The following is a 42,474-nucleotide window of genomic DNA, read 5'->3' as shown; positions in this document are numbered from 1 at the left end:
ACCATCTATGCACATATAATTCCTCCCTGGCCACGTAATTAACCAGACAATGGCTTGCCACGTTTGGTTCGTACCCATCTCTGGATAGCCATCCTTGTGGATTGAGCCGTCGGTCAACATCAGCCGTACTGCATTGCCCTTAGCGTGTTTTCGCCGAATAGCTTGGGCGTGATAACGTTAAAGCCCTTGAGGCCAGTTATGTGTAGCATTACTGTTATACTACCCGACTTAGCCACCCTTACTACATCAATCGCCAGGCTCTCCGCGTATAGGTGCGCCACGAAGCTCCTGTCCTCATTAAATGGGTCACCGCTAATGACTACATCGGCTTCGCCCTTTCTCAACTCCTCAATCAGCTCCTCAAGCTCTCGCTTGTAGGTCTTTAACCACTTCTCGCGTGCTTTCTCGGCTAGTTTCAGCATTTTCTTTCCAGCTTTGAGCATTGTTTTCCTCAAGTTGGTTATGTTTTTGTCGTTGCTTTCGTTAATCCTCTCCTCAATCTTACTCAACCACTCACTCAGGGCATTGATTGTCTCATTGAATGGCGTGTTTGATTCGCTCAATAGCACGTTTCTATGCTTCTCGACTCGGTTTAGGAACTCATTGATTAGTTTCATTGTTTCTTCAACAACCCTTGGGTCGCTAACCTCCTCACCGCACCTCAGTCGTTTAGAGCCTCTTACCCTCACACCCCAGCAAATCCTCAAGCCATTAAGAGCCATGGAAACATCCATAGGACTAAAATAACAACCAAACTAATAAATCACTGCCGAGAAAGTGCTGAATAGGCTTAAGCATTTAATTGAAAGAGGGGGGGTCAATGAATTGGTTGTTAATGCACTTGACAAGCCACGCTTAAGCCAACGTAACAAGGTAATGAAATAGCCAAGCCCAAACCCACTCATTAACCCAGCCGATGATGGGCTTTACCCAAATGCTAGGCTCGTTGATAATGATCTTGGCGAGGTCTCAGAGACCTACGGGAGAGATTTCGCGAATCAACTCGGTATTGACTTAAGGGATGGCGAATTCGATAGGTACCTGAGCCGAGTCATTGATGGGTTGAAAAGTGGATTGGTGGTCTTGACAGGTCCTAAGGGTGTTGGTAAGTCCACACTGGCTTTGTATGGTATTTGGGAGTTGCTTAGAGGTGGTGGGTATTATGGTGTCGTTAGGCTTGAGGAGATTATTGATGATATTGCCGAGCTGGCTATTGAGAATTTCCTAGAGACTTACAAGAGGGACTTCATTAACAGCTTCGGCAAGCTGGTCCTCCTCTACGACCCATCTCCAACGACCGCATACGCAAGCCCAAACGTGAAAATCGAGGTTAGGAACGTCGAAAACACCGTGAAGCAGTTGATGAACGTAGCCACACTATGAGGGGCTGAACAGCCTAAGGGGCGCCAACGCAGGTAGAGGTAAGGCGCATCAACAGGAACCACACCAACAACAAAAGCAACAAGGACCAAAGCCCCCCCAACCCACAGAACAAAAATCTCCCAAACCCAGAACACAGAAAACAATATATACGTTGCCTGGCTGGCTGATGATGGTTTACTAACCATTAATGCCGTGGGTAATAAACTAATTGTCTCAAGATTGAGGAAGTGATATTTTAACTGAACTAGCGTTCCCCTTCTAAATGCCATTGACTTTGGGCGTTGTTTTATATTCACGTGGCTTAACCAAGCCCTGATGGGTATGTCCCGTAAAAAGGTGGTCATTGTCGGTGGTGGGATTGCTGGGTTAACAATCGCAAACACGCTGATTGAGAGGGCTAAGGACTTGGTTGAGGTTACCGTGATAACTAGGGATAGGCACTACGTGGGTGGACCCACGAGACCATTACTGCTAACTAATGAGGAGGAGTATGGAAGGATTATCAGGGGGGGTTATGAGGAGGTTGGGTTGAAGGGCGTTAATGTGATTACTGGTGACGTGGTTAGTATTGATCCGGGTAATAGGGTTGTTAATTATGCCGAGACCCTACTTGGTAATAAAGTAAGAAGCCTAGGCTATGACTACTTGGTACTGGCGCCTGGCGTGGTTTTTGATGGTTCATCAATAAACGGCTATGAGAAGTACTGGTACATGAATGCGAACGTTTACGACCCAGGCAGGGTTCATGTGCTTAAGAATAGGGTGTGGAGCATGAATGAGGGCACTGTGATTGTGTATGCACCAAAGGCACCTTATAGATGCGCCCCTGCACCGACAGAGACAGCATTGCTTATTCACACAATCCTTAAGTATAGGGGGGGTGTCAGGGATAAGGTCAGGATAATACACATTGATGCGAATGATAAGACACAGCCACCCGTAATCGCTGACGTTGTAAAGACTATTTATGATAAGGCTGGCATCGAATTAGTCACTAACCAGGAAATAATTGAGATGAGCGATAGGGAAGTCATTACGAAGAGTGGCGAGAGGTATAAGTACGACTTACTGGCAATGCTTGAACCTAACAGGGTCCCGTCATTCGTAAGGGATGCGGGCCTAGGCACTGATTGGGTTGAGATTAGATCACCAACAGACCTTAGAAGTCCTAAGTTCGATGATGTACTTGCCGCCGGCGATGCGGCGAAATTACCATATCCAAAGAATCAGGAGATTGCGTTTGAAAGCGCATTATTCGCCACCAATAAGATCCTAGAGGACCTGGGCAGCAATGAGCGGGTGTCCGTGCAGTACGCATTCGTTGGCTGGGCCTATGTCGGCAACATTGAGGGTAAGTTGGAGACTATAAGTGTTCAATTTGGCTTTGACTATACACAACAACCGCCGAAGCCGAGTAAGGACTGAGCCTAAGAGGGACTACACGATACAGAAGGATCGTTGGATGCAGACGTACCTAAGGAGGTTGTTTGGCTACTGAGCAGCATTTACGTATTAACGCCTCAAACTTATCATCCTCAAGTATCATTAGGTACGCATCCTCACCATCATTGTAGTAACTCCTTAATACGCCATTCACGTCAAAGCCAAGCTTCCTATAAAGTGTTATGGCTGGAGTGTTTGACACTCTAACCTCAAGTATCACGTGGTCAATGCCCCTCTCGGCCATCGAACATATCGATCTACACATGAGCGCACCACCAATGCCCATCCTCCTATAGTCCCTGAGGACCCCCCCCACGGATATTACGTGACCCCTACTACGGCCCTCTATGCATGATATTATGTAGCCCACGGGCTTACCATCCATGAACGCTATGTAGGAATAATTAGTGCAGTTTCTACATAACCAATTAATGAAGCCTAGGGTGTACTGCTCACTTGGCCTGAATATCTCCCTCTCGAGACCCACTATTATATCCATATCACTGTCTGGGTTGCATCTCCGTAATTCAAAACCGCCGTTCATTTACCTAGACCCAAAAAGTAATTTAATAATATGCTTTATCACTTATTAAATGGTCGCTAGGATACTCGCCACGGCAGACATTCACTCGCCAAAGTACTTCCCAAGGTTTAGGGAGGCTGTTAAGGACCTTGGCAAGTTCGACGCCATACTCATAGCTGGCGACTTAATGGAGGAGGGAAAAATTGAAGGATTGAAAATACTAATTAACGAACTAAAGAAACTAAGTGACACAATAATTGCTGTACCAGGTAATGAGGATTATGATGAGGTCATGCCGAGGGCCCGGGAACTCAATGTCGTTAAGTGGCTTGATGATGAAGTAATTAAATTAACAATAAATGATGTAACGCTCAGAATAATTGGTTCTAAGGGATCCCTGGAGAGACCAACAACATGGCAATTAAGGCACATACCCCACATAACGGATACGTATAGGCGCAGGGTTGAGTGGCTTAAGAGGACCATCAACTCATCGAGGGAATTAACAATCCTACTAATACACTACGCACCAACGTTTAAGACCCTCCAGGGTGAGGATCCGAGGATTTGGCCGAGTCTCGGGGGGGTTAGGGATTTGGAGAGCGTGATTTTTAGTAATAATGTTATCGCAATACACGGTCACGCCCATAACTCAGTGGTTAGGTGCATCAAGTCCGGCAACTCCTACATAATCAATGCTGCCTTCACAAACATTTGGAAACCAATAATACTTGAGGTTGGTAGTGACGGATTAAAGTCAATAAGCATTAATTGCCAGGAAATTAAGCATGAGGGTGGTGGATCATCAATACTTGATTTCATGAAGTAATTACTTAATAATTCCCTAACCATGACCTTAATAAATGAGGAAGCAGGTTAATGCTAGCAGCCTGGTGGTTTACCTCGGCATTGCGGTGTATATTACGATAATGTCATATTACATATTACTTAAGTACTTAACATTCCACACCCACGCCGCGGACCTTGGGATCTTCGCCCAGGCGTTGGCATCGACACTGTATTACCATAGGCTGTTTTATGAGAGTGTGGATGTGGCGATAATACCCAAGCCAGGCCTATAGGCTATAGCTTCCTGGACGTCCACTTCTCACCAACGCTATTCCTATTCCTGCCTATATATGCTGTGTACCCAAGCCCAGCCACGCTGCTTGTGCTCAGACAGTACTCATAGCTCTCGGGGGCATTACCGATTTATTGGCTAGGTAAGTACCTGGGCAGGGATTGGTTAGGGGTATTCTTCGCAATTATTTACCTCATGAACCCACTGGTCCAGGGCGTTAACTCCTTTGACTTTCACATGGAGGCTATATTCATGCCCCCCCTAGCCCTGTATTCAACGTACTTCTTAATAACGAGGAGGTGGAGGATTTACTACCCAATATTACTACTTACGCTTGGCACCATTGAGTTCGCACCGATACCCATGGCACTACTTGGCCTATACTACGTGATTACAAACATTAGGAGAAAGCGTGAATTAGCGCATGGTGTATTAACAATGGTAATATCAATAGCTGTTCTTCTAATCGCCCTATGATTAAGTCTTTACTTAATCCACTTGGCCCAACAACCACATCGCCGTTGTCAGGCTTACCTGAGCAGTACGCATCATCATTTAGCTTCGGCATATTAATATCGGTCATAAAGGACCCATTACTAATACCGAGGCTATACTCCGTATATGGCACGGAGAAATTCCTATACTTCCTCGAGCTCTATGCACCAACGGCGTTCACAGCCTTCCTAGACCCACTAGTCCTCCCATCGCTTGCATGGCCCCTTGCATCTTTTCTAACGAGTGACGTCATTTATTACAGCCCATTCTTTCAGTATAGTTCATTCTCAATACCATTCATAATAATGGCATCGATAATCGCCGTGTCGAAAGCACCTATTGAGCAGCAGAGGAGGTTAATGGCGTTAATACTGATCTCAACGTTAATAGTGCTCCTCGGCGTCAGCCCACTAATTCACTTTCAGTATCAACTGACTAGGGTTGATTACGAAATTTGGGACGCATTGAAGTTAATACCGAGCAACGCCACCGTGCTTGTTCAGAACAACCTATACCCGCCATTCTCAAACAACATAAACGCCTACACACAGTGTACCCATGGTTAAGGCCCGAGTACATAGTGGCCCAGCCAAATAGTCCCTGGTTCACCTGGTGGGGTACGCCATATAATGATTATGTAAATGCGGCGTTAATGGAGGGTTATGGGGGGGTCTATATGGTGATCGGGAATTCATTATTGGTCTTAAGGGCAAATTACACGGGTAAGCCAATAATATGCGAACCACTAACCCTAAATGTAACACCAAGCATGGTATCCATAATCAATGGACAAATAATAAACGGAGAAATAACCCACACACCAAGTGAAGCGCCTGGGGGGCTTGGTTCACGGTAAGTGAGGCATTGCCACCAGGTACGTATTACGTAACGATACGATATTCGTGGGTAGGCCCTAAATACTTAAGATCATTAAATGTAACCCTTGCATACCTACGAATCAACAGTTACACGGTAGACCTAACCACAGGCAATAACGAGACATCAATCACAATTTATAATAAGTACTATGGGAACATAACAATAACGGCATACGCAAACTACGTCGTGAACACAACCATATACATAAGGCAATTACTGATAAATGGGCCGATCTGCGGTTAGGATAGTCTGAAGGGCTTTATGTCTATTATCTCAACCTCATCACCAGGCCTAATGCCGTAGGCCTCCCTGACATCCCTGGGTATTGTGAACTGCCTAGAGTCGGTGTGCTTGGTCCTCAGCAGCTTAACGCCCTTAATAGTGATTGGTATGCCGTTGTAGGAGATGGTGATGACCGCGTACTTAAGCCCAGAAATACCCAGGACCCTCACGAGACTCGCGGGTATGAGGACTTGATTATTCAGGTAAACCCTAACCCTATACGGTAACTTAGTAACCCTATAACCTGGCGCACCACGCCTCTGCCTCAACTCCTGCCCATCCATTATAAAACCAGGTCCCAGGGAAGTATAAAAAATTAATGTTTAATAGAAAGAGAAAACCACCAAATCAACCTGACCAATGCACATCAAAACCATCATTACTCTCCACATAATTAACATAGGCCGAATTACTATAACCACCATTACCATAACCACTCATATCAACCTGATAAATCGTCACATTCAATAAGCGAATGAGTTGATTAAGTGAGAATTCCCTATTCATAGTGCTTACCGAGCAATTCATAAATTGAATATATGGATACCACTGAGGCAGTAAGTAATATTCACCATAATAACTATTTAGTGGTGCGTTGACTAGAAACTGAAAACCTTTAAACACGTAATTTGGCTCAACACCCAGGAGCGCCGTAATATAGTAATGGCCGGGAATAATAAATACACCATACCAATAACCCCGCACATGATCAATATGAATAGATATACCCGCATTAGAAAGATCCTTGTATGGCAATGACATGATAGGCTCAATAATATGACCAACAGAACCGCCTGACCAAAATATTGTGATTTCATTATCATACCATAACCAACCAACTTGCACGTAAGGCACACCCAAGCCGCTAAAACTATTGGCACAAACATTAGCCATAGAACCATTTGTTAATCCAACCCAAGCAGCAACTGCTTGGCTGTTTAATGGAGCCGTAGGTATTGGCATGACATCACTGGGTATATTCACTACGGCAGTGGCACCATCAATTATTGGAATATCAAAGGAACCTACGACACCAGCCCAGTTAACGGCATAACAAGAATTGGCTGCTGTAAGTCTCATACCTAGTATTGAAGAATTCCTAGGAACTACCTGTATTATCACTGAGCCATTTACTCCATTTATATCATTAATTGTGAAATTCACGAGAACGAGCCCAATCCCATTACTTTCATTTAAATCTACGATAAATATTATGGAGGATTTAGAATATATACGATCCCCCCCAACACGCACAACACTAATACTCAATGCTGGATACCAGGCAGTAATCACGTAATTGCCCAGGTAATTTTGAAGCACAGCATTCATATCATTTAACAATGGTATTAAGAGGGACGAATTCTTAAGACCAGGGTACCTACTTAATGCCATAGATTCACCACTTAGTATCACCGAATCATTGAGGAAGTCATAACTGGCATTAGCAATTAATGGAACATAGCCAAAATAACTATTGTTAATATCGACACTAACCATGTACACACACCCATACGGCATTTGAGAAGCATTAACACTAATCAACGTCGTAAAATTACCAACTAATTTAGAACCATAATAAATCAACACGGGTACATCGATGAAATATTGAGAAAAGTGTTCAGGGCATGAATAATTAGAAACAGAAATGCCCCCCCAAACCCCCCCACCCACACCAACTTTAGAACTCGCAGCAAAAACGTGAAATATTCAATACATATAAAACCACAAGGACGAACAAAATCAAAACAAGCAATGTCACCATCCAAACATTACGTAACCTAAACACACGCACAAAAACAAGCCAAACACAAAATTAAAAACATTAATCAATCAAGTAAACCACCGCAAATAAACCAGGAAAACGCATACCAAACCTAAAATCGATGTTGGAGCCCCCCCCGGCCGGGATTCGAACCCGGGACCTCCTCATTACCAGTGAGGCGCTCTACCAGGCTGAGCTACCGGGGCGAGTGTGTGTTTCCCCCCCTGAGGAATTTTAAGCTTTTTGTGATGGTTTTGGTTGTTGATAGTTCATTAGTTCTGCGCTAAAGGCTAAAGCCCAGATTAGGTTTGGGTATACTATCATTCTTTCCATCCCGCCTGGGCCTAGGCCTAGGTACATGTGCATTATGTATAGTATTAGGGCTATGAGGCTTATCGTGCCTAGTATTGGCCATAGTGCTCTCCCTGGGCTTCTTGATATCTTTATTGTTGGGTATGACGATATCGATGCGAATAGGAAGGCTATTAATGCGAAGATTAGGTGGAATGGGTGAATCGTCTCTGGGAATATGCCGACACCCATTGCGCCAATGCCCGTTAGGGCTATCGTTACCGCAAAGACCTTACTAAGTCCCCATATGAGGACAGCAGCAATTATTAGTAGGAGGCCCATGATTATTATTGAGGAGTTGAATATAATCGCCGTAGGCCCAACGCCAAGGTCACTAATGTAGTTCCTGGAAACGGAGTACCCTGGATAAAGAGCCTCGGCGATTAGCATTAGTAGTAGAAACTCGGCCACGCCAATGAATATTAGGAGCCCTGCCACGCTCAATTTGTTAATACTCATCATCATTAACTAATTATTATCGCCTATTAATTACTGTGGCTATTTAGGTTATGTATATTATTTGGTTAAACGTTTATTAAGGGGGCTTTGGTAATGGCGTTGGTCATTAACGTGATTAAGGCGCCCCCCCACGTACCAACTAGTGAGGAGTTGTGGAATGCGTGGTCGGTGTTTACTTTAGCCTTCAGGCCAGGAATCCAAGCATTGAACCCGGCATTGATAGGCTGAGGAGACTTGAGTTGAGAAGGGTTAGGGAGGTTAGGAAGTACCTGAGCGATGCCTTTCGCGATGTGGCCCTCGGGATGCCCTTTCTTGATTCCCTGCACCCATTCTATAGGGAATTGATTGAGTTAATGATTGATAGGGCCACGTACAAGCACTCTCTGGCGAAGGTTGGTCATGCTACGAAGGCTCTCTCATCGATTTATAAGGATGCCGTGATTGCCATAAGGTCCGCCACAACGAGTAATGACATAATTAGGGCTAGGAGGAACTTCCTGGCGAGAATTAAGGACTTACTCATGGACCTAAAGCCGGAGCTTGACTTCCTAAAGGGTGCAGCGGCTAAGCTCGATAAGTTACCGAACATAGACCCGAGCCTATTCACGATTGTGGTCTCCGGAATGCCCAATGTTGGGAAGAGTAGCTTCGTTAGGTGCGTAAGCAGCGGTAAGCCTAAGATCGCTGAGTACCCATTCACAACTAAGGAGCTTCATGTTGGTCATTTCACGGTTCTCAATGACGTGAAGGTCCAGGTAATAGATACGCCGGGTCTCCTTGATAGGCCATTAAGTGAGCGCAATAAGATTGAGCTTCAGGCAATACTGGCGCTGAAGTACTTGGCGAGGGTCATAATCTTCATACTGGACCCAACGAGTCACAGTGGTTACTCATTAACGGAACAGTTAAACCTGTTGAGAGAGATCCGAGGCAGTTTTAGTGGTACACCATTGCTATTACTTGTGAATAAGATTGACATTGCCACGGAGGATGAGGTGAATACGGCATTAAGTGGTGTGGCGGTTATTGATAAGTCAATACCCACGTTTAGGGTATCAACCATTAACTGTAATGGTTGTAGGGAAGTCATTAACTACGTAATTGATAACCACATAATACCGATGCTTAGAGAATCAATGAATAGTCGATGAGGATTAAGCATTATAAGCACTTAGTTCAGCGTAGTAGCGATGCAGATCGCCATAGCAGCCCATTCAAGCCCCCCCGTGGATCCTAAGACCGAGGCCATGGCCAGGGAATTCCTCAAGGAGCTTCATTCTCAATGCCCAACAGCCACACTACTGCTTGGTGGTTATTGGGGGGGTTCATGAAGACGATAATTGATGAGGCATTGAAACTAGGCTTTAGGATTGCCGTTGTGCTACCCCCCCTGGAGAGGTATGACGTTGAGTTGCCAAGTGGTGTTGTTAGGATTGATAGTGGGTGTGAGTTTAGGTGTAGGTCTGTCATAATGGTTAGGTCGAGTGACGTCCTCGTGGCGTTAGGCGGTGGTGCTGGAACGATAATAGAGGTGCTCCTAGCCTATGCAATGGGTAAGCCTGCATACGTGCTCGTTGGGACCAACCTAAGTAGTGATGCACTGCCCAAGGCCTTCCCTGAGTATGTTGATGATAGGAGAGTAATCAGAATTAGGTATTTTGACGATCCAGTTAAATTGGCTAGGGAGGTTTGCCGTGAGAGAATTACGCCCGTGAAGGCTACGTTTGGTTAGTCACGGGTAAGGATTTAAAAACCCATTAGTTAATCATGATTCGATGTCGTCATTACTAGATAAAATTAAGCCAATGAGTATCGGACAGGAGAGATTCCTAAATGCACTTAAGGATTCGAGGAATGAGATAGTGGGCGTCTTCGGACCAACGGGTACTGGCAAGAGCCTAATATCATGCGTTTACGGCATATCCTCAGTACTTGCAGGGACCTATAAGCGATTCATAATTGCTAGGCCCGTGGTTGACGTGAGCACGGGTAAGTCATTAACGCCTGAGGAGCTTGGTGACCTGTACTATAAAATCGCCTCCGCGTATCTTGAGGATATTCTTGAGGGGGGGTTAATGGATAGGGAGGAGATAACCAAGCTTCTCCAGGAGGGTAAGGTAATGGTCACCGACGTGTCCTACCTAAGGGGGGGTAGGACTTTTGATGACTCATTAATATTCCTAGATGATGCCCAGAGCACCCAGCCTGAGAATGCTGCAGAGATTCTCATGAGGATTGGTAGGAATTCACGATTGATAATTGCGGGGGGACCCAGTGCTCCAGAGACCACTTGGTGTTGAGAAGGATGGCGCAACACTGCTCAGGGAGGTTCTACTTAATGAGGAAAATGCGGTGGTTGTGGACCTGGGCCTTAAGGACATCGTTAGACCTGGCGCCAAGAGGGGTGTTAAGGTTTCCTTCGAGTTGAGGATGAGGAAGAGGGAATTGAGTAATACGGAGAGGCAGATACTCGACTTGATAAGGGTTCACGCACCCGACGCTGATGTGGTTACGGTGATTGAGTTTAAGCAGGAGAAGGAGAACCTAGGCATTAAGAGCGAGAATGTGCCTGACGCATTAATAATAGCTAAGGAGGGTCATCTCGGCAGGGTGGTTGGTAAGGGTGGTGAGAGGATTAAGGCTATTGAGGGTGAGAGTAACCTGAGGGTTAGGACCGTGGAGATGAACCTAAACTTCAAGGAGTGGATTAGGGCACTTCACCCAGTGGGTTGGATTGGTAAGCACATCGTTGATGTAGACTTCGCCGGCCCCCGAGCTAATGGTCACAGTTAAGAAGAACGCCTTCGGCGCTTCGTTGGGCAGAAGGGCGTTTACGTTAGGCTTATTGATAGGGTGTTTAAGCGCCTCATAAATGTTGGCATTAGGGCTATGGAAAGTGAGGAGTGAGGGGGGGCTTAGGTTTTAAGCTTAGGGTACCTCAATATTCGCATGCCTACTCTTTATCTCATCCTCCGTCTTCTTAAGCCTATGCATTAATTCTGCAATAATCGCATCGAGGAGTACCATGGCGGTATCCTCAAAGAGCGTACCCAATGGCGCCAGAGGCTCATGAAGACCGAGTATCTGCCTGGCAAAGTAATCATCCATCTTAGCCACCTTAGTCCTACCAGGTACCTGAACAATTAAGTCAGCATAATTAGCCAGTGGTGAGTCCCTATAACTCGTTATCGCGACAACCCTAGCCCTCATCTTCTTAGCCGCCTCAGCCGCAGCCACGACCATAGTTGTAGTACCACTACCGGAAATGGCAACCACGAGGTCACCATCACCAACGCTAGGCGTTATTGTTTCACCAAGCACGTATGACCTAAATCCAAGGTGCATCAACCTCATTGCGAACGCCCTACCCACGAGCCCTGACCTACCTGCACCAACAACGAGGACCTTCTTATCATCATTATAAACATTTATTAAGGCATCCACGAATAATTCGACCTCCTTCATATTAATAATATTGAGAGCATTTAAAATAAAATTTCCAATCTCTACATACGCACTCTTAAAATAATCTAGTCCTTCCATTCAACAGAGAATTACACTTGAAGTATTTAATACTTATCCTCCAATGATCTAAACCGTATACCTCGCTATTTCAAGGTAATACCGCTAATTTTAGGGGGGGATATGTTTATATAGGGGGGGTTGGGTACGCATTACTCAAAAAACGTTCAATATTGGGGGGGAAGATGACGACCCAAACCCTAATAGAACTGGGGGGGGCAGGGAAAGGAATGCATTAGTGTATGGGGGGGTACACGTATATGGAAATCTATATGGCTGCAATAGAGAATTACTTAAGGATGAAATATACCTACTGAAAATAGTCAAAGAGGCAGCCGACATAGCCGGTGCGCTTGTTGTGTCAACCTTCTACTACAAGTTTGGAGTTAATGGTGGAATATCCGTAGTAGCCATAGTTGCCGAGAGCCACATATCAATCCACACCTGGCCTGAGCATGAGTATGCCACGGTAGACGTATACACCTGCGGTAACCATACAAACCCAATGTCAGCCTTCGAATACATAGCCAAGAGCTTAAATGCAAAGAAGGTAGAGGTCTTCGTATCTGACCGGTCATACTACGCCAATAATAACGTTAATAATAATGAGAATGGCGGTGGGAACGTGAGTTGAATGCTACTTATTCAACCCTCCCCCCCTCAAAATCATCGATTAATTTTTCCATTATTAATTCCCTAGGAATATAAAGATAAGCTAGTTTAATTGGCTTAGGTCGACCCTGACGCAGTACTAAAGCCCTGAATTGCCCGCTTAATAACCATGCAGCATCGTCATTATCAATGCCGCCTATACTCGATACTACGTGAGACACATATTGAGAGTTTCCAGACAATATAATGGTGTTACCGATATTTCCCAGGATACCCTCATTAAGAACATCAAGTGGTGGTTGCATTAAAGCAAACAATGCCACGCCAAACTTCCTCAACTCCCTAAACATCCTCTCCACTGAGTCATCAACGCCAAGCACCCTGTACTCACTTGGTAGCCTAAGTACGTTATGAGCCTCATCAATTATTACAAGGTACCTCAACGGACATGGTGGATTAGGGCATTCAGAAATCGCCTTCTTACCAATGGAAAGAAGTATGAGTAATGCTAAGTACCTAATTAATTCATTGCTTAGTATTGACCTCATTACAAAGATTGCATCGCCATTAAGCAGGTCATACACATTAAGCAAAGCATTACTACTTAAGCCATTGTAGTAATTAATAATTGGTGCAAGTGCATTGTATAAGTTGTAATACGCCTCCCTCAGTATTAAATCGCTTGATAACTCCCTAAGTCTTCTCATTAATTCATCAATGCTTGAAATACCATCAACACCGATACCTGCCATACGCAGTAATGCACCCTCAGTACCTATTGAGAGTAGGGGATTGGAGAGTCGTATTGACTCAATTAGTATAGAAGATTCATTCACTATTATTTTATTCCTGCTCAAATCGATTGTTTTGGCATTAATTAACCTACTAAGGACTTCCGTATGTCCATGAGGATCTATTATCACCAACTTAACCTTATTACCTAACCTCCGCTTAACCTGATAGGCAATGCTCATGGCTAGTGTGGTCTTACCTGCACCCGTCGGACCAATGATTAATACGTGAGGGCTTAAGCCACTGAATGACCAATAAATATCCCTATTATTAACGTCCCTACCTATTACGGCGAGACCACGTCTCTCATTAATTAACTGAAATGAGAATGGCGTTAGTACTGCCAGGTTTAGTTCCATGGACCATACACGACCATGATTAGTAGCAAGTATCTTTGATATTGGTACTGATGGTATCCACCTCCACCTAAATGATGAGTCAAACCTGGCAGTACTCGCCAGGTAAAGTGAGTAGACATCTTCACCCTGCTGGATCCTCCTTAGCGTGACCTCAAAGTCCTTGTAGCTGAGGAAGTACTTGATGTGCCTAAACATTAGGAATTTCCCATAAGCTCTGCTGGCGGTGCTCTTAATCCAATCCCTCAACTCATCATTACTCGAGACCACCAACAAGATGCTTGCATGGGCACGAGAGATCCTACTTCTAAGGCTTAATGTCTCGGCTCTAATCATCGTATTATCCATGGTCATCATAGCCCTTAGGTCACGGACAACCTCATTACTAAACCCAACATTAATTACAGACCTCCTCCTTGAGAAATCACTAATAGAATATACAATGTATAGTACTGGGAATGCAAGGAATACGTAGGCTGAAGATACTATGAGAAGGGGGGGAATTGGCAATAGAACAAGTGGAAGCCTAATCAGCGATCTACGCTTAACGCTCATCCTCAGGCATTAGCCAACTCGAAGCCGTTGATTCTGGTAACCTTAATATTCAATCTCTCAAGCTCGGTAACCAACTCCTGCGAGACGCTCTTATCAACGCCAATAATATAATCATTACTCGATATTAAAGCAATAACCTTATACTTAGAGAATAGGTGAATTAATACGCGAGCCCTAGTCAAGGCCTCCTCAAATGCAGAATCAAACGTATAAGCCACACTCAAAACCCTGAGGCCAATTAATTTTCTGCCATTCACCGTAATCCCCGTTAAGTCGATTCCTGCGGATTCAACGGGATCGCCACCATTAATGAATAACCTGACTTGCTCCCTAAGCTCAATTAAGTCCTTAATAAGTATGAGCGGTATTAACGTGTTAATAATGACTAAGTAAACCCTATGGTCGATGACATAGGTAATTACCGCGATAATAACCGCAATCACTAACTTACTCCTCACCAATAATCACCTGGGAAAGCAACTTGAAGTATTCAGGATCCTTCCTAGCCGCTAATTCAATAATGGACCTAATATCATAACCCAACTTCCTACCCAACTCAATGACTTGGGGGGGGATCAATACGGGGGGGTTTAGTGCGCGACCGAATCTCCTAATCATTACGTTGACGTAATCCTCATCATTAATGTTCCTGAGTAATTTCCTATAAATTATGTCCGAGGCTATTAAGTAATTGCTCCCTGAATTATCCATTATGTACGCCTTAACGGTAATGCCGTTATTATGATAGTAAAACTCAAGGGGGGGTTTCAATTTAATGATGGCGTCTCCATCGATACCCAGTAAATCCGCTGCCTCAACGGCGGACTTACCACTTAGCTTAAAAATCACATAGTGCCCCCCCACTATGTCAAGTACATTTCTCTTAATGTCGAGGGGGTCCTGGGTTACGAGGATTAGTGTAATATCGTCATGTCTACCCTCTGATCAACCTCTCAATAATCGACTCACTAACCACATACTTATTGAGGATTCTATGGGCCTCATCAATTACAATAAGCGAATCCCTAAGAATGCCATTGAGTACCTCAAGGAATGTCAACGTGAATATTATCGCTGCGAGCTGAGACACGAAGTAGAGCGGTGCCATGTTTATGACCAATAACCTAGACCGAGCAGCACTGGAACTCAATACATTCCTCATTAACGCCGCTATCATCAACTTCCTCAACCTACGCCTCACCGCAGAAATAGCGTTTAAGTAATCATTCCTCCTCAGCTCCTGCTCAAGATCACTCAACACCACATATAGATCCCTCAGGGTATTCCTATCGCCTAATCGATCAAGAGCCTTCTCAAGTACCTCAAGTTGAATGAATGAGAAACCACCATTATCACTCTCGCCATACATAAACGCGGCAGCCTGAATGGCTGTTGAGAGCAATTCGCTGGCTCTATGTCTAGGCAATGTTAATGGGTTTACGGCAATGTCCACCCCCCCGGGTATAGCCACGTAGCCGCGACCTACCAGGTGTAACGAGTACTCGCCCGTTGGGTCAAAGATCACGATCCTGTTAAACGTACTCCTTTGAAGTGCATCGTTTATTAGTAACCTCACGAGCGTGGTCTTTCCTGACCCCCCCGTCGAGCCGAGCACAATTAAGTGTCTCGTTAAGTCTATGTCTATTGGGTAGTAATTGCTCATGAACATGCGGCCCGGCCTTGGCGATGGTTTGAGGGTTAAGTCTATGCTCTCCCTAAGTTGCTTTAAGAACGCCTTATTACTGCATGATAATATGTCAATTTCACCATGAGTATTTCCTCTTAAGAATACTGAGTACCTTACCTGGTCATTGCTTAATTTGCATATCGTTATTATGGCTGATGATGAGTCCTGCACCTCCGGTATCGCCTTGCTTTTAATTTCTGAGAAGCTCGTTGATGCATTATCTATAATTCCTCGTGTTACACCTGATGGTAATGGCTCCACGTAGTCAACCCACTTATTAAGCAGGTGCCTTATCCTATCCCTATGTATGGCTGTGAATAGCGGGATGTGGGCTGGCGTGTGCAGTATTATGAGCCCCCCCACCTCATCCCTTATAACCGTGATCCTCAGTCCATCAAGGGCTTGAGCCAGGTCCCAAGCATTTACTTCCTTCTTTATGCGGAGTCCAATGATTAGTTTATTGCCTATCTTCAGGAGGCTCGAGTTCAAGTTCGACATTGATTGTCACCTCCTCCATATTTTGTTTTAGTGGCTTTACGTTGGTGATCACTGTGTTATTTCTTTCATTATTGCTAATACTTAATAGTAATAACCAGTTTAGGACCTTAATGCCCATGATATTTACCTCATTTACCACTATTTTTACTAAACTATTCGTGCCAGCGGTGATGCACTTAATCTAGTGCTTTGATGAGGGTATTGCTAGTCGTAAAAATAGTCGTGTCTTTCAACGTGGCGTAGCTATAATGTTGGTTGAAATTTAGGGAAGCTATTAAATTCGAGGGTTTTTCCTAGGGAAGTGAGGGTTGGGTGAGGGGGGGACCTTGTACTTAGTTGATGAGCAGTATGAGATTCAGAGTACCGTGGATAGGAAGGGTACTTCGTCGTATTACACTAGTCGTGATGGCTTAGCCGTAATTAGGAGTTTCCTTCAGGAGTTAGGTGAGGAGTATAGAAGGGACGTGGTGGTTATGGACCCATTCGCGGGTTCGGGGTTACATTATCGGCCATAAATGACCTTGTTAGACCTAGGAGGGTGATAGCGATAGAGATTAATGAGGGGCCCTGTAAGTTGGCTCGTAGAATTCTGTCATCATTATATAGTGACGTCGAGGTAATATGCGGCGATGCCTTCAAAGTTGCGTGGAGTTATAGGGCTGACCTCATTATTACGAACCCGCCCTTCGTTAGGTGGCACTTGGTTCGTGATAGGGATGAGTTGTTAAGGTTGGTGGAATCGATGGGTTATGGGGGGGGTTTATAGTAAGGAGGGATCCTGGTCTTCATGTTCTTTCGTTTTTCCTGATAGACTACGTACTCAGGGATGGTGGTTATGCCATTCTAGTGATGCCGGCATCCACGTTTTATACGGAGCAGGGTTGGGGGGGTGTGAAGAGACTGCTTAGGTTGAGGTATGACGTGATTGGGCTTGTTGAGAATAGGGCTCGTCCGTCGTTTAGTGATGGCAGTGGCTTTAAGGAGTTGATAATCTTCGTCAGGAAGAGGAGTAGTTCGACAGGTTTTGTTGGTGGTTTAGATACGGAGACGGGGGGGATTTACTACTATGAGGGGGGGGATTTAAGGAGGGTTGGGACAATAAACCTACAGAGATTACCTGCCTTCGCGGATAGGAATTGGCTTAGCTATTTGATTATGATAAGGCGAGTAAACTCATTTCGGTGGTTGAGGAGGCTCTGGATAATGGATTACTACGTTACCTGAGTAGGGATGAGATTGTTAGGGGGGGTGTTGAAATGTATGGTCCTGACTTCTTCTTCATACCTAATGCTCACTGGTTCATTGTGAGGGAGGATGGGACATCGATTACCATAGGTAATAGGAGTAATGGCATGAGGCTCGTAATACCCAGGAAGTACCTGGTCAAGTGCTTAAGGAGGCCCGAGTACTACGGCGATAGGATATACGTAAGTGACCCGAGGTACTACGTCCTCTCAATAAGTGAGGAGCCAGAGGGTGACCTTAGAAAGTACATTGAGTGGGGGGGCGTGAGTATGGGCATCCCAGCCTGAAGTTTGGGGGGGATAAGTGGTATCAGCACGTGTGGAGGCAGTTACGGGTTAAGAGACCGTATGGTTACATATTTATTCACGATAAAGTGGACTTAAGGAGTCATGAAGTCATCGCTAATTATAGTGACAAGCCGTTATGCGCCTCGAAGAATTTCTACATAGTTAGGACGAATAATCCATTAATCGCCGCTTGGTACAACTCATCAATATTTAGGGAGTTATTGGCTGTATTTGGGAGGAAGATTTCGCAGACATGGACGAGGTTACTCGAAAATGATTACTTGGCAATCCCCCCCGTCCCATCAAGGGTTATGAACGTGGATTTACAAAACATGAGTAGTGTTGACCGTGTAATAAATGAGTACCTGGGATTATCTATTCTTTAGGTTCACTGCATGTGCGCATTGCATCCCTTAGGTGCCCTGGAAATCCTGGTATGGGTGTTAATTCCCTTCACTATGCGCGTTTTTATAGTGATTATTATTAATCATCGCAGTAATGAACGTAACCTCGCCATGCATCTTTGGCAGTATCCCGGGCCCTTTCTGTCTGTGTCCTCTATCGTATTGCTGAAGTACATGACGCACTTAGGGTCTGTGCAGTGGTCTAGCCCAAAGGAGTGCCCTAATTCGTGGAGTACCTCCTTGAGTATCCTTAGGTGATAAAGCGACTGCTCCCCCCCACGTAGTCTCTTCGTGAATACCAAGGCCAGCGCCCCCCCACCTATCTTTGCAACTCCGAATACGAAGTTTAACCCCCCCTCCACATAACCATCATCGTTTATCACGAGCACTATCTTGTCGAATCCCTCGTAACCCCTCACCCTAGGCTCCAGGTAATCAAGGAGTGCATCAGCCTTATTTGACCCCTCCTGACATCCCTGAACTGGGACTTCAATCCCTCGAAGTCTGTCATCCTCATCTCAACCCTGGCTAAATTACCTAGGTAATGCTCAATCTGCCTCGGGAAGTCGCTTGGTAGCTCTACCTCAGTTAATACTAGGATCCTCTTCATGACTTGAATTAACTTCCCTAACCAGGGCTTTAATGCATAACCTGGGTCAGCATGGGCGCAAGCTCGTCATGTATCCGTCACGCTCGTGCATCATCACAGGTATTTACTCGCGAAACCCTCTATTAAACGTTTATTTCGAAGCTTAACCCAGCAATCCTCATCGCCCTCAACCCCCCCTCGCGTACAACATCACCAACCACAATTACGGAGGGGGTTCTCCGCACTTACCTGCCCAGTGGCTAACTTACCCACTGTTGTTATTGTAACCCTGCTATTCTCCATGTATGCCCTCGTTATTATTGCCACGTATGTTCCTGGATCAAGACCGCCCTCAATCAATTCCCTAGCTATCTCACCTATCCTTGACGCACCCATTAGTATTATGATGGTGTTAACGGCCTTTGCCAATTCCCTGAAGTTCACGAATGCCTTGCCCTTCCTCGGATCCTCCATGCCGGTCACTATGGCTACCGAGCTAGAGACACCGCGCAAAACTGGCGGTATTAAGTAAGCCTCTGGCGCAGCTATGGCTGAGGTCACCCCCTGGGATGACTTCACAGGGTATCCCAGCATTGAGCACTGCAATGCACTCCTCAAAGCCCCTGCCAAATAGGAATGCATCACCGCCATGTAGCCTAACCACAGTCTTACCACTGCCCGCCTCGTTAATCATAACTCTTATTATCTCGTCCTCCTCCATCGTGTGCCTGCCCGGCTCCTTACCAGCATAGATTAATTGAGCTCCCTGACGCACATAATTCAAGGCCGATCTAGGTATTAACCTGTCATAAATCACTACATCAGCGCTCCTCAGAGCCTCAATACACCTAAGCGTTAGTAATCCCTCATCACCAGGTCCTCCTCCTGCGATGATGACCTTACCAATCATTCCCATTAATCTATGGGAAATGCATTTTTATGCGTATTATTACGATTGCCCGTGGTTGAGACCACCTGCCTATCCATGAAGTTCATGTTCTCTGGAGCTCACAGGGTTAGGTTTAGTGATGTTTATGGTGGCGTTCATGGGCATAATTATGACATCACAATAAGGCTCTGTGTTAGGGGTAGGAGGATGCTCGTGACCGACATTGATGGGGTTAGGCGTGAGGTCCAGGGGATCGTTAATACTTTCGATGGTAAGTACATAAAGTCGAGCATGGAGAATACCCAGGGATTAATGCCAAGTGAGTTTGTTGAGATACCCTGCATACCTGAGGGAGCCACCGGTGAGTGTGTTGCTTGGTACTTCATGGATAGGGTGATGGAAATACTGAGGAAATTGGGAATTAGTGACGTTGTTGAGGTTCAAGTGCTTGTCTGTGACTCACCACTTAATTGTTTCGAGGCTAAATCTTCTTAATCGTGTGGGATAGCTCTCGCTGGTTAGTTCCTGAATCTTTATCGTATCCACATTCTCCTCAATAACACTATTCTCACCACCAATTAATAATACCTTAACTGATCTGAATACGGACTTCGCCTTATTGAATGCTGTCGGGTCAACATTATCATCCTCACCGTCGGTTATAACGACCAATTTATAATCCCTCAGTGATGGTTTATCCAGGGCATCCTGCACTGCGGCCCTCACGGCATTTGTTATGTCTGTGCCACCCAACGGTATTAATGAGAGGAGCATCTTTATTATGTCATTCTTATTCGTTAGCATTGGGTATACCTGCTGATCGAAGAACCTGACGGCTAGGTTTCCACCCTTCATGGCAAGTATCACAGCCAATGCCGTGGCCCACGTGATCTTACTAATGGCCCCCCCACCTCAAATATGTTTATATTAACCGTGTAGAACATCGAGCCACTCTTATCAATTAGCATGTAGATCTTGGGCTTCTTAACGGCTCTCCTCTCCCTAACTAGTACGTTGCCCATGGCTAATTTATACGCGAATACTGGCTTGGCGAATTTCATGAGCATCCTCTCGCTTGGTATCATGTCCCTGAGTTCCGATGCCTTCGTCATGCGTTTAACCCCCCCGCCAATGGTGCCAACACGCTCGGCATCCCTATCCTCCACCACATCCACCGTGTACCTGGTGTCCACGATCAACCTAATCAGTGAGTTTAACATTGAAATTAGCCTTAGCCTATATGGGTCAATGTCCGTACTCAGTAGTATGTCCGCTATCTCATGGCCTACGGAGTCCCCCCCAAAGAGCATCTTAACCTTGTTAACAGTCTCGCTCACCTTCTTCATACTACCAACGTAGAAGTTTATTAATGACCTAACCTCCCGCTCTAGGTTCATCCTGCTCTCCCTGGATGAGGAGCTCCTCTGATCCATCGCTGACTCAACCATTTGCCTAAAGGCCTCATTCCTATCCATCTTACTCAATATGCTATTATACACCTTGAGCAGTTTAATTGCCATTACCCTGGACAACCTACCATTCAACCTGGTTATCCTGGACACGTCATTGTAGGCCTCACTCCTTATGTATGTAGAGACCACGAACCTCCACAGCGAGGTTTCCATGTCCTCATTCTCGGTGGGCATCCTGAGTATTGGCTGCCTATAGTGTACGTAGAATGAGTCCGCAAGAACCTCCTGCTTCATCTTATCTATATAGCTTATTGACCGCCTACGAGCCTCAATGAGCACCTCCCTTATCCTATACCTAGTTAGTGGTTCCTCGTAATCAACATTAGCTAAGATACCAGGCACTAAGTGATGCTCGCTTAGGTCATTAATAAAGCTTATTTATTAACTTATTAACCATAACAAACTATATATTGTATAAATTTAGCATTAATTGCTCGAGTAATCCACGAACAACGCCAAAGGCAGTCTCATAACCCATATCGAGCAGTAGGTAAGCCGCATTGTTAAGCATTATTAGGGAGTAGATTGAGGAGAACCAATTGAGTAACTTAATGCCCCCCCTAGCCAATAACTGAAGGCTCAGTAATTTATTGCCTCGATAAATAACCTTAGCTATTATGTCAGTCTCACCTGAGTGATAAGCCACCCTGGATGATGATAAATCCCTAAAAACGGCACTTAATTCATGCTGTGTAAGCCCCCCCACGGATAGGAATGACCAATTGCGAGAGAAGCCTATTTCTAGGCGTGGCATCAACGGTAATGAATCAATAACGCCCAAATCCCTCATTGCCAGTAACTTCCCCCCCATCATAATTAATTGATAATCCCTATTAATCACATACTCAATGCCACTCAATGAATCCCTAAGCATGAACCCCCCCCTACCAATTAACCAACCACCCTTATCAACCACGTCTATCAACGGCTTAACCACGACATAATCGGTGGATACACACCCCCCCCAGCTCCTGCACCTTTGTTTATTGGCAAGTACTTAAGAATGTCTTCATCAATGGCTGTTGGAGAATTTATAATGATACGCCCACCAATATCTGCCATGAGCATTAGAAACTCGGTATTCTTACCCGCGTCACCGCCATTAATTACGTAATCACCTGGTGACAGCGCTATCTTATAAACACTTACGCAATTACCTGACTCCCCCCCCGGCAATACCTCAGAACCAACTACAACCTTATCATACCTACCTATAATGCCCTGCCCACCAACCTCATTCATTATTGCTACTTTACCTTCCTTTATAGCTATTGAACTCAATTTAACACTCAATATGTTAATACCGAGTACATCCTCGAGGTATCTCCTTGTAAATAATTTAATTGATTCTCTATTCACGATATTCAGGGAAGAATGTGGTAGTAAGTCCATGATTACTACATCACCCTGGCTCTCCGTGAATACCGTGATGTCATGACCATCCTTAGCCAGGTACTGCGCATAAATTGCAGTCCCTGGGTTTAAGCCTACGACTGCTATCCTCATTAGATGATAAATATTGAATAAAGCATTAATTTAATTACTCCTAAGCCCATCTTTCCTCGAATGCGCAGGTTAAGCATTAAGTCCTCAATCGCATTAATTGGCCAGGAACTACAGCCAATTAAGGACGCGGTTATTGACATCCTTGACGGTGAGGTGGTGGGCATTGGCAAGGTACCGGGTAGTAATAATGTTATCGATTTGAGAAATACATTATTAATGCCTCAATTAACAAACGCTCATATTCACGTGCTTGATTACTTCCTAATGGGCTTATTCAATAAGTACTACATTGATGATGTGGTTGGTGCTCCATACGGCCTAAAGTATTATTACTTACGTAGGGCAAGACCTGAGTCATTAAGGAATGGGTTAGCCGCCGTGTTTCATAGGATTAGGAATTACGGTGTTGGTTGTTTATTGGTAATTATTGAGTATGGCAGGATATTCGCGGATATCGTTGTTGAGGAGGCTAAAAGAGCTGGACTGTGCGTTGTACCACTTGCTGAGCCTAGTACGTTCAGGTCTATGTTAAGCCTAGCGAGGAGGATGATGTCGATGAGGAGTTTGAGGATGAGGTGAAGTATTTCGTTGATAGGGGGGGATTCGGCGTATCATTGATATCACCGCTTAACTACACGATGGCCGAGTTAAAGCTCGTTTCCAGGTTGAGTGGCTCACGTGGATTACCCATAAGCACTCATGTATCGGAGACAGAGGATACGTACCTCGATAATGACTTGAATAGGGCATTAACCACGTTGGTGACTGGAAACACGGTGTTTGTACACCTGACGCAATTAAATGATGATGATATAGCGAAAATACCCTTATTGCCCATAGTCACGTGTCCAAGGTCAAACATTGAGTTTGTTGGTAAGTTGGCGAGGGTGGGTGCCATGGTGAGGAGGGGGGGGTTAAAGCCACTTATTGGTACTGATAATGTCGCGTTGATAGAGCCTGATCCTTGGGAGGAGATCAAGGTGATGAGGCTGTTAATGGGTGGGGGGGAATTGAACTCACAGACAATACTTAAGATGGCCACTTCCTGGGCTTGGTCATGGGGGGGCTTTGGCTATGTGATAAGGGAGGGAGAGCCATGAGGGGGGGTGTTGCTCTACGTATTGATTATGGAGATTTAAGTATGGATTATGTCTATGATTATATAACAATGCGCATATCCAGTAGGGATATTACGCACTTAATTAATGGGTCGAGTATAATCAGCGTTTCATAGCTCCACGCATTATCTTGATGGGCTTCTTAATCTGTGTTTTTGTTTTTGGTGAAAGTAATGATATGGTTACATCATTGAATCCATTAATTACCATGGACTCTGACGAATCTGCCCGAATCTTAACGTTATACTCCATGTACGTCTCTGGCGTTTCAATACCAAGTAATAAGTTTGCGTCTCTAATCCAACCATTATTAACGACAATCTCTAATTGACCATTTCTCAGGTTAAACCTAACCCTCAATGAGTTAAGCGCATTCTCAACCCTATTTATTACGGAGTATGCCCATTCACCCACGTGATTTATATTTACGAATTCAGCCCAATAATAATCGCTATCCAGCGTCATTGCGAGGGACATCCTTAATTCCTCATCCTCTCCAAAAACCTCCTCATACAACCCCCCACTTACTAACTGCGACTTGAGCCATTGACCAAAGCCTTGACTGCACATCTGCCCTCTCACTAATCCACTTAGCCGGCGAGCCCAGCCATGAGGTGGTTGGTATTTCCTTAATTTCATCATGAAACTCCCTAATTATTGACGGCCTAATGGGCATCACATAACCATCAGACCTGGCCTGCGATAAATACATCATTATTTTCTCGAGGAGCAGGGCGGCGTATGGGTTTGGTGTTGGTAATATCATCCAATTTTCCCCCCCATCTAAAGCCATTGTAACTACACCATCTCTGGCGTGGTTAATCCTCATCATTAACTCTATAATTAATCTCCTGGCGTTGACATCGGCCTCCTGGGTATTGCTGGCCTTGTTGAGTTGAAAGCTCAGTAAGTCGCTAAGTGCCGTATCCCTAAAAAGTATCGTTAAGCAGTCGTGCTTATAAACCCTGTAGATGGAACTCCTATCCTTAATGGCCTCACCAAGGTGATAAACACCATCAAGGACTATGAACCTAATGCCCTCATCACAGAGAATATTCCTTAACTTCTCAGAAAAGTACAACTCAGGGAGCCACATACCCACCGCATCCACACCCAAAACCCTCCTCGTAACTTCCCTCCCCCCCCTACTCAACTCCCACCGTAATAAGTCATAAACCTCGAACTTTTCAATTAAATAACCAGCGATTGGGTGGGCTAGGAAACTCGTTAATACTTCTATGACACCCTCACTGGCTAATCTTGAATATGTGTCAATCGCCTCCTTAATTAGCCCCGTACGTGGATCCCAGGGACCTACGTATTCAACGTGATCCCCACTCTCGATGAGCACGCCATTACGCAGTAAGTCATCCCACTGCCACAATAGGCTTGGGCTTAGGTTATACGTTATGGAAACCCTGTACTTATTCGCTAATCTGGCGTGCAGTAGGTAGGGGGCCTACGTCATATATTGGGTAAAATTCAGGAGACCAAGTATGTTGGAATGCCCACGGCCCGTGATAAATGCCGCTTGGGTACTTATGAATTGGCTGGTGATTATGAAAAACCAGAACGAACCTTAATGGTGTCTCCGGCCTATTAATAACCATTATTGGCGTCTTAACCTCAGAACCGCAGCACCTGGCGGTTATTTCGTAAGTACCCACATCATTTATCCTAACATAATCCATAATTTCCGATTCCGGAGGTATCGCCTGCAGGGTCCACCTACTTATTTCCTGAGAATCCTTAATTACTGATAACTCGATATCCTCCCTACTCATTAATCCCCCCCTAGCCACTATGCTTATCGCCACGTCCTCGCCCGGCTCGTAAAGTACCTTATTCGTTGTTAGCTCTATAGACACTGCCTTCAATACGGATAGTTATTATATAAGTGCTTTTTGTCATTTCAATCTCTAATAACGTATTAAGGATAGAGAAGTTTATTAAGAAGGAAATTGATTAATAATACTCTGTGGAAGTTGGTTACGAGTCAAAGATAAGGACCATAATGCAGACCCTGCACTCATTGGCTGCCATTGATAAGGAACGGGCCATTAAACTTGAGGATCTGGCGAGGATCGTTGGTTTAAAGGTTGAGGAGGTTAGGAGCATTGTTGACAAGCTTAAGGTGCTTGGTTACGTTAATACGATTAACGACTCCGTACATCTAACGTCAACTGCAATAATTAAATTAAGTAGTATTTACTGCTAGATTCTGTGGTTAAGGTCTTGCACGTATCGACGGAGTACCCACCGTATAGGATCATTGGGTCATTGGCATTTCAAGTTAGGGACCTAGTCACACGATTATCCAATAGGTACGAAATATACCTAGTGCACCCGGCCAACTTTGATGGTAGTTACATGGATGGTAATGTGCGTATATTCACCGTAAGTGATAGGTGGTTCAGTGACGTTGTTGCATACATGCACTTCCTACTCGTGGAAATACTCTCCAGAATACCCTACGTAATACCCAGGGATATAAACTTTGTGCATGCGCATGATTGGATCGCGGCTGTCATTGCCAAGGTAATTTCACAGAGACTTAAGGTACCATACATAGTCAGTGCCTACTCCACCGAACCCATTAGATCAGGTGATAGCATAAGCCTACTGAGTTTAACAATAAGGGATTGGGAGAGGTATGCCTTCTCCTCGGCATTATACGTTATTGCACATAATAAGCCGACGTACGAATCCCTCAGGAATCACTATGGAATTAATGCCGTGGAGGTTAGATCCATGGATGATGTTGAAGCTATATACAGTGAGATCAGCCACCAACGCGTTCATCAATAACTCAGTCCGTCGTCAGCTCATCACACTTAAATAAGGGGGGGTCTGCCGCAATATAAATCCTCCGTTATCAATGGGACTAATACTTATAATGCTGATAATTACCAAATCAATAACTGATTATGAGTGAGGGCCAGTGCAGTATTGAGGATATTAAGAAGCCGCTGACATACTAATTAATGCCAGACACGCCATAGCCTTCACCGGCGCCGGGATATCCACGGAATCAGGAATACCCGACTTTAGAGGTCCTCAGGGATTATGGAAGCAGTACAGCCCTGAAATAGCGACTATAGACTACTTCCTACAGCATCCGAAGGATTTCTGGCTATTTTATAGGATGAGAATGAGTACGTTATTCGTGGCTAAGCCAAACAGGGCGCACTATGCCGTGGCCGAACTCGAGAGATTAGGCATAATAAAGGCAGTAATCACGCAGAATGTTGATGGACTTCACCAAGCCGCCGGTTCTAAGAATGTGATTGAGCTCCATGGCACAATGAAGAGGGCGGTATGCATTGCGTGTGGCCGTACTTACCCAATGGAGGTTGTCATTAGGAAAATAGATAGTGGTCAAATACCACCACTCTGTGATGAGTGCGGTGGAATTCTTAAACCTGACACAGTATTATTTGGGGAGCCCGTTAAGGATTTCGATAAGGCCAGGGAATTAGCCTTAATGAGTGATGCTGTTCTCGTTATAGGATCATCACTCTCCGTCTATCCCGCGGCGTATATACCGATATTTGTTAAGGAAATGGGTGGTAAGGTTATTATAATAAATATGGAACCTACAGAGCTCGATTACATTGCTGACGTGATAATACAGTGTAAGGCTGGTGATGCAATGACATTACTGCTCAGGGAGATTAAGGATAGGCTGGGAATACAACAATAATACACTAATAATACTTTATTGAGACGCATACGTAATGTTTACGTATACGTAATACATCAATATTACGAGGGTATTATTGCAGACCATACACCATCAGTAACTAGGTTGCTCAGGGAGTCCCGGAAATGCTCCTCAAGTCCCTTGTTGAATCTATCAATATCGTGATTACTGAGCTTCAATTCCATATAGCTCAGGGACTCGGCTATTTGCAGCGGTCTACGTAGATAATCGCTTATTAGGTATTTAAGGTAATTCAATCGCTTGCTTAAATAATACTCATCATTAAATAAATCATTAATGCTTAATAATGCATTAATCAGCTCCTCCTTCACGGCGTCGATATTCTCCTCATTGATAGCGGAAACCACTAATTGATAGTAATAAGTACCTGGCAGGTAATCCCTATCCATATCGATTGAGTACGTCAAACCCTTACTCCTGAACCTAGACACTAGGTATGAGCTGAGTCCATTTACTAAGTGGAATTCCAGTAATGATGATTTGATTGATAGTAGGAGTGGATCCTCATTAGTTACATTGTATTGCCAGGAGTATGATAAATATGCCGATTCAATGGGTCTCTTAATGATTATTGGTCCTCCTTTGCCTATTGTTGGTTTTTTCTTACTACCTGATCTACCCTCCCACTTATTAAATAATTCCATTACCTCATTTATTGTCATGTTTATAGGACCAACGATGCTCACTACCGTATTATCTGGCGTGTAGTAGGATTCTAGAAATTCCTTAAGGTCTTTAACGGTTATTGAGGAGATACTATCCTCGGAACCAATGATTGGGGCGCCATAATCGCTATCTCCGAACAATGCCCTAGGCCCAAGGTCGTATATTAACGTGCCTGGGTCATCATTTCTCATCCTTATCTCTGAAAGAATGACCCTCCTCTCCCTCTCAAAGTCCTCCTCATTCACCCTCTTATTACTAAACATTTTATGAATGAGTCTCAGTAGATTCCTTAATTCGCTTGGTATTACCTCGATAGGTACATTGTGAGTGTTCGTTCAGTATACGCGTCTGAAACGCCGCCTAACCCCCCTCTATCTCCAGGTCAATGTTTGGGTATGCCCTATAAATAATGTGTTCTGCAAAGTGGCTTATGCCTCGTAAACCCTCATCCTCATATATAGATCCTATGCCTACGCCAATGGCTACTCCTACCGTTGATGATTCAACTGTTTATCAATAGTCTTAGTCCATTATCTAATACGTAATACTCTATGTTCACCATTATCGATTTTAAACGGGGGGGAATTTAAAGCAATACACCTTTAGCAGACCCTCTTACCTATTTGCTCATCCTGTGGCTTATCAATCGTTATTATTGTTGGGTTCTTCTCATCACAAGACGCCAGTATCATTCCCTGACTCTCATAGCCAAAGATCTTCCTACTCTCTAAATTCGCAACCACGACCACGTACTTATTAATTAAGTCCTCGGGTTTATAAAACTCGGCGAGTCCAGTAATTATTTGTCTCCTCTCGTCACCAATATCAACAATGAGTCTCAACAGCTTCCTCGAACCCTGAACCCTCTCTGCGTGTATTACCTTACCAACCTTAAGCACCACCTTTTCAAAATCAGCCCTCGTTATCGTCTCGGTGGACACAATAGTAAGTCTAAATGCCTGCTATTAAATATTGAGTTACGTACTAAATGCTTATTAATGAGCCCTGCAAATAATTGCTGTGGTTAAGAGGTACTTCCTTAGCAATAAGGACATTAAGGAATTAAGCAATGCGGTTGGTGAATTGGGGGGGCCCGTATTCAGGAATGCCAAGAAGGTTGAGGTTTATGAGCTTAATGAGGCAACTACTGTATACTTAATCGACGATAAGCCATTAGTGGCGAAACTAACGGTAAAGGTTGACTCAAGCCAAAGGGAGTATGTAATACCATTACTAACGTACTTTTACCTCAACCCATCATACATGCCCAGCTACCCCCACCGTGACCGTTGATGATGGCGCGGTACCGCACATAGTCAATGGAGCTGACGTAATGAGGCCAGGCATTAAGGAGATAAGCGGTAACTTTGGTGTGGGTGATGTGTTGCTAATTAAGGATCTTAAGGGTAGGTACATCGCCATTGGAGTATCCCTCATGACGGCTGATGATATGAGGAGTACGAGTAAGGGTAAGGTCATAAAGGTTATTCATCACCTTGGAGATAAGATATGGAATTTAGCCCAGGAACTACTCAAGGCCAAGTAACCTTAGTATTTGTGTAAAGTCATCATCACTCCTCGTAACCTTATACCTCTTGATTGCACTACGTAAATTATCGAAATCAATACTCACGCCCATAATTGCCCTAACACGACCCTGAATAAACCCTACCCATTATCAACGCATTCAATATTTGGGCGACATTACTAACCCTACTATTTAAGCTGGCACTTTCAAAATCTATTATAAACGCCCTGCCATTACTAATGATTACGTGATCCTCCGGCCTACTCAACTCATTATGGGCTAGGCCTATGGAGTCCAATCTACGGCATTGCCAAAGCAAGTCCCTGAGTATTACCCTTAACTCCGCTGAGCTCGCCGTAATTACATAATCCTGTATAGGCACGCCACTCACCAATTCCATAATCAATACGTCACTTGCGTACTTAATTAATCTCGGCCCAACGCGACGGAATTCGCAAGCCTGAGATAGCTACCCTCGTTCATTAGGCTTGGTCTTGACGAGTCGAAACGCCTAATCTTACAGGCGTAATACTCATCACCAACGCGGCACTTAAATACGAAACTGTTCTGGCCCTTACCCAATAACCTAAATCCCATGAACTCAACACCACCGTCATTTAAAATCTCGTTCACGCCTAGATTCGATAATTCACCCAATATTAGGTCCACGTAATCCCCCCCTGGGCAATTAATACGCTTACAAATGCCGGTAAAGACTTCGTAGTTCCCCCCCATCGAAAATAACTTAATTAATGCATTAATATAAACAAACCTGGTTGATGAGGGAAACAGGCCTCTGAGGAACGGTAATGATGAGGAACTCGGGTTTATCTGACGAACCCTCTTTTAATATTAAGTAAAGCATTACTAATTGATGGACTTGATAATCTACTCACCAAGGATTGAGGCATCAATGCCCATGTTAAGGAACATTCTTATGATCGTTATTAAGCGTTATAAATCGCTGTCACTGCCATTACCGCGGGAATTCTGCAGATTAGCCGTGCTAAACCCCCCCAGGGAAGCCATTGAATTGCTTATGAGGCTTGGGAACTCATTCATGAGGCTTTGGGGGGGCTGGGTCCCGGAGTTTTTAAGGGAGGTCATGATTGTTGAGCCTTCAGCAATGATTGATTGCTATGATAGTATTGATAGGCTTAGGATGTCTGTGGATTTGGGTGTTAGCATTGCTAGGTTGATAATTAAGTATAGGCTTAGTGGTAGGGTTGATTATGATGAGTGGTTAGGACTTTTCAAGGAAGGAGTTACTTCCCTAGTTCTGCCCGATGGACCTGTCGTTGTGGTTGATGATTACATTCAATTTATAAAGAACGCCACCAAGTCAAACAACTCCATTTTACTAGGTCCATTAATGCCCATGCCCATTGACTTAATGGTGCTCATATCACGTGGCGAGTTGGGCATTAATTATCTAAGTGGGGTCGTTAATTATGTAATTACCTACATTGGGGATTACGTGGTAACGAGTAGGGACTTAACGGAGGCATTTATACGGCTTATTAACGACCGTGGGTATATAAGCTTCATTAAGTCGATAGGTCTTCCAATAATTACTTAGTACTGAGTTGGCGTTACCCTGATCGCTGAGTATGGGCAATTGCTTTGACAGGAGAAGCACCCTGAGCATAACGATTCATTTAACACGTAGGCCTTATCCCTCAATTTACCTGCCAATACGCCCTTTGGGCATACTGTCCAGCAAATTCCACAACCAACGCAATTACTTAATACCTCAATTCTCATCCTGAATCTCATCAATTCTAAATACTCAACGCGCTTAAATACTTACTGCCTGGTTGCGGGCACAATGCTTTTAAGGCCTTGCTTAAGCACAATCGAGGGACCTTTATTGCCAAGCTACAGCTCATCAAGTCTGGGGAGAAAAGGCCTAGGGAGAAGTGGAGGAACTTCACGGACTGGTTTAACTGGGTTATAATGGAGACGGAGGTTTATGACTATAGATACCCAGTGAAGGGCGCATACGTATGGAGGCCGTATGGCATGAGGATTAGGAGACTCGTTGAATCCTACGTCAGGCTTGTTCATGATGAGACGGGGCATCAGGAGGTACTATTTCCGGTGTTCATACCATACGAGTTCTTCTCAAAGGAGAGCGAGCACATTAGGGGGTTTGAGAACGAGGTCTTCTGGGTAAGTAAGGGTGGTACTGGTGAGGAGAGACTCGTGTTAAGGCCTACCAGCGAAACGGCAATGATGCCCATGTTCAAATTATGGATTAAGGACCATACAGACCTACCATTCAAGGTTTACCAAATAGTCAGTGTGTTTAGGGCTGAGACTAAGGCCACGAGCCCATGATTAGGCTTAGGGAAATATCGATGTTTAAGGAGGCTCATACGGCACATGCGAATAGGGAGGATGCGGAGAGACAAATTAAGGAAGCCATGGAGATTTATAAGAAAATATTTGATTACCTGGGTATACCCTACTTAATAAGTCAAAGACCTGAGTGGGATAAATTCGCGGGCGCCGTCTATACAATAGCCTTTGACACGGTTATGCCCGATGGAAAAACAATGCAGATTGGTACCGTTCATTACCTGGGCACGAACTTCTCAAGGGTCTTCGACGTTAAGTACTTAACGCCAAACGGCGATTGGGAGTACGTGCATACCACTAGCTATGGAATCTCAGAAAGGGTTATTGCAGCGATGATTGCCGTGCATGGGATGATAAGGGCCTCGCATTACCGCCCAACGTAGCGCCGATACAGGTCGTGATAGTCCCAATAATGTATAAGGGCACGGAGGAGGCGATAATGAGGGAGGTTAGGTCAATAACGGAGGAACTAACCAATGCTGGTGTTAGGGTTAGGGTTGATGATAGGACCGATAGGACGCCTGGTTGGAAGTATAATTATTGGGAGATGATGGGTGTTCCGCTCAGGATAGAGGTTGGTCCTAAGGATGTTGAGAGTAGGCAGGTTGTACTGGCTAGGAGAGATACCATGGAGAAGTACGTTGCGCCGCGCGAGGGAATCGCCGATACAGTGAAGGAATTACTTAATGAAATAGGTAATAATATGAGGAGTATGGCATGGGACTTCCTTAGATCCATGACTGCCAGAGCCACCACGGTAGATGAAGCTAGGAAGCACCTTGATAATGGTGGCGTTGTTGAGGTTCCCTGGAGCGGTGATAATAATTGTGGAATGGCAATACAACAATTGCTTGATGCTGACGCTCTGGGTGTGCCTATGGATGAGGATGCGAGCAAGGATATTGGTGGTTTGAGGGACTTGGCATGTAATGATAAGCAGGCAAATTATTGGCTGAGGATTGCGAGGAGGTATTGAGTCAAAACCTTTTAATAATTCGCAGATTTAAATGGAATTGATGAAAACCTCGTTATTAATTACGACTATACTCATAGTTGTTATAATCGCAGGCGCGGTTACGTACCTCGCAGTGTCGGTGAACGGAGGCCCAGAGTCAGCCCTCCTAAACGCCAAGGAGTTATTCATGAGGAATGTTACGGCGACCTATAAATTCGTAATCAGCTCCACATTCATGATAAATAATGAATTCCCGGGAATACCCAATGTTCCATTTCAAATGGGTCCTTTAATGGGTATCGTTACCATATCTAGAACGCCGATAAGTGATGCCACTGTAATAAATGGCACATTATCATTCAGGCACTTCATGGGGGGGCTGGTATTAACTTTAATATGGCGCTTTGGAGGTATAATGACGAGCTTTGCTACGCGGTTGAATTCAACTTCATGGGACAGCAAACAATGACCCATTGCGCGCCTTACGTAAACCTCACTAAGTACGTAGTGCTTGCATTAAATGAAAGTAAGTATGTGGGTAAGGGTACTTGGAATGGAAAAACAACTTATTGTTTCACAACAACTATGACATTAACGCCAACTCAGGGTGAGCTACAGGGGGGGTTACCAATCGTCGTGAACATAACGGAACTATGCATGTTAAGCAATGGCGTACCAACAAACGTAACGATATTCATATACCCAGCGCGTCAGGGTATGCTTGGTAATATGGTCATGAACATAAATATGACACTAATAAATTACTCATTTGTGTTCAATCAGCAGGAGTTCTCACAAATAACGAGGGGGGGCTCATACCCTGAGTCATTACGCCTTATGATGAGAACTTAAGAAGCCACTGTATAAATTCAGTAACTTCCTGATTCTCAGTCCACTCACATTAAGGTCATTAAATAAGTCCTTAATAAATAATAAGGTACTTAATGCTTTGTATAATAGTGATTAGAGCATTTGATTACCCTGATTAAACTTGCTGCTTATGGCCTTGAGTATCTTTGTCGTGCTGCAGAGCGGGCAGTCCACATAGTCGTTGAACCTAATAACTTCTATATTTTCTAAACCTCTCTTCTTCAATTCCTCCCTTAATGAATCCTCACTAAATGGCTGATTGGGCCCGAGCAATATTATGTTTGGTCTCTCCTCCTCAACAACCCTGAACATGTCACCCTCATAGCCAAGCCTGGCCTTATGAACATAAACAATATTACTAACAACCTCCAGCCTCTGGTTTTCAGGTATGATCACGTCCCTACCCTTAATCTTCTTAACCGTGGAGTCACGGGCAATCACCGCAACTACGCGTCCAAGAGTCCAGGCATGCCTTAGATAGGCTATGTGCCCTGGGTGTATTATCTCAAACGTGCCGGCGACAAACACCTTATTTTGAGCCCTCCTGATTAAGTCATCTATCCTGCTCCAATTAAAATGGGCTATTCCAAGGAATCTTAATGCGTCGAGGAGGCCCTCGGCATAGGCTATCGTTGCTAATGCATTAAATTGATCACCCCTTGATAGGTAGTAGATTGAGTCCTTTAGGTATGCCCTGGCTATTTCAATTACGTCATTCTTAATGCCCTCCCTTTCTATTTGCTCAAGCGCGTTAGCCACATTCCTTATGTATGTATCAATCCTTACTTCAGGATTTATTGTCTCCATAATGCTACGTAAATGCGTAATCCCTATATGGTTAATAAACCTTCCAGCGTGGTAATAATGAGATTAATACCGTATTATTTAATTAATGCCTAGCCCTTACTAGCGATTCACTCCCTGAGTGTCTCCAGCGATATGAAGGTCTTAGTATCTTCGATACCCTCCATCATGCTGAGCACGCGTAGTATATCATTAACGTTAACCTCCCTCGTTATTAATATCAAGTCGTAATCACCAGATACCCTATAGGCCTTCTCAATTGGTAACTCCTTAACCTTCTCATAAATTATTGTCCTATACCTAGCTGCACCTTAACGAGTATTATCGCCTCATTAGAACTCATCCTCAATACCTTAAGGGCCTTATCGGTGACATCAACGAACTCACGACCAGTCCTTATCAGCCCAAAGTCCTTAAGCTTCTTAAGGTGCACGCTAAGCGCTTGCCTAGTCATCCCTAGTTCCCTCGCCAGCTCATCCTGGTCTGCGTAAACCGTGTATACCTTAAGTGGGACTGCCTTTTTAAGTAGGTATTGAAGAACCTGGAGTTGCCTCTCCGTTAATTGCCTCTCAATTTCAGCCGGTGTTGACTCTCCACTTGATGTGGTTATGGAAGACATAGTAATCTACTAAAATACACCTGATAGCACTAGTATAAAAAGGTTATTCCTAAATATTATATATGACCCGTCATATAATCCACCGTAAAAAATAAAGATCATTAATTACATATGGGTAATAATTTAATTATTCATTCTGTTGAGAACATTCACTAAATAAATAATGGTACAAAGAACACTCTAAGGATTAATAAAGCTGAAGTAATTACTAACGCGACGATAACAGAAACATCAAATAACTTAAGGGCAAGTTTCAGCCTAGTTACGTCAGGACTGGGCATACCATCATTTATCCTATAAACACCAATCTTCTCAAGCATAATCCCAAGCGCACCCGCAAAGGATGCCATGGGCCACCCAGAGTTAACACTCCTTACGTTACGATGTTCACGAAAGGCCACCACAACACTATCCCTCCAATTCAACCCTACTAACCCAGACGCTATTAGGATAACTATCGAGGATAATCTTGCGGGTATATAATTTAACGCGGTATCGACTTTAGCCGAAAACCAACCAACGTCCTCATACGGCCATCCCCCCCTATAACCAACCATTGAGTCCATGGTATTTGACAGCCTCTGAAGTAGAGCTCCAGGTAATCCAAGTAATGCGAAGTAGAACAGAGGCGAGAGAAGACCATCGACGAAGGACTCAGCGAGACTCTCTATCACGGCGGATATCAGGTGGGCCATGTCTAGTTCCCAAACATTTCTCCTAACAATTTGCTGGGTTAGCACGCGGGCATTATTTAAATCACCCAATTCAATACTCCTCAATATCTTCTTAGCATAATCCCTCATTAACCTTATTGAAAATGTTAATTTTAGGAAATATGCGTAAATGATAATCCCAATCACAACATTAATAATCATTAGGATACGCGGTACTAAGTAGTAAGTAATTATTATTGGAATCACGGAAATGAACCATAAAAATATTCCAAAAAGTTTATTGCTTGGCTTAAATAATTTAAATGCAATATTACCAGTAATAACCACTGGGTGAATCCTTATGAGTATGCCCTTGGGTTCACCAAGTGCTATGTCGAGTATTACCGAGGTTATTAGTATCGTAATGTAATATAGCATTATTGGCTCAATTGTCTCCATATTATCTAACCCGCCTAGTGCTTTGTATTAACCATGGTAATGAATCCCTGAAGTAATTCATGAACCTCTGAAGCTCAAAGAGGGGGGGTCTTAGAACCTCGGCATTAGGGCATGAGTTTTTCACCATGGTTAGGATCTCCTTATAAATCATGCCTTGGGTAAGGACCACGGGAATTACCCTATTTGGACAGTGATTGGCTAAGTAGCTCCTGAGCGTAGGCTCAATTTTGAGGAATGCGACGTCATAGAGGTTCAAATCACCTACGTTCTCAATGAATCTTTGATCATTATCTCCATGAAATACGTATAGACCAGGACCAAGACTTAGGAGGAAATCCCTTATACCTGGCCATTTAAGTAATGGCGGTGCCTCAAAGCCCGCTATATCCACCGCCCTCTCATAGTCTTTACCATACCCAATAAACAACGGTATGTATAGGTCACCAACAACTTCGTTTATTGATGGTTTAGAGTATGAAACAAATGCATAATCAACGCCAACATTCTCTGCAAAACGCCTTACGCTATTTACGTAATTAGGATCCCTCGATCCATGAAGTACGATAACGATCTTCACAGGGTGCCGTTAATAACATCAATGTAATGCATATTAAAAACTTAATATTCATGGATCAAGAGCGATCATGAGAGTTAAGGCATCAGCTCGTGCTTTATTACCCAGCCGTATTAATAATTGCGGCAATAAGTACATTGGTCGCAGTATTAATACCTAGTTATTACGCCCTATTTCCAGAGTTTATATTATTCATATTATTTATTTACGTATTAGGTAGGTTGCGTAAGGGATTGAATGTTGGCTATTCTTACATAGCCGTAATAACGTTAATAGTACTGATTAGTTATGCATCGATTTTCCTAATAAAGCCGGAGCTAATTTTGAATAAGGCGCTCACTGAAATGAGACAGAACATAATTAAGGGCTTCCTCTACGTTATTATTTACTTATTCGTATCATTATTGCCAGATAGCGTTACCGACCTTGTTGGTACATTGCCCATATTCATATTCGTAACCGCCATTGCCGTTCTAGAGCTAAGGTTGAGGTATTATTTATTGGCCGGTGTTTTGACGGGCATAGTGGGTATTGGGCTTTCCACAGTGATTCTATCCCTGATGTACAATAGGGTCATTGTAACCTATGGATTGTCAGCGATAACGATGGGATTAATGGGGGGGGTTGTTTTAATGACATCGTTGATAAACACCGTGAAGGGACCCGTTAGGCCCATGCATGCGCTCAACTTCCTAATAATATTATATACGGTTTACGAGTCGCTGTGGCTCTTAATACCGATACCACCTGTGCTTGTGGTGGACGGCATTGGAATTAATAGGCTTGGTCACTTCATTAGCATGCTCGCCGGGGGGGTTATCATTGCAATATTTATAACCTAAGTCCAGTGGCTTTAGCTAATGAGTAAGTCGCAGGGGGGGATTAGGGCATGGCACATTCTCTACGGAATTAGCCTATTACTGTACTTAATTAATGCGGGAATTCTCATTTACCTTCAGTTTGAGTATTATGTGAGTCCAAGCTTCATAGAGTCCATGATGTCGGCATTCCCATCAATATACACATCCCAAATAAGTAGTGTCTTGCAGGGAGGTTATATTGGGATAATGGGCACTATATCAATAATACTAATACTAGTAATGACGTATTTAATAACAAACGCGGTGCAGGGGGGGCAGGCACATGGAATAAGTAGGGCTGTGAGGGTAGCACTACTTGTCTTATTGCTAATTCAAATAGTCCTTGGCAACACAGGGCTTCTTCTTGGGTTAATAATCGGCTTGGTTAGTATTGCATTGATGAGGTGATTAGCGATGAGGGTGTTGGTGACAGGCGGCGCCGGTTTCATAGGCTCATTCTTAACAGAGAGACTTGTTGAGATGGGATTTGACGTGGTTGTTATTGACAACTTAAGTTCAGGGGGGGACCTAAATAGGCTTAAGGATGTAATTGATAGGGTTAGGTTCATTAAGGATGATTTAAAGAGCCCAAGTAATCCAGGTGCGTTTCAGGGAGTTGATACAGTGTTTCACCTGGCAGCGAATCCAGAGGTTAGGGTATCAGTCACTGAACCTAGGATTCACTTTGATGAGAATGTCTTAGTAACATTTAACGTGCTTGAGCTGTCCCGTAAGTACGGGGGGGTTAAGACCGTGGTATATGCATCATCAAGTACCGTGTATGGCGATGCCAAGACCATACCAACACCTGAGGATCACCCAATACAACCAATAAGCGTCTATGGAGCAGCCAAGGCCGCTGGTGAGGTCATGTGTGGGACCTACGCTAGGCTTTACGGAATTAACTGCGTAATTCTTAGGTATGCGAATATTGTTGGGCCCAGGCTTAGGCATGGCGTAGTTTACGACCTACTAATGAAGCTTAAGAAGAATCCAGAAGAACTCGAGGTCCTTGGCGATGGAACTCAGGAGAAGTCGTACCTATACATAACGGATACTATAAGCGCCACATTAATGGCCTGGGAATATGCCGTGAAGAATGGCGGTATTTACACGTATAATATTGGGAATTGGGACTCAATAAGTGTTAGAGATATAGTGAGCATAGTCATTAGGGCATCCGGCTTCAACCCGAGGATCAATTATAAACCAGCAACACCAGATGGGAGGGGGGGTTGGCCTGGTGATGTTAAGCGAATGTTATTATCAATCGATAAGATAGTCAGGGAGGTCGGCTGGAGACCAAGCATGAGCAGTAGGGAAGCCATCGAGCTCACGGCTAAGTCTTTGGTTAAGGAGATTGGTGTTAGGGATGACGAAGGTATTAGTCCTTAGGGCATCAGGGAAGATTAGGCCGGTTCACCTTGCTGGTGTTGACGTAATTCAAGTGCCTGTTATTGATATTGTTCCTAATGAACACGTAATTAATGAGGTATCGCTTGATAATGCTGATTACGTTATTGTAATGAGTACCACCGTAGTGAAGTATGTGGGTGAGAGACTACGGCGGTTAAATAATGCGAAGATTATTGGTGTTGGACCGCAAACGTGTAGTGAGATTGAGAAATTGGGCGTTGCATGCATTATGCCTAGGGAGTTCTCGAGCTACGGTATAATAAATATGATGCGTGATCTACCACGTGGTAAGGTCGTGGTATTAAGGTCATTAAGAGGCGGTAATTACATAGTTAATGAACTTAAGGGGCTCGGTTTTGATGTTGTTGAGTACGGTATTTACGATATAAGGCCAAACTCCATTAATGCTGAGATCGCGTGTAAGCTAATGAACTACGTTGATTACATCATCTTTATGAGCCCCCCCATGACCTATGAGGCAGTAAGGAATTGCGCCGGAGACGTACTTAAGAAAAAGCCTGCAATAGCCATTGGCAGGGTTACGGAGAGCCGCATGAGGAGTGATGGTATAAATCCCCCCCTAACGCCAAGTGAGTACACACTTAATGGAGTTTTAAGACTACTGACGGGTCATTTAATGACGAGCAACGAATCGCCTGACTGAATCACAAAATCATTACCTGGATTGAGAATGACCTCACCGTTCCTAATCACACCAATGACTAAGTAATTCAACCTGAACTTAACCAATTGCACAACCTCCATAAACCGCTTTCCAACATATTCATTACCCTCCATTAAATCTAGATTACCCCCCCTATTAATTATGTTCATTAATACCGAGGAAAATCCACGATTAAAGACTTCATTAGCTATCATGACAGTCGTGAAGGAGCCTAGGGATATCACGGAATTAGCACCGGCGCTCAGGGCATAATCTCTATCAGCCTCATTAAGAACCTCAGCAATTATGTAAGCATTAGGATTCAACTTTCTAATACTCATAATTAATAGGATAACCTTTGCATCCGCCGTCTTAACATCGACATCATTAAATGGAAGTATAACCACAGTGGAAGCCCTATCCACGCCAGCCCTCAATAAGTCACTGGCATTAAATGGATCTCCACGAATAAACTCAACGTCAGTAGGTAATGCCGGTGGCTTATCGCCATTACCTATATAGAGAATATCCACGATCTCACCCCCCCTCATATTCATCAGTTCTTCAATAACATTAATAACCCTCAGGACTCTATCAACATCTCCTATCACGACAATGTGCTTACCCTTTGAGGTTGTGTGATGACCCATACTCCTCGTTATTGCTATGTTCGTTAGCTCCGTGGCTATTGAAGCCGTTAATAGGCTTATTACGGCAATACCCACGGGCATTATGACCATATCAACGATTTTACCTAGATACGTGTTAGGGACTATATCACCATAACCAACCGTGGTTATGGTCTCCATCACAAACCAAACAGAATTAAAGTAATTATTAAATCCAGGGTTCTTCCCATGCTCGATTAAGTACATAATGAGAGCCCCCCCAATGAATAAAACAACCAAAAATAGGATTAGTGAGTAGAAGATCATGCTCCGGACAGCTCTACGAAATCTCCTTAATAATTTTAGAACCGTGACTGGTATTACCATAAACTTATCAGCATAAATAACGACATATTAAAACCTAACTTAATCCGCCTTCCTGCTTAAAGTAATCCCTGAACTGCTCCCTTAACACCTTTTTATCGAACTTTCCAGTGCTGGTCTTTGGTATCGAATCAACAAACAATATCTCTGGCAATTGCCACTTTGCAAACCTGTGCGATAAGTGGTCAAGTAATTCCCTCTTAAGCGCTTCCTTATCTCTATCTTTATACTCAGGCTTTAAAACAACAAAGGCTAATGGTCTTTCACCCCCCCATTTTGGATGTGGCACACCAACTACTGTAGCTTCATAAACCGCTGGATGAGCCATTAGGTAATTCTCCATATCAACGCTTGATATCCACTCACCACCACTCTTTATTAAGTCCTTAAGCCTATCCACGATTTTCATGTACCCATCTCCATCAATAACGACCGCATTGCCACTTCTCCACCAGAGGTCAACACCTTCTCCATAGAAGGAGTCGAATGTCCTTTGATCATTGAAGTACTCCCTGATTGCCCAGGGACCCCCCCTCTCAAGCAGTTCACCCGGTGTTTTTCCATCCCAAGGTACATCACGTCCATACTCATCAACGACCTTACGTTCCATTGGAAATATGGGTAAACCCTGTCTAGCCCTATGCTCCCAATACTCATCCTCGTTCCTCAACTTCTCAAGCACCTTAGGTTTAAGTACATAGACATGGCTTAACGGTGACGTTTCGGTAGACCCATACGCATGCACAACCTCAATACCAAATTCACTTAAACCCCTCATCATAGCCACCGGCGGTTCCGAACCACCGCTTACAACTCTCATGCTAAATCGTGGTTTAGGACTCATCGATCTTAGGTAATTAAGTATGGAAATCCATACGCTGGGCACACCGTTTGATCGCGTTATTTTCTCGTTAATCATCAAATCAATTATGGGTTTCAAGTCGTTAATGCTCCATACGCCCGGAAAAACAAGCTTTGCACCAACCATGGTGGCTGCGAATGGCATTCCCCCCCAACCATTCACGTGATATAGTGGAACAAGCTGTAGGAGCGCATCACCTGGCCCATGGGAAATACCTGGTGAATCGCCATTGCGTGCAGTACGAAGGATCTATGGGAGTAATAAACGCCCTTAGGCA

61 protein-coding genes, 1 tRNA gene and 7 pseudogenes (1 of these 69 cut by a window edge) are annotated in these 42,474 nt (G+C 44.1%); 34 read left to right on the top strand and 35 right to left on the bottom strand.

Features of this window, described 5'->3' with window-relative positions; translation table 11 throughout:
- Positions 1 to 119: 119 nt before the first annotated feature.
- The gene (locus JCM11217_RS04790) at positions 120 to 734 is read right to left on the bottom strand and encodes a hypothetical protein (RefSeq protein WP_054842226.1); all 615 of its coding nucleotides are present in this window, start codon (positions 732 to 734) and stop codon (positions 120 to 122) included.
- A gap of 340 nt (positions 735 to 1,074) precedes the next feature.
- Between JCM11217_RS04790 and JCM11217_RS04785 the strand changes: the two genes are divergently transcribed.
- Together JCM11217_RS04785 and JCM11217_RS04780 are read left to right on the top strand one after the other, a co-directional pair.
- Positions 1,075 to 1,383, top strand: a complete 309-nt coding sequence (locus JCM11217_RS04785; RefSeq protein WP_243678375.1) for an ATP-binding protein — start codon at positions 1,075 to 1,077, stop codon at positions 1,381 to 1,383.
- 315 nt (positions 1,384 to 1,698) lie between these two features.
- Positions 1,699 to 2,881: pseudogene (locus JCM11217_RS04780) on the top strand (NAD(P)/FAD-dependent oxidoreductase).
- On the opposite strand, the gene JCM11217_RS04775 reads toward JCM11217_RS04780, so the two are convergent.
- Positions 2,858 to 3,370 (bottom strand): GNAT family N-acetyltransferase, encoded by a 513-nt coding sequence (locus tag JCM11217_RS04775; RefSeq protein WP_054842224.1) that lies wholly within the window; start codon positions 3,368 to 3,370, stop codon positions 2,858 to 2,860. The pseudogene JCM11217_RS04780 and the gene JCM11217_RS04775 sit on opposite strands and share 24 nt — an antisense overlap.
- A 49-nt stretch (positions 3,371 to 3,419) precedes the next feature.
- Between JCM11217_RS04775 and JCM11217_RS04770 the strand changes: the two genes are divergently transcribed.
- The 5 genes and pseudogenes from JCM11217_RS04770 (at position 3,420) to JCM11217_RS13895 (ending at position 6,047) form a co-directional block, all read left to right on the top strand.
- Positions 3,420 to 4,178: a metallophosphoesterase gene (locus tag JCM11217_RS04770; RefSeq protein WP_054842223.1), complete on the top strand. Its 759-nt coding sequence runs from the start codon at positions 3,420 to 3,422 to the stop codon at positions 4,176 to 4,178.
- A 34-nt stretch (positions 4,179 to 4,212) separates the two neighbouring features.
- Positions 4,213 to 4,431: a hypothetical protein gene (locus JCM11217_RS13910; protein WP_243678374.1), complete on the top strand. Its 219-nt coding sequence runs from the start codon at positions 4,213 to 4,215 to the stop codon at positions 4,429 to 4,431.
- 149 nt (positions 4,432 to 4,580) lie between these two features.
- Positions 4,581 to 5,491, top strand: a pseudogene (locus tag JCM11217_RS13905) (DUF2079 domain-containing protein).
- Between the two features lie 14 nt (positions 5,492 to 5,505).
- Positions 5,506 to 5,781 (top strand): hypothetical protein, encoded by a 276-nt coding sequence (locus tag JCM11217_RS13900; protein WP_243678373.1) that lies wholly within the window; start codon positions 5,506 to 5,508, stop codon positions 5,779 to 5,781.
- An 8-nt stretch (positions 5,782 to 5,789) separates the two neighbouring features.
- Positions 5,790 to 6,047 (top strand): hypothetical protein, encoded by a 258-nt coding sequence (locus JCM11217_RS13895; RefSeq protein ID WP_243678372.1) that lies wholly within the window; start codon positions 5,790 to 5,792, stop codon positions 6,045 to 6,047.
- Here JCM11217_RS13895 and JCM11217_RS04760 read toward each other — a convergent pair.
- The 4 genes from JCM11217_RS04760 to JCM11217_RS04745 all read right to left on the bottom strand — a co-directional run bounded on the left by JCM11217_RS04760 (position 6,044) and on the right by JCM11217_RS04745 (position 8,637).
- Positions 6,044 to 6,370 carry an AbrB/MazE/SpoVT family DNA-binding domain-containing protein gene (locus tag JCM11217_RS04760; RefSeq protein ID WP_054842222.1) on the bottom strand — a complete coding sequence of 109 codons (327 nt, stop codon included), beginning with the start codon at positions 6,368 to 6,370 and terminating at the stop codon, positions 6,044 to 6,046. The two genes, JCM11217_RS13895 and JCM11217_RS04760, sit on opposite strands and share 4 nt — an antisense overlap.
- 64 nt (positions 6,371 to 6,434) lie before the next feature.
- On the bottom strand, positions 6,435 to 7,757 hold the full coding sequence (locus tag JCM11217_RS04755; RefSeq protein ID WP_243678371.1) for a hypothetical protein: 1,323 nt from the start codon (positions 7,755 to 7,757) through the stop codon (positions 6,435 to 6,437).
- Between the two features lie 216 nt (positions 7,758 to 7,973).
- Positions 7,974 to 8,054: transfer RNA gene (locus tag JCM11217_RS04750), tRNA-Thr, on the bottom strand.
- 28 nt (positions 8,055 to 8,082) lie between these two features.
- Positions 8,083 to 8,637, bottom strand: coding sequence for a DUF998 domain-containing protein (locus JCM11217_RS04745; protein ID WP_243678370.1), 555 nt, complete (start codon positions 8,635 to 8,637; stop codon positions 8,083 to 8,085).
- 260 nt (positions 8,638 to 8,897) lie between these two features.
- Between JCM11217_RS04745 and JCM11217_RS04740 the strand changes: the two genes are divergently transcribed.
- From JCM11217_RS04740 to JCM11217_RS13885, 4 genes and pseudogenes are all read left to right on the top strand, one after another.
- Positions 8,898 to 9,809 (top strand): GTPase, encoded by a 912-nt coding sequence (locus tag JCM11217_RS04740; RefSeq protein ID WP_243678386.1) that lies wholly within the window; start codon positions 8,898 to 8,900, stop codon positions 9,807 to 9,809.
- 39 nt (positions 9,810 to 9,848) lie between these two features.
- Positions 9,849 to 10,390, top strand: a pseudogene (locus JCM11217_RS04735) (LOG family protein).
- A gap of 43 nt (positions 10,391 to 10,433) precedes the next feature.
- Positions 10,434 to 10,958: a PhoH family protein gene (locus JCM11217_RS13890; protein WP_243678369.1), complete on the top strand. Its 525-nt coding sequence runs from the start codon at positions 10,434 to 10,436 to the stop codon at positions 10,956 to 10,958.
- Positions 10,933 to 11,451 carry a KH domain-containing protein gene (locus tag JCM11217_RS13885; RefSeq protein ID WP_243678368.1) on the top strand — a complete coding sequence of 173 codons (519 nt, stop codon included), beginning with the start codon at positions 10,933 to 10,935 and terminating at the stop codon, positions 11,449 to 11,451. The genes JCM11217_RS13890 and JCM11217_RS13885 overlap by 26 nt, the downstream gene beginning before the upstream one ends.
- 135 nt (positions 11,452 to 11,586) lie before the next feature.
- Here JCM11217_RS13885 and hxlB read toward each other — a convergent pair whose 3' ends face one another.
- Entirely contained in the window at positions 11,587 to 12,201 is a 615-nt protein-coding gene (gene hxlB / locus JCM11217_RS04725) for a 6-phospho-3-hexuloisomerase (protein ID WP_054842220.1), read from the bottom strand.
- A 217-nt stretch (positions 12,202 to 12,418) separates the two neighbouring features.
- Between hxlB and speD the strand changes: the two genes are divergently transcribed.
- Positions 12,419 to 12,814, top strand: a complete 396-nt coding sequence (gene speD, locus JCM11217_RS04720) for an adenosylmethionine decarboxylase (protein WP_054842219.1) — start codon at positions 12,419 to 12,421, stop codon at positions 12,812 to 12,814.
- A gap of 7 nt (positions 12,815 to 12,821) precedes the next feature.
- On the opposite strand, the gene JCM11217_RS04715 is transcribed toward speD, so the two are convergent.
- The 5 genes from JCM11217_RS04715 to JCM11217_RS13870 all read right to left on the bottom strand — a co-directional run bounded on the left by JCM11217_RS04715 (position 12,822) and on the right by JCM11217_RS13870 (position 16,798).
- On the bottom strand, positions 12,822 to 14,495 hold the full coding sequence (locus JCM11217_RS04715) for a DUF87 domain-containing protein (RefSeq protein ID WP_243678367.1): 1,674 nt from the start codon (positions 14,493 to 14,495) through the stop codon (positions 12,822 to 12,824).
- A 2-nt stretch (positions 14,496 to 14,497) separates the two neighbouring features.
- Entirely contained in the window at positions 14,498 to 14,953 is a 456-nt protein-coding gene (locus JCM11217_RS13880) for a hypothetical protein (RefSeq protein WP_243678366.1), read from the bottom strand.
- Positions 14,943 to 15,344 carry a hypothetical protein gene (locus JCM11217_RS13875; protein WP_243678365.1) on the bottom strand — a complete coding sequence of 134 codons (402 nt, stop codon included), beginning with the start codon at positions 15,342 to 15,344 and terminating at the stop codon, positions 14,943 to 14,945. The genes JCM11217_RS13880 and JCM11217_RS13875 overlap by 11 nt, the downstream gene beginning before the upstream one ends.
- Positions 15,345 to 15,429: 85 nt before the next feature.
- On the bottom strand, positions 15,430 to 16,680 hold the full coding sequence (locus tag JCM11217_RS04710) for a DUF87 domain-containing protein (protein ID WP_243678364.1): 1,251 nt from the start codon (positions 16,678 to 16,680) through the stop codon (positions 15,430 to 15,432).
- Entirely contained in the window at positions 16,640 to 16,798 is a 159-nt protein-coding gene (locus tag JCM11217_RS13870) for a hypothetical protein (protein ID WP_243678363.1), read from the bottom strand. Before JCM11217_RS13870 ends, JCM11217_RS04710 begins: the two co-directional genes overlap by 41 nt.
- A gap of 208 nt (positions 16,799 to 17,006) precedes the next feature.
- On the opposite strand from JCM11217_RS13870, the gene JCM11217_RS13865 reads away from it, so the two are divergent.
- From JCM11217_RS13865 to JCM11217_RS13845, 5 genes are all read left to right on the top strand, one after another.
- A complete protein-coding gene (locus JCM11217_RS13865) occupies positions 17,007 to 17,195 on the top strand; it encodes a hypothetical protein (RefSeq protein ID WP_243678362.1) in 189 nt (62 codons plus the stop codon).
- A 23-nt stretch (positions 17,196 to 17,218) separates the two neighbouring features.
- Positions 17,219 to 17,446, top strand: a complete 228-nt coding sequence (locus tag JCM11217_RS13860) for a hypothetical protein (protein ID WP_243678361.1) — start codon at positions 17,219 to 17,221, stop codon at positions 17,444 to 17,446.
- Between the two features lie 80 nt (positions 17,447 to 17,526).
- The gene (locus JCM11217_RS13855; RefSeq protein ID WP_243678360.1) at positions 17,527 to 17,904 is read left to right on the top strand and encodes a hypothetical protein; all 378 of its coding nucleotides are present in this window, start codon (positions 17,527 to 17,529) and stop codon (positions 17,902 to 17,904) included.
- Positions 17,862 to 18,212 (top strand): hypothetical protein, encoded by a 351-nt coding sequence (locus JCM11217_RS13850; protein WP_243678359.1) that lies wholly within the window; start codon positions 17,862 to 17,864, stop codon positions 18,210 to 18,212. Before JCM11217_RS13855 ends, JCM11217_RS13850 begins: the two co-directional genes overlap by 43 nt.
- A complete protein-coding gene (locus JCM11217_RS13845) occupies positions 18,179 to 18,598 on the top strand; it encodes a hypothetical protein (protein ID WP_243678358.1) in 420 nt (139 codons plus the stop codon). The genes JCM11217_RS13850 and JCM11217_RS13845 overlap by 34 nt, the downstream gene beginning before the upstream one ends.
- Positions 18,599 to 18,699: 101 nt before the next feature.
- On the opposite strand, the gene JCM11217_RS13840 is transcribed toward JCM11217_RS13845, so the two are convergent.
- The 3 genes and pseudogenes from JCM11217_RS13840 to cobA all read right to left on the bottom strand — a co-directional run bounded on the left by JCM11217_RS13840 (position 18,700) and on the right by cobA (position 20,115).
- Positions 18,700 to 19,035: a hypothetical protein gene (locus JCM11217_RS13840; protein ID WP_243678357.1), complete on the bottom strand. Its 336-nt coding sequence runs from the start codon at positions 19,033 to 19,035 to the stop codon at positions 18,700 to 18,702.
- Positions 19,032 to 19,226, bottom strand: a complete 195-nt coding sequence (locus tag JCM11217_RS13835) for a hypothetical protein (RefSeq protein ID WP_243678356.1) — start codon at positions 19,224 to 19,226, stop codon at positions 19,032 to 19,034. The genes JCM11217_RS13840 and JCM11217_RS13835 overlap by 4 nt, the downstream gene beginning before the upstream one ends.
- A 189-nt stretch (positions 19,227 to 19,415) precedes the next feature.
- A pseudogene (gene cobA / locus JCM11217_RS04695) lies at positions 19,416 to 20,115 on the bottom strand (uroporphyrinogen-III C-methyltransferase).
- Positions 20,116 to 20,166: 51 nt separating this feature from the next.
- On the opposite strand from cobA, the gene JCM11217_RS04690 reads away from it, so the two are divergent.
- Complete coding sequence (locus JCM11217_RS04690) at positions 20,167 to 20,589, top strand: 6-carboxytetrahydropterin synthase (RefSeq protein ID WP_243678355.1); 423 nt, start codon at positions 20,167 to 20,169, stop codon at positions 20,587 to 20,589.
- On the opposite strand, the gene JCM11217_RS13830 is transcribed toward JCM11217_RS04690, so the two are convergent.
- The 4 genes from JCM11217_RS13830 to JCM11217_RS04675 all read right to left on the bottom strand — a co-directional run bounded on the left by JCM11217_RS13830 (position 20,554) and on the right by JCM11217_RS04675 (position 23,072).
- Positions 20,554 to 20,967, bottom strand: a complete 414-nt coding sequence (locus tag JCM11217_RS13830; protein ID WP_243678354.1) for a hypothetical protein — start codon at positions 20,965 to 20,967, stop codon at positions 20,554 to 20,556. The genes JCM11217_RS04690 and JCM11217_RS13830 overlap by 36 nt on opposite strands.
- Positions 20,958 to 21,908, bottom strand: a complete 951-nt coding sequence (locus JCM11217_RS04685) for a hypothetical protein (protein ID WP_243678353.1) — start codon at positions 21,906 to 21,908, stop codon at positions 20,958 to 20,960. The genes JCM11217_RS13830 and JCM11217_RS04685 overlap by 10 nt, the downstream gene beginning before the upstream one ends.
- Before the next feature lie 61 nt (positions 21,909 to 21,969).
- A complete protein-coding gene (locus tag JCM11217_RS04680; protein ID WP_054842218.1) occupies positions 21,970 to 22,503 on the bottom strand; it encodes a hypothetical protein in 534 nt (177 codons plus the stop codon).
- Positions 22,488 to 23,072, bottom strand: a complete 585-nt coding sequence (locus tag JCM11217_RS04675; RefSeq protein WP_054842217.1) for a hypothetical protein — start codon at positions 23,070 to 23,072, stop codon at positions 22,488 to 22,490. The genes JCM11217_RS04680 and JCM11217_RS04675 overlap by 16 nt, the downstream gene beginning before the upstream one ends.
- A gap of 60 nt (positions 23,073 to 23,132) precedes the next feature.
- Between JCM11217_RS04675 and JCM11217_RS04670 the strand changes: the two genes are divergently transcribed.
- The 3 genes from JCM11217_RS04670 to JCM11217_RS13825 are packed head-to-tail and all read left to right on the top strand — an operon-like array spanning position 23,133 to position 24,306.
- Positions 23,133 to 23,651 (top strand): hypothetical protein, encoded by a 519-nt coding sequence (locus JCM11217_RS04670; protein WP_054842216.1) that lies wholly within the window; start codon positions 23,133 to 23,135, stop codon positions 23,649 to 23,651.
- Entirely contained in the window at positions 23,648 to 24,172 is a 525-nt protein-coding gene (locus JCM11217_RS04665; protein WP_054842215.1) for an amidohydrolase family protein, read from the top strand. The genes JCM11217_RS04670 and JCM11217_RS04665 overlap by 4 nt, the downstream gene beginning before the upstream one ends.
- Positions 24,169 to 24,306: a hypothetical protein gene (locus tag JCM11217_RS13825; RefSeq protein ID WP_243678352.1), complete on the top strand. Its 138-nt coding sequence runs from the start codon at positions 24,169 to 24,171 to the stop codon at positions 24,304 to 24,306. Before JCM11217_RS04665 ends, JCM11217_RS13825 begins: the two co-directional genes overlap by 4 nt.
- Here JCM11217_RS13825 and JCM11217_RS04660 read toward each other — a convergent pair.
- The 3 genes from JCM11217_RS04660 to JCM11217_RS04650 are packed head-to-tail and all read right to left on the bottom strand — an operon-like array spanning position 24,293 to position 26,058.
- Positions 24,293 to 24,706 carry a hypothetical protein gene (locus tag JCM11217_RS04660; RefSeq protein WP_054842214.1) on the bottom strand — a complete coding sequence of 138 codons (414 nt, stop codon included), beginning with the start codon at positions 24,704 to 24,706 and terminating at the stop codon, positions 24,293 to 24,295. The two genes, JCM11217_RS13825 and JCM11217_RS04660, sit on opposite strands and share 14 nt — an antisense overlap.
- A complete protein-coding gene (locus JCM11217_RS04655) occupies positions 24,699 to 25,574 on the bottom strand; it encodes a hypothetical protein (RefSeq protein ID WP_054842213.1) in 876 nt (291 codons plus the stop codon). Before JCM11217_RS04655 ends, JCM11217_RS04660 begins: the two co-directional genes overlap by 8 nt.
- A 40-nt stretch (positions 25,575 to 25,614) precedes the next feature.
- Positions 25,615 to 26,058, bottom strand: coding sequence for a hypothetical protein (locus JCM11217_RS04650; RefSeq protein ID WP_054842212.1), 444 nt, complete (start codon positions 26,056 to 26,058; stop codon positions 25,615 to 25,617).
- Between the two features lie 110 nt (positions 26,059 to 26,168).
- Here JCM11217_RS04650 and JCM11217_RS04645 point away from each other — a divergent pair, with 110 nt between their 5' ends.
- The 3 genes from JCM11217_RS04645 (at position 26,169) to JCM11217_RS04635 (ending at position 27,893) form a co-directional block, all read left to right on the top strand.
- Positions 26,169 to 26,408 (top strand): hypothetical protein, encoded by a 240-nt coding sequence (locus JCM11217_RS04645; RefSeq protein ID WP_054842211.1) that lies wholly within the window; start codon positions 26,169 to 26,171, stop codon positions 26,406 to 26,408.
- Positions 26,409 to 26,413: 5 nt separating this feature from the next.
- A complete protein-coding gene (locus tag JCM11217_RS04640) occupies positions 26,414 to 26,998 on the top strand; it encodes a glycosyltransferase (protein WP_054842210.1) in 585 nt (194 codons plus the stop codon).
- A 166-nt stretch (positions 26,999 to 27,164) separates the two neighbouring features.
- On the top strand, positions 27,165 to 27,893 hold the full coding sequence (locus JCM11217_RS04635; RefSeq protein WP_054842209.1) for an NAD-dependent protein deacetylase: 729 nt from the start codon (positions 27,165 to 27,167) through the stop codon (positions 27,891 to 27,893).
- Between the two features lie 62 nt (positions 27,894 to 27,955).
- Here the strand turns inward: JCM11217_RS04635 and JCM11217_RS04630 are convergent, their stop codons facing one another.
- The 3 genes from JCM11217_RS04630 to metG form a co-directional block, all read right to left on the bottom strand.
- On the bottom strand, positions 27,956 to 28,843 hold the full coding sequence (locus tag JCM11217_RS04630) for an insulinase family protein (RefSeq protein WP_243678351.1): 888 nt from the start codon (positions 28,841 to 28,843) through the stop codon (positions 27,956 to 27,958).
- A gap of 97 nt (positions 28,844 to 28,940) precedes the next feature.
- Positions 28,941 to 29,039, bottom strand: coding sequence for a hypothetical protein (locus JCM11217_RS13820; protein WP_243678385.1), 99 nt, complete (start codon positions 29,037 to 29,039; stop codon positions 28,941 to 28,943).
- 143 nt (positions 29,040 to 29,182) lie between these two features.
- Positions 29,183 to 29,521, bottom strand: a complete 339-nt coding sequence (metG, locus tag JCM11217_RS04625) for a methionine--tRNA ligase subunit beta (protein WP_054842208.1) — start codon at positions 29,519 to 29,521, stop codon at positions 29,183 to 29,185.
- Between the two features lie 79 nt (positions 29,522 to 29,600).
- On the opposite strand from metG, the gene JCM11217_RS13815 reads away from it, so the two are divergent.
- Positions 29,601 to 29,873, top strand: a complete 273-nt coding sequence (locus JCM11217_RS13815) for a DUF1947 domain-containing protein (protein WP_243678350.1) — start codon at positions 29,601 to 29,603, stop codon at positions 29,871 to 29,873.
- Positions 29,863 to 30,126 carry a hypothetical protein gene (locus tag JCM11217_RS13810; protein WP_243678349.1) on the top strand — a complete coding sequence of 88 codons (264 nt, stop codon included), beginning with the start codon at positions 29,863 to 29,865 and terminating at the stop codon, positions 30,124 to 30,126. Before JCM11217_RS13815 ends, JCM11217_RS13810 begins: the two co-directional genes overlap by 11 nt.
- Before the next feature lie 100 nt (positions 30,127 to 30,226).
- On the opposite strand, the gene JCM11217_RS13805 is transcribed toward JCM11217_RS13810, so the two are convergent.
- The gene (locus tag JCM11217_RS13805; RefSeq protein ID WP_243678348.1) at positions 30,227 to 30,490 is read right to left on the bottom strand and encodes a hypothetical protein; all 264 of its coding nucleotides are present in this window, start codon (positions 30,488 to 30,490) and stop codon (positions 30,227 to 30,229) included.
- A gap of 44 nt (positions 30,491 to 30,534) precedes the next feature.
- On the bottom strand, positions 30,535 to 30,777 hold the full coding sequence (locus JCM11217_RS13800; protein WP_243678347.1) for a hypothetical protein: 243 nt from the start codon (positions 30,775 to 30,777) through the stop codon (positions 30,535 to 30,537).
- A 205-nt stretch (positions 30,778 to 30,982) separates the two neighbouring features.
- Here JCM11217_RS13800 and JCM11217_RS04610 point away from each other — a divergent pair, with 205 nt between their 5' ends.
- Positions 30,983 to 31,687 carry a hypothetical protein gene (locus JCM11217_RS04610; protein WP_054842207.1) on the top strand — a complete coding sequence of 235 codons (705 nt, stop codon included), beginning with the start codon at positions 30,983 to 30,985 and terminating at the stop codon, positions 31,685 to 31,687.
- Here the strand turns inward: JCM11217_RS04610 and JCM11217_RS04605 are convergent.
- Positions 31,684 to 31,884, bottom strand: a complete 201-nt coding sequence (locus JCM11217_RS04605; protein WP_054842206.1) for a 4Fe-4S dicluster domain-containing protein — start codon at positions 31,882 to 31,884, stop codon at positions 31,684 to 31,686. The genes JCM11217_RS04610 and JCM11217_RS04605 overlap by 4 nt on opposite strands.
- A 111-nt stretch (positions 31,885 to 31,995) precedes the next feature.
- On the opposite strand from JCM11217_RS04605, the pseudogene proS reads away from it, so the two are divergent.
- The 3 genes and pseudogenes from proS to JCM11217_RS13790 all read left to right on the top strand — a co-directional run bounded on the left by proS (position 31,996) and on the right by JCM11217_RS13790 (position 34,276).
- Positions 31,996 to 33,445 (top strand): annotated as a pseudogene (gene proS, locus JCM11217_RS04600) (proline--tRNA ligase).
- Between the two features lie 40 nt (positions 33,446 to 33,485).
- Positions 33,486 to 33,893 (top strand): hypothetical protein, encoded by a 408-nt coding sequence (locus JCM11217_RS13795; RefSeq protein ID WP_243678346.1) that lies wholly within the window; start codon positions 33,486 to 33,488, stop codon positions 33,891 to 33,893.
- Entirely contained in the window at positions 33,821 to 34,276 is a 456-nt protein-coding gene (locus JCM11217_RS13790) for a hypothetical protein (RefSeq protein ID WP_243678345.1), read from the top strand. The genes JCM11217_RS13795 and JCM11217_RS13790 overlap by 73 nt, the downstream gene beginning before the upstream one ends.
- A 111-nt stretch (positions 34,277 to 34,387) precedes the next feature.
- Here JCM11217_RS13790 and JCM11217_RS04590 read toward each other — a convergent pair whose 3' ends face one another.
- The 4 genes and pseudogenes from JCM11217_RS04590 to JCM11217_RS04575 all read right to left on the bottom strand — a co-directional run bounded on the left by JCM11217_RS04590 (position 34,388) and on the right by JCM11217_RS04575 (position 37,406).
- Positions 34,388 to 35,101 carry a DUF357 domain-containing protein gene (locus JCM11217_RS04590; RefSeq protein WP_054842205.1) on the bottom strand — a complete coding sequence of 238 codons (714 nt, stop codon included), beginning with the start codon at positions 35,099 to 35,101 and terminating at the stop codon, positions 34,388 to 34,390.
- Between the two features lie 107 nt (positions 35,102 to 35,208).
- Positions 35,209 to 35,717, bottom strand: a pseudogene (locus JCM11217_RS04585) (Lrp/AsnC ligand binding domain-containing protein).
- A 152-nt stretch (positions 35,718 to 35,869) separates the two neighbouring features.
- Complete coding sequence (locus JCM11217_RS04580; protein WP_054842204.1) at positions 35,870 to 36,829, bottom strand: cobalamin biosynthesis protein; 960 nt, start codon at positions 36,827 to 36,829, stop codon at positions 35,870 to 35,872.
- A 1-nt stretch (position 36,830) separates the two neighbouring features.
- Positions 36,831 to 37,406, bottom strand: a complete 576-nt coding sequence (locus JCM11217_RS04575; protein WP_054842203.1) for a hypothetical protein — start codon at positions 37,404 to 37,406, stop codon at positions 36,831 to 36,833.
- Between the two features lie 89 nt (positions 37,407 to 37,495).
- Here JCM11217_RS04575 and JCM11217_RS04570 point away from each other — a divergent pair, with 89 nt between their 5' ends.
- The 4 genes from JCM11217_RS04570 to JCM11217_RS04555 are packed head-to-tail and all read left to right on the top strand — an operon-like array spanning position 37,496 to position 40,343.
- Positions 37,496 to 38,245, top strand: a complete 750-nt coding sequence (locus JCM11217_RS04570) for a hypothetical protein (RefSeq protein ID WP_243678344.1) — start codon at positions 37,496 to 37,498, stop codon at positions 38,243 to 38,245.
- An 18-nt stretch (positions 38,246 to 38,263) separates the two neighbouring features.
- Complete coding sequence (locus tag JCM11217_RS04565) at positions 38,264 to 38,671, top strand: hypothetical protein (protein ID WP_054842202.1); 408 nt, start codon at positions 38,264 to 38,266, stop codon at positions 38,669 to 38,671.
- Between the two features lie 6 nt (positions 38,672 to 38,677).
- Positions 38,678 to 39,658, top strand: coding sequence for a GDP-mannose 4,6-dehydratase (locus JCM11217_RS04560; RefSeq protein ID WP_054842201.1), 981 nt, complete (start codon positions 38,678 to 38,680; stop codon positions 39,656 to 39,658).
- Positions 39,636 to 40,343: a uroporphyrinogen-III synthase gene (locus JCM11217_RS04555; protein ID WP_054842200.1), complete on the top strand. Its 708-nt coding sequence runs from the start codon at positions 39,636 to 39,638 to the stop codon at positions 40,341 to 40,343. The genes JCM11217_RS04560 and JCM11217_RS04555 overlap by 23 nt, the downstream gene beginning before the upstream one ends.
- Here the strand turns inward: JCM11217_RS04555 and JCM11217_RS04550 are convergent.
- The 3 genes and pseudogenes from JCM11217_RS04550 to JCM11217_RS04545 form a co-directional block, all read right to left on the bottom strand.
- A complete protein-coding gene (locus JCM11217_RS04550; protein ID WP_054842199.1) occupies positions 40,310 to 41,338 on the bottom strand; it encodes an ion channel in 1,029 nt (342 codons plus the stop codon). The two genes, JCM11217_RS04555 and JCM11217_RS04550, sit on opposite strands and share 34 nt — an antisense overlap.
- Before the next feature lie 34 nt (positions 41,339 to 41,372).
- The gene (locus JCM11217_RS13785; protein WP_243678384.1) at positions 41,373 to 41,663 is read right to left on the bottom strand and encodes a hypothetical protein; all 291 of its coding nucleotides are present in this window, start codon (positions 41,661 to 41,663) and stop codon (positions 41,373 to 41,375) included.
- Positions 41,664 to 41,765: 102 nt separating this feature from the next.
- A pseudogene (locus JCM11217_RS04545) lies at positions 41,766 to 42,474 on the bottom strand (AMP-binding protein); its annotated part runs 565 nt beyond the window's last position; the annotation flags it as partial.

It is taken from the genome of Vulcanisaeta distributa JCM 11217 (assembly GCF_001316005.1).
In the GTDB taxonomy this organism is placed as follows: Archaea; Thermoproteota; Thermoprotei; order Thermoproteales; family Thermocladiaceae; genus Vulcanisaeta; species Vulcanisaeta distributa_B.
The sequence above is the reverse complement of the archived record's forward strand: the minus strand, read 5'-3'. Positions and strand labels throughout refer to the sequence as shown.

Excerpts from the sequence above, each read along its gene's own strand:
- JCM11217_RS04790 (WP_054842226.1), bottom strand. The coding sequence starts at position 734 with ATGGATGTTTCCATGGCTCTTAATGGCTTGAGGATTTGCTGGGGTGTG.
- JCM11217_RS04775 (WP_054842224.1), bottom strand. The coding sequence starts at position 3,370 with ATGAACGGCGGTTTTGAATTACGGAGATGCAACCCAGACAGTGATATG.
- JCM11217_RS04770 (WP_054842223.1), top strand. The coding sequence starts at position 3,420 with ATGGTCGCTAGGATACTCGCCACGGCAGACATTCACTCGCCAAAGTAC.
- JCM11217_RS13910 (WP_243678374.1), top strand. The coding sequence starts at position 4,213 with ATGAGGAAGCAGGTTAATGCTAGCAGCCTGGTGGTTTACCTCGGCATT.
- JCM11217_RS04760 (WP_054842222.1), bottom strand. The coding sequence starts at position 6,370 with ATGGATGGGCAGGAGTTGAGGCAGAGGCGTGGTGCGCCAGGTTATAGG.
- JCM11217_RS13890 (WP_243678369.1), top strand. The coding sequence starts at position 10,434 with ATGTCGTCATTACTAGATAAAATTAAGCCAATGAGTATCGGACAGGAG.
- hxlB (WP_054842220.1), bottom strand. The coding sequence starts at position 12,201 with ATGGAAGGACTAGATTATTTTAAGAGTGCGTATGTAGAGATTGGAAAT.
- JCM11217_RS04715 (WP_243678367.1), bottom strand. The coding sequence starts at position 14,495 with ATGAGCGTTAAGCGTAGATCGCTGATTAGGCTTCCACTTGTTCTATTG.
- JCM11217_RS04710 (WP_243678364.1), bottom strand. The coding sequence starts at position 16,680 with ATGTCGAACTTGAACTCGAGCCTCCTGAAGATAGGCAATAAACTAATC.
- JCM11217_RS13870 (WP_243678363.1), bottom strand. The coding sequence starts at position 16,798 with ATGGGCATTAAGGTCCTAAACTGGTTATTACTATTAAGTATTAGCAAT.
- JCM11217_RS13835 (WP_243678356.1), bottom strand. The coding sequence starts at position 19,226 with ATGAAGAGGATCCTAGTATTAACTGAGGTAGAGCTACCAAGCGACTTC.
- JCM11217_RS04675 (WP_054842217.1), bottom strand. The coding sequence starts at position 23,072 with ATGAGGATAGCAGTCGTAGGCTTAAACCCAGGGACTGCAATTTATGCG.
- JCM11217_RS04670 (WP_054842216.1), top strand. The coding sequence starts at position 23,133 with ATGCGCAGGTTAAGCATTAAGTCCTCAATCGCATTAATTGGCCAGGAA.
- JCM11217_RS13825 (WP_243678352.1), top strand. The coding sequence starts at position 24,169 with ATGAGGGGGGGTGTTGCTCTACGTATTGATTATGGAGATTTAAGTATG.
- JCM11217_RS04630 (WP_243678351.1), bottom strand. The coding sequence starts at position 28,843 with ATGTTTAGTAATAAGAGGGTGAATGAGGAGGACTTTGAGAGGGAGAGG.
- JCM11217_RS04610 (WP_054842207.1), top strand. The coding sequence starts at position 30,983 with ATGGACTTGATAATCTACTCACCAAGGATTGAGGCATCAATGCCCATG.
- JCM11217_RS04605 (WP_054842206.1), bottom strand. The coding sequence starts at position 31,884 with ATGAGATTCAGGATGAGAATTGAGGTATTAAGTAATTGCGTTGGTTGT.
- JCM11217_RS13795 (WP_243678346.1), top strand. The coding sequence starts at position 33,486 with ATGAAAACCTCGTTATTAATTACGACTATACTCATAGTTGTTATAATC.
- JCM11217_RS13790 (WP_243678345.1), top strand. The coding sequence starts at position 33,821 with ATGGCGCTTTGGAGGTATAATGACGAGCTTTGCTACGCGGTTGAATTC.
- JCM11217_RS04590 (WP_054842205.1), bottom strand. The coding sequence starts at position 35,101 with ATGGAGACAATAAATCCTGAAGTAAGGATTGATACATACATAAGGAAT.
- JCM11217_RS04580 (WP_054842204.1), bottom strand. The coding sequence starts at position 36,829 with ATGGAGACAATTGAGCCAATAATGCTATATTACATTACGATACTAATA.
- JCM11217_RS04565 (WP_054842202.1), top strand. The coding sequence starts at position 38,264 with ATGAGTAAGTCGCAGGGGGGGATTAGGGCATGGCACATTCTCTACGGA.
- JCM11217_RS04560 (WP_054842201.1), top strand. The coding sequence starts at position 38,678 with ATGAGGGTGTTGGTGACAGGCGGCGCCGGTTTCATAGGCTCATTCTTA.
- JCM11217_RS04555 (WP_054842200.1), top strand. The coding sequence starts at position 39,636 with ATGACGAAGGTATTAGTCCTTAGGGCATCAGGGAAGATTAGGCCGGTT.
- JCM11217_RS04550 (WP_054842199.1), bottom strand. The coding sequence starts at position 41,338 with ATGGTAATACCAGTCACGGTTCTAAAATTATTAAGGAGATTTCGTAGA.
- JCM11217_RS13785 (WP_243678384.1), bottom strand. The coding sequence starts at position 41,663 with ATGGCTCATCCAGCGGTTTATGAAGCTACAGTAGTTGGTGTGCCACAT.